At 55.4% G+C, this 57,671-nt stretch carries 48 protein-coding genes and 1 tRNA gene (2 of these 49 only partly in view); 34 read left to right on the top strand and 15 right to left on the bottom strand.

The genetic code is table 11. The features are described from left to right. From LBW89_RS04800 to LBW89_RS04755, 10 genes are all read left to right on the top strand, one after another. Positions 1 to 221: the end of an SIMPL domain-containing protein gene (locus LBW89_RS04800; protein WP_148454669.1), read on the top strand. 535 nt of this gene lie to the left of the window's left edge; 221 of the gene's 756 nt are visible here — the last part of the coding sequence; its start codon lies off the left edge, out of view; it ends in the stop codon at positions 219 to 221. A 264-nt stretch (positions 222 to 485) separates the two neighbouring features. Beyond that, entirely contained in the window at positions 486 to 1,454 is a 969-nt protein-coding gene (locus LBW89_RS04795) for an ABC transporter ATP-binding protein (protein ID WP_148454671.1), read from the top strand. After that, complete coding sequence (locus tag LBW89_RS04790) at positions 1,451 to 2,299, top strand: ABC transporter permease (RefSeq protein WP_148454673.1); 849 nt, start codon at positions 1,451 to 1,453, stop codon at positions 2,297 to 2,299. The genes LBW89_RS04795 and LBW89_RS04790 overlap by 4 nt, the downstream gene beginning before the upstream one ends. Then, positions 2,299 to 3,105: an ABC transporter permease gene (locus tag LBW89_RS04785; RefSeq protein ID WP_148454675.1), complete on the top strand. Its 807-nt coding sequence runs from the start codon at positions 2,299 to 2,301 to the stop codon at positions 3,103 to 3,105. Before LBW89_RS04790 ends, LBW89_RS04785 begins: the two co-directional genes overlap by 1 nt. Before the next feature lie 70 nt (positions 3,106 to 3,175). Beyond that, positions 3,176 to 4,225 carry an ABC transporter substrate-binding protein gene (locus LBW89_RS04780; protein WP_276508705.1) on the top strand — a complete coding sequence of 350 codons (1,050 nt, stop codon included), beginning with the start codon at positions 3,176 to 3,178 and terminating at the stop codon, positions 4,223 to 4,225. Positions 4,226 to 4,391: 166 nt separating this feature from the next. Next, complete coding sequence (locus LBW89_RS04775) at positions 4,392 to 5,369, top strand: MTP-1 family protein (RefSeq protein ID WP_225038651.1); 978 nt, start codon at positions 4,392 to 4,394, stop codon at positions 5,367 to 5,369. A gap of 259 nt (positions 5,370 to 5,628) precedes the next feature. Then, on the top strand, positions 5,629 to 6,672 hold the full coding sequence (locus LBW89_RS04770; protein ID WP_225038650.1) for a nucleotidyltransferase family protein: 1,044 nt from the start codon (positions 5,629 to 5,631) through the stop codon (positions 6,670 to 6,672). Then, a complete protein-coding gene (locus LBW89_RS04765) occupies positions 6,669 to 7,832 on the top strand; it encodes a glycosyltransferase family 4 protein (RefSeq protein WP_225038649.1) in 1,164 nt (387 codons plus the stop codon). Before LBW89_RS04770 ends, LBW89_RS04765 begins: the two co-directional genes overlap by 4 nt. Positions 7,833 to 7,856: 24 nt before the next feature. Then, positions 7,857 to 9,089: a glycosyl transferase gene (locus LBW89_RS04760; protein WP_225038648.1), complete on the top strand. Its 1,233-nt coding sequence runs from the start codon at positions 7,857 to 7,859 to the stop codon at positions 9,087 to 9,089. 142 nt (positions 9,090 to 9,231) lie between these two features. Further along, positions 9,232 to 10,332: a PdaC/SigV domain-containing protein gene (locus LBW89_RS04755; protein ID WP_225038647.1), complete on the top strand. Its 1,101-nt coding sequence runs from the start codon at positions 9,232 to 9,234 to the stop codon at positions 10,330 to 10,332. A 410-nt stretch (positions 10,333 to 10,742) separates the two neighbouring features. Here the strand turns inward: LBW89_RS04755 and ade are convergent, their stop codons facing one another. The 3 genes from ade to LBW89_RS04740 form a co-directional block, all read right to left on the bottom strand. Further along, positions 10,743 to 12,542 carry an adenine deaminase gene (gene ade, locus LBW89_RS04750; protein ID WP_225038646.1) on the bottom strand — a complete coding sequence of 600 codons (1,800 nt, stop codon included), beginning with the start codon at positions 12,540 to 12,542 and terminating at the stop codon, positions 10,743 to 10,745. 133 nt (positions 12,543 to 12,675) lie between these two features. Then, the gene (clpP, locus tag LBW89_RS04745) at positions 12,676 to 13,272 is read right to left on the bottom strand and encodes an ATP-dependent Clp endopeptidase proteolytic subunit ClpP (RefSeq protein ID WP_148454687.1); all 597 of its coding nucleotides are present in this window, start codon (positions 13,270 to 13,272) and stop codon (positions 12,676 to 12,678) included. Positions 13,273 to 13,565: 293 nt separating this feature from the next. After that, positions 13,566 to 13,640, bottom strand: a tRNA-Arg gene (locus LBW89_RS04740). Positions 13,641 to 14,002: 362 nt separating this feature from the next. Between LBW89_RS04740 and LBW89_RS04735 the strand changes: the two genes are divergently transcribed. The 15 genes from LBW89_RS04735 to LBW89_RS04665 all read left to right on the top strand — a co-directional run bounded on the left by LBW89_RS04735 (position 14,003) and on the right by LBW89_RS04665 (position 33,093). Next, positions 14,003 to 14,968 (top strand): glycosyl hydrolase, encoded by a 966-nt coding sequence (locus tag LBW89_RS04735; RefSeq protein ID WP_213508419.1) that lies wholly within the window; start codon positions 14,003 to 14,005, stop codon positions 14,966 to 14,968. 88 nt (positions 14,969 to 15,056) lie between these two features. After that, positions 15,057 to 16,859: a sensor histidine kinase gene (locus LBW89_RS04730; RefSeq protein ID WP_225038645.1), complete on the top strand. Its 1,803-nt coding sequence runs from the start codon at positions 15,057 to 15,059 to the stop codon at positions 16,857 to 16,859. Beyond that, positions 16,837 to 18,384, top strand: a complete 1,548-nt coding sequence (locus tag LBW89_RS04725; protein ID WP_225038644.1) for a response regulator transcription factor — start codon at positions 16,837 to 16,839, stop codon at positions 18,382 to 18,384. The genes LBW89_RS04730 and LBW89_RS04725 overlap by 23 nt, the downstream gene beginning before the upstream one ends. A gap of 175 nt (positions 18,385 to 18,559) precedes the next feature. Next, complete coding sequence (locus tag LBW89_RS04720) at positions 18,560 to 20,503, top strand: glycosyl hydrolase (protein WP_225038643.1); 1,944 nt, start codon at positions 18,560 to 18,562, stop codon at positions 20,501 to 20,503. A 219-nt stretch (positions 20,504 to 20,722) separates the two neighbouring features. Then, the gene (locus tag LBW89_RS04715; RefSeq protein ID WP_148454697.1) at positions 20,723 to 21,682 is read left to right on the top strand and encodes an ABC transporter permease; all 960 of its coding nucleotides are present in this window, start codon (positions 20,723 to 20,725) and stop codon (positions 21,680 to 21,682) included. A gap of 17 nt (positions 21,683 to 21,699) precedes the next feature. Then, positions 21,700 to 22,638, top strand: a complete 939-nt coding sequence (locus LBW89_RS04710; RefSeq protein ID WP_148454699.1) for a carbohydrate ABC transporter permease — start codon at positions 21,700 to 21,702, stop codon at positions 22,636 to 22,638. Between the two features lie 50 nt (positions 22,639 to 22,688). Then, on the top strand, positions 22,689 to 24,395 hold the full coding sequence (locus tag LBW89_RS04705) for an ABC transporter substrate-binding protein (RefSeq protein ID WP_148454701.1): 1,707 nt from the start codon (positions 22,689 to 22,691) through the stop codon (positions 24,393 to 24,395). A 367-nt stretch (positions 24,396 to 24,762) separates the two neighbouring features. Next, positions 24,763 to 25,827, top strand: a complete 1,065-nt coding sequence (locus tag LBW89_RS04700; RefSeq protein ID WP_148454703.1) for a sugar-binding transcriptional regulator — start codon at positions 24,763 to 24,765, stop codon at positions 25,825 to 25,827. 88 nt (positions 25,828 to 25,915) lie between these two features. Beyond that, positions 25,916 to 26,926: a type I glyceraldehyde-3-phosphate dehydrogenase gene (gap, locus tag LBW89_RS04695; protein WP_148454705.1), complete on the top strand. Its 1,011-nt coding sequence runs from the start codon at positions 25,916 to 25,918 to the stop codon at positions 26,924 to 26,926. Between the two features lie 238 nt (positions 26,927 to 27,164). Continuing rightward, positions 27,165 to 28,346, top strand: coding sequence for a phosphoglycerate kinase (locus LBW89_RS04690; RefSeq protein ID WP_148454707.1), 1,182 nt, complete (start codon positions 27,165 to 27,167; stop codon positions 28,344 to 28,346). 45 nt (positions 28,347 to 28,391) lie between these two features. Then, entirely contained in the window at positions 28,392 to 29,144 is a 753-nt protein-coding gene (gene tpiA, locus LBW89_RS04685) for a triose-phosphate isomerase (RefSeq protein ID WP_148454709.1), read from the top strand. A gap of 1 nt (position 29,145) precedes the next feature. Then, positions 29,146 to 30,693, top strand: coding sequence for a 2,3-bisphosphoglycerate-independent phosphoglycerate mutase (gene gpmI, locus LBW89_RS04680; protein WP_148454711.1), 1,548 nt, complete (start codon positions 29,146 to 29,148; stop codon positions 30,691 to 30,693). A gap of 66 nt (positions 30,694 to 30,759) precedes the next feature. Further along, positions 30,760 to 32,049 carry a phosphopyruvate hydratase gene (eno, locus tag LBW89_RS04675; protein WP_148454713.1) on the top strand — a complete coding sequence of 430 codons (1,290 nt, stop codon included), beginning with the start codon at positions 30,760 to 30,762 and terminating at the stop codon, positions 32,047 to 32,049. Between the two features lie 240 nt (positions 32,050 to 32,289). Then, positions 32,290 to 32,646, top strand: coding sequence for a hypothetical protein (locus tag LBW89_RS04670; RefSeq protein ID WP_148454715.1), 357 nt, complete (start codon positions 32,290 to 32,292; stop codon positions 32,644 to 32,646). 165 nt (positions 32,647 to 32,811) lie between these two features. Then, positions 32,812 to 33,093: a hypothetical protein gene (locus LBW89_RS04665; protein ID WP_148454717.1), complete on the top strand. Its 282-nt coding sequence runs from the start codon at positions 32,812 to 32,814 to the stop codon at positions 33,091 to 33,093. Positions 33,094 to 33,261: 168 nt separating this feature from the next. Here the strand turns inward: LBW89_RS04665 and LBW89_RS04660 are convergent, their stop codons facing one another. The 5 genes from LBW89_RS04660 to LBW89_RS04640 form a co-directional block, all read right to left on the bottom strand. Next, positions 33,262 to 35,655, bottom strand: a complete 2,394-nt coding sequence (locus tag LBW89_RS04660; RefSeq protein WP_225038642.1) for an FAD-dependent oxidoreductase — start codon at positions 35,653 to 35,655, stop codon at positions 33,262 to 33,264. A gap of 30 nt (positions 35,656 to 35,685) precedes the next feature. Continuing rightward, entirely contained in the window at positions 35,686 to 36,513 is an 828-nt protein-coding gene (locus LBW89_RS04655; RefSeq protein ID WP_148454719.1) for a carbohydrate ABC transporter permease, read from the bottom strand. Between the two features lie 15 nt (positions 36,514 to 36,528). Next, positions 36,529 to 37,410: a carbohydrate ABC transporter permease gene (locus tag LBW89_RS04650; RefSeq protein ID WP_225038641.1), complete on the bottom strand. Its 882-nt coding sequence runs from the start codon at positions 37,408 to 37,410 to the stop codon at positions 36,529 to 36,531. A 130-nt stretch (positions 37,411 to 37,540) separates the two neighbouring features. Further along, complete coding sequence (locus LBW89_RS04645) at positions 37,541 to 38,353, bottom strand: response regulator (RefSeq protein WP_225038640.1); 813 nt, start codon at positions 38,351 to 38,353, stop codon at positions 37,541 to 37,543. Between the two features lie 17 nt (positions 38,354 to 38,370). Beyond that, complete coding sequence (locus tag LBW89_RS04640) at positions 38,371 to 40,164, bottom strand: sensor histidine kinase (RefSeq protein ID WP_225038639.1); 1,794 nt, start codon at positions 40,162 to 40,164, stop codon at positions 38,371 to 38,373. A 210-nt stretch (positions 40,165 to 40,374) separates the two neighbouring features. On the opposite strand from LBW89_RS04640, the gene LBW89_RS04635 reads away from it, so the two are divergent. Together LBW89_RS04635 and LBW89_RS04630 are read left to right on the top strand one after the other, a co-directional pair. After that, the gene (locus LBW89_RS04635; RefSeq protein ID WP_225038638.1) at positions 40,375 to 41,238 is read left to right on the top strand and encodes a phosphotransferase; all 864 of its coding nucleotides are present in this window, start codon (positions 40,375 to 40,377) and stop codon (positions 41,236 to 41,238) included. Between the two features lie 164 nt (positions 41,239 to 41,402). Beyond that, entirely contained in the window at positions 41,403 to 42,479 is a 1,077-nt protein-coding gene (locus tag LBW89_RS04630; RefSeq protein WP_148454727.1) for an acyl-CoA dehydrogenase family protein, read from the top strand. Positions 42,480 to 42,589: 110 nt separating this feature from the next. Here LBW89_RS04630 and LBW89_RS04625 read toward each other — a convergent pair whose 3' ends face one another. From LBW89_RS04625 to LBW89_RS04600, 6 genes are all read right to left on the bottom strand, one after another. Next, positions 42,590 to 42,832: a hypothetical protein gene (locus LBW89_RS04625; protein ID WP_148454729.1), complete on the bottom strand. Its 243-nt coding sequence runs from the start codon at positions 42,830 to 42,832 to the stop codon at positions 42,590 to 42,592. Beyond that, on the bottom strand, positions 42,784 to 43,050 hold the full coding sequence (locus LBW89_RS04620; RefSeq protein ID WP_148455844.1) for a sigma factor-like helix-turn-helix DNA-binding protein: 267 nt from the start codon (positions 43,048 to 43,050) through the stop codon (positions 42,784 to 42,786). The genes LBW89_RS04625 and LBW89_RS04620 overlap by 49 nt, the downstream gene beginning before the upstream one ends. A gap of 277 nt (positions 43,051 to 43,327) precedes the next feature. Further along, positions 43,328 to 43,984: a formylglycine-generating enzyme family protein gene (locus LBW89_RS04615; RefSeq protein ID WP_148455846.1), complete on the bottom strand. Its 657-nt coding sequence runs from the start codon at positions 43,982 to 43,984 to the stop codon at positions 43,328 to 43,330. Positions 43,985 to 44,111: 127 nt separating this feature from the next. Continuing rightward, positions 44,112 to 45,152, bottom strand: coding sequence for a GDSL-type esterase/lipase family protein (locus tag LBW89_RS04610; RefSeq protein ID WP_225038637.1), 1,041 nt, complete (start codon positions 45,150 to 45,152; stop codon positions 44,112 to 44,114). Positions 45,153 to 45,245: 93 nt separating this feature from the next. Then, positions 45,246 to 46,586 (bottom strand): ABC transporter substrate-binding protein, encoded by a 1,341-nt coding sequence (locus LBW89_RS04605; RefSeq protein ID WP_225038636.1) that lies wholly within the window; start codon positions 46,584 to 46,586, stop codon positions 45,246 to 45,248. Between the two features lie 608 nt (positions 46,587 to 47,194). Then, positions 47,195 to 48,214 carry a LacI family DNA-binding transcriptional regulator gene (locus tag LBW89_RS04600; RefSeq protein WP_213508389.1) on the bottom strand — a complete coding sequence of 340 codons (1,020 nt, stop codon included), beginning with the start codon at positions 48,212 to 48,214 and terminating at the stop codon, positions 47,195 to 47,197. A 248-nt stretch (positions 48,215 to 48,462) separates the two neighbouring features. On the opposite strand from LBW89_RS04600, the gene LBW89_RS04595 reads away from it, so the two are divergent. The 5 genes from LBW89_RS04595 to LBW89_RS04575 are packed head-to-tail and all read left to right on the top strand — an operon-like array spanning position 48,463 to position 53,577. Then, positions 48,463 to 49,794, top strand: a complete 1,332-nt coding sequence (locus tag LBW89_RS04595) for an ABC transporter substrate-binding protein (protein ID WP_225038635.1) — start codon at positions 48,463 to 48,465, stop codon at positions 49,792 to 49,794. A gap of 14 nt (positions 49,795 to 49,808) precedes the next feature. Then, positions 49,809 to 50,684, top strand: a complete 876-nt coding sequence (locus LBW89_RS04590) for a carbohydrate ABC transporter permease (RefSeq protein ID WP_148454737.1) — start codon at positions 49,809 to 49,811, stop codon at positions 50,682 to 50,684. Further along, the gene (locus LBW89_RS04585; RefSeq protein WP_225038634.1) at positions 50,671 to 51,510 is read left to right on the top strand and encodes a carbohydrate ABC transporter permease; all 840 of its coding nucleotides are present in this window, start codon (positions 50,671 to 50,673) and stop codon (positions 51,508 to 51,510) included. The genes LBW89_RS04590 and LBW89_RS04585 overlap by 14 nt, the downstream gene beginning before the upstream one ends. Positions 51,511 to 51,535: 25 nt before the next feature. Further along, on the top strand, positions 51,536 to 52,513 hold the full coding sequence (locus LBW89_RS04580) for a DUF1861 family protein (protein ID WP_225038633.1): 978 nt from the start codon (positions 51,536 to 51,538) through the stop codon (positions 52,511 to 52,513). Positions 52,514 to 52,515: 2 nt separating this feature from the next. Next, positions 52,516 to 53,577 (top strand): glycoside hydrolase family 130 protein, encoded by a 1,062-nt coding sequence (locus LBW89_RS04575; protein WP_148454741.1) that lies wholly within the window; start codon positions 52,516 to 52,518, stop codon positions 53,575 to 53,577. Between the two features lie 57 nt (positions 53,578 to 53,634). Here the strand turns inward: LBW89_RS04575 and LBW89_RS04570 are convergent, their stop codons facing one another. Next, positions 53,635 to 54,675, bottom strand: coding sequence for a hypothetical protein (locus LBW89_RS04570; protein WP_225038632.1), 1,041 nt, complete (start codon positions 54,673 to 54,675; stop codon positions 53,635 to 53,637). Between the two features lie 246 nt (positions 54,676 to 54,921). Here LBW89_RS04570 and LBW89_RS27675 point away from each other — a divergent pair, with 246 nt between their 5' ends. Further along, positions 54,922 to 55,575 (top strand): ASCH domain-containing protein, encoded by a 654-nt coding sequence (locus LBW89_RS27675; protein WP_318249340.1) that lies wholly within the window; start codon positions 54,922 to 54,924, stop codon positions 55,573 to 55,575. A 1,007-nt stretch (positions 55,576 to 56,582) separates the two neighbouring features. Next, positions 56,583 to 57,671 carry the 5' portion of a glycoside hydrolase family 13 protein gene (locus LBW89_RS04560; RefSeq protein WP_148454745.1) on the top strand. It continues 576 nt past the right edge of the window, so only the first 1,089 of its 1,665 coding nucleotides appear in the window; the start codon lies at positions 56,583 to 56,585; its stop codon lies beyond the right edge, outside the window.

Genomic DNA, 57,671 nt, shown 5'->3' with positions numbered 1-57,671 from the left:
CGATGGCGAATGCGGATATGAAGGCTTCCGCGATCGCCAAGGCGGTTAAACGCCAACTGGGCGTCGTGGTGAGCGTGACTCAATCCGGAGGAGGCGAAATGCCGATCTATATGCAGAAAGAAATGGCTCAAGCCACTGCCGATTCCGGCGCATCGACTTCCATCGAGCCGGGCGAAGTTACGTTGAAGACGACGCTGAGCGTCACGTATGAAATGAAGTAAGCGGTTTGTGACCCGGGCTCCCTGAATAGGGGACCCGGTTTATTTTTTTCTGCCGAAGTTGTGACATTTCTTCAGCGAAATCCCCGGCCCATCCCGCGCCGCTGCAAGAAAAGTGTTGTAACCCGCGCCAAAACAAGGTATAGTGAATATGCAAAAAATGAATTGATCGACCTGCTAAAGCCATACCAATGGATATGGCTTTTTTTTCTTAGTGAGGTAGGTTTCATTGATAAAATCACACCACTAAAAGGAGTTGATGCATAAATGATTGAACTGTCCGGAGTGGAGAAGCACTTTCAGGGACAAGTCGTTGTGCATCCGCTTTCGCTCACCATTAAGGAAGGGGAATTCCTGACCTTGCTGGGCCCGAGCGGCTGCGGCAAGACGACGATTCTGCGGATGATCGCCGGATTCGAGCAACCGACCAAAGGGAAGATCCTGCTGGACGGCGCCGATCTGACGAGCCTGCCCCCGAATCGGCGGGATTTGAACCTCGTTTTTCAGCATTACGCCTTGTTTCCGCATATGACGGTAGAGGACAATATCGCCTTCGGGCTAAAAATGAAGAAGCTCCCGGCTAAAGAGCAGCAGGCGCGTGTGGAGGAAGCGGTCGCCATGACGCAGCTGACCCCGCTTGTCAAGAGATACCCGCATCAGCTGTCGGGGGGGCAGCAGCAGCGGGTCGCGATCGCTCGGGCGATTGCCAACAAACCGAAAGTACTGTTGCTGGACGAGCCGCTCGGCGCACTCGATCTGCAGCTGCGCAAAAACCTGCAGTCCGAGCTGAAGCATTTGCAGCGCAGCCTCGGGATTACTTTTGTATACGTCACTCACGATCAGGAAGAAGCGATGATGCTGTCCGACCGGATCGTGATCATGAACGGCGGCAAGGTCGAACAGATCGGCACGCCGCGGGAAATTTACGCTAAACCGACGACCCTGTTCTCCGCTACATTCGTGGGTGAGAATAACATTTTCTCACAGGATGGGCGGCTGTTTGCCGTGCGTCCGGAGAAGCTGGTTGCCGTTCGCGGAACGGAAGGGGCGAAGCGGACGGGGGAAGTGCTTGACGTCCTCTATCTGGGGAGCATACATAAGCTGATCGTTCAGCTGGATGACGAACCCATGACCGTTTCCATCGCGTTTGATTTTACCGATGACCGTCCGTGGAACGTTGGGGAAAAGGTGGGCGTGGCCTGGAATTCCGAGGATGAGGTGGTTATCGGGTCATGAAGAAATCAAGCCTGGGCCTGATGCCGGTCCTCCTGTGGCTGAGCCTGTTTCTGGTCGTTCCGATGCTGATCGTGATAGGGATTTCTTTTATGGGCCGGGACGAGCTCGGCAATGTGGTGTTCGATTTCAATTTGGACGCCTACGCCACGTTTTTTGATCCTCTGTATTTGGGGATCTACTGGGATACGATTGTTCTATCGGTCTTAACGACGATATTATGTCTTCTGCTCAGCTATCCGCTGGCTTACTACATCGCCAATGCCGGTCCGAAAATGCAGACCTGGGGCTTGGCGCTGATTACGATTCCGTTCTGGATCAATTTCCTGATCCGGACCTATGCTTGGGTGCTGCTGCTCCGGACGCAAGGCGTGGTCAACAATCTGCTCATCGATCTCGGCTTTATTCAGGAGCCGCTGCAGATGCTCTATACGAAAGGCGCCGTGCTTCTGGGGATGGTTTATACGTTTATCCCGTTTATGGTGCTTCCGATCTACGTGGCGCTGGAACAGATGGACAAGAAGCTGCTGGAGGCGGCCAGCGATTTGGGAGCCACCGGTTGGAAGGCTTTCTGGCATATTACCCTGCCGCAAACCCGCTCGGGGATCATGACCGGCGCCGTGCTGGTGTACGTTTCCACGACGGGCATGTTTGTGGTTACCGATATTTTGGGCGGGGCCAAATCGGCGATGATCAGCAATATTATTCAGAGTCAGTTTCTGGGAGCCCGAAATTGGCCGTTCGGCTCGGCGTTGTCGGTCATTTTCGTCATCACCTCGCTGATTCTGATCGGTTTGTTCAATAAGGCCATGACGGCCAGGCATTTAAAGGTGAAGGGGGGACGCTGATGAAAAGTAAGAGTCATCCGCTGCTCGGGATTCATTCCCTGCTGGTCATGATTTTTATTTATGTGCCTATCGCCATCATTATCGTCTATTCCTTCAACAGTTCCCGGCTGGCCGCGGACTGGAGCGGTTTTACGTTCGAATGGTATACGTCGCTGTTCAGCAACCGGCATGTCATGGAGGCCCTCTCCAATACGCTGACCGTAGGGGTGGTTTCGACTCTTGTTTCGACTCTGCTCGGCACGATGGCGGCGTTGTCGATGCGGAAAGTAAGCCGCAGAATGAAAGCCGGGATGGGCGGCCTGCTGTATTTGCCGATTATTATCCCCGATATCATTATGGGTTTGTCCCTGCTGGTGCTTTTTACCCAGTTTCACATTCCGCTCGGTAAACTGACGATTATCATCGCACATATTACATTCTGTATATCCTATGTGTTTGTCATTATTACCACGCGGTTATCGGGCATGGGCGGGCAATTGGAGGAAGCGGCCCAGGACTTGGGGGCGAACGGCTGGCAGATTTTCCGCCATGTGACGCTGCCTCAAATTATGCCGGGGATCATATCCGGAGCGCTGATCGCTTTCACGATGTCGCTGGACGATTTTATGGTCAGCTTTTTTGTCAGCGGTCCGAATTCGACGACGCTGCCGATTTATATTTACGGGCAGGTTAAACGGGGTATTTCCCCGGAAATTAACGCGCTATGTACGATTTTGATCCTGGTGAGCATAACCTTGATTTTTCTGGCCCAGTTCGTGTTGAATAGAGGCAAAGGGCAAAAGAAGCAATCGGTTCTTCCGTTCTAGGCGGAAGGGGATAGAGAATATAGTGAAACTAATTCGCCGAAATGGCGGGGATCAGAGAGGAGATCGAGAATTGAAAAAAATGAAGTGGGCCGGCCTGGTGCTGGCGGTAACGATGGGGCTTGCGGTTTTATCCGGTTGCGGCGGTTCTTCCAAGGAAACGCTGAACATTTACAGCTGGGCGGATAACTTCGACGCGGACGTACTCGCCGCCTTCGAGAAGGAATACAATGTCAAAATCAATTACGATGTGTTCGCCAATAACGAGGACCTGCTGGCCAAAATTAAAGCGGGCGGCGGCGGATATGATTTGATCCAGCCTTCCGACTATATGGTCGCTACGATGATCAAGCAGGATTTGTTGTCTCCGCTCAACAAAGACAATATTCCGAATTTCGCGAACATTGACGAAGCCTTCAAAAATCCGTCGTTCGACCCGGATAACAAGTACTCGATCGTCTATACCTCCGGCGTCACGGGAATCGCCTACAACAAGAAGTATGTCAAAGAGGAAATCGACAGCTGGGAAGATCTGTGGAATCCGGCATACAAAGGAAAGGTGCTTCTGCTCGACGACAACCGCGAAGTGATCGGCATGGCTTTGAAGAAGGCCGGCAAATCCAACAGCTCCACGGATGAAGCCGAAATTACCGCGGCGGTGGAGGACCTGAAGACCCTGCTGCCGAACGTATTGGCTTTTGATACCGACAATATCAAGCAAAAAATGATTCAAGAAGAAGGCTGGATCGGCACCGTATGGTCCGGTGATGCTTCATTTATCGCCAAGGATAATCCGGATGTGGCTTACATCGTCCCGAAAGAGGGCGGAACGATCTGGTCCGATAACTATGCGATTCCGAAGGGCGCCAAAAATCAGGAGCTGGCGGAGAAATTTATCAACTTTATGCTGGAGCCGGAGAACAGCGCCAAAAACTACGAATCGATCGGATACAGCGATCCGAATACAAAAGCACATGAGTTCCACAGTGAGGAATACAACAACGATAAAATGATTAATCTGTCGCCGGAGGAGTTGTCCCGGACCGAATGGCTGGGCGATGTAGGCGATAAACTGCAAATTTACGACCGCTTCTGGACCGAACTGAAGAGCGGCCGGGAATAAGCGGAAACTTGTAAAAAAAGCGTGGAAACACGCTTTTTTTATTTGTCCGGAAACGGGTACTGTAAGGGTGGGAAAGAGCTTGATTTTTGCCGTCGACCTGAAAATAATGAAATTCGGAAGCTAGTATTCAGATCGACGCTGTTCACAGGAAAGGAGACTTCTTGAGATGGGAATGGGTAAACGAGAAGTGTTGACATGCGACTTGCTGCTTCAGGAATTCCATGTGAAACAGGTACCGGTGCTGGACCGGAAGAAGCTGACCTTTTCAGAAGTGGATGGAAAAGACGTGTACAACATTACCGCCCCATTCGAGGATGAAGGAGAACAGGTTGTGGCCGGACGCGTGGAATCCCGGGACAGCGAGCAGTCGGAAGTGCTGTTCTTCACCGAGAAGGAAGGAGTCTGGGTGCCCCGGAGGGACCGGCCGGTTTTGAACATGCAGGATCCGTTTGTGTCGAAAATTGGTGACGAAGTGGTCGTGGGCGGCGTGCAAACCTTCCCCGATCCGGTTCATCAGGACAGACTGCTTTGGAGAACCGTGCTTTATAGGGGACGGTGCCTCCGCGAGCTGCGGCACTTTTTCGTCGGTCCCGACGGAATGAAGGATATCCGGCTGGTAGAACTGAAGAACGGCGAAATCGGGGTGTTTACAAGGCCCCAAGGAGCCAAGGGAGGCCGAGGGAAAATTGGTTTTTTCCGCGTGTCCTCGCTGGAAGAGCTTCGGGTGGATTTGATTCTGGACGCCCCGCTGTTGGAGGAACAATTTGCCGATGGAGAGTGGGGCGGTGTCAATGAGGCGAGAATGCTGTCGAACGGTCTTGTCGGCGTGCTGGGTCATATCGCCCGTTTTGATGAAGAAGGGAACCGGCACTATTACCCCATGGTGTTTGCCTTCGATCCCGAGTCCGGCAAATATTCGGATATCGAACTCATTGCGGTACGCGCCAATTTTGAACCGGGGCCGGCCAAGCGGGAGGATTTGAAGGATGTGGTGTTCAGCGGAGGCTTGGTGCGTTTTGAGGACGGCAACGCGGCCCTCTATGCCGGCATCAGTGATGCGGAGGCGCATTATATCATCATTCCGGACCCTTTCCTGGCCTATGAGGGCGTAAATCGGAGAAAGAAGAAGAAAAATGGTAATTAGCCTTGATTATTGGGTGCTAATATAATATATTGCCAAATGATGGACCTTGAAAGAGTAAAAAAAATTGGATATTTGTATTAATAGCAGTCTCCTTAAGTGAGTGCTAACAACGGTTAGCCGAGCTAACGGGGACGTTGTCATAGCAAGAAGCCGACAAATGACTGAAGTTTTTTCCGCTCATGATGACCATGATCGAAAAAAGGTTCACCATGTGCCGGCTTCTTTTTTGTGACTCAAAAACGAAATGGAGGTTGAACCGATGAAAGCGTTGCTGTTGGCCGGGGGGCTTGGCACACGTTTGCGGCCGTTGACCGAACAACTGCCAAAGCCGATGGCTCTAGTTGGGAATCGACCATGGATCGAGCATTTGATTGTGCAGCTGAGAGATCAAGGAATCCGGGAATTTGTTCTGGCGCTGAAACACTATCCCGAGCTGATCCGCCGACATTTGGGGGACGGCAGCCGGTATGGGGTTACGATCGACTATGTGATCGAGCAGGAAGCGCTCGGAACCGCCGGGGCGATCAAAAATGCCGAGCCGCTGCTGGACGAGCGTTTTCTGGTGTTTAATGCCGACATTGTGCAGCATATCGACGTTAAGCCGCTGCTGCGGTTTCACCAGGAAAGCGGGGCGACCGCGACCATCGGTTTGATGGAGGTGGAAGAACCTTCCGCTTTTGGCGTCGTCGAGCTTTCGGACCGCGGCGAAATCCGCCGTTTTGTCGAAAAACCGAAACCGGGCGAAACGACATCGAAACGGGTAAACGCCGGAATCTATGTCATGAATAAAGAGGCCCTTGCTTACATTCCGCCGGGGCGTGAGGTGTCCATCGAACGCGAAACGTTCCCGAGTCTGATCGAGCAGGGGGCGGGACTATACGGCTTTCCGCTGCAAGGGTATTGGCTCGATATCGGAACGCGGGAACGCTACCGCAAGGTTCACTGGGATTTGCTGGACCGGAAATTAAAGCTGATGATACACGGACAGGAGCAAAATAAAGGGATATGGGTCGGAAAAGACGTCCGTATCGGCGACGGCGCGCTCCTGATTCCTCCGGTCATCCTCGGCGACGGGGTACGCATTGGCGACAAAGCGATCATCGGACCGTATACCGTGATCGGGGAGGGGTGCCATATAGCGGCACGGGCCCGTTTGTCCGAAACGATTTTGTGGGATGGATGTATCGTGAAGGAAGGCGCACAACTGTATCAGTGCGTTTTCGGGTACGACTCCGAAATCGAAGCCGGGCATATCCTCTACGAAGCCTACGCCCAACGCATGAAGGAGGAGGTATCGGTATGATTCGCATCGCGCACATCGGCACCTATGTCCCGCAGAAATGCGGAATCGCCACTTATACGCATCACTTGCGGCAAAGCATTAACGGCGCCAAGGGCTGGAGGGGAACGGACGAAGTGTTTGCCGTCAAGCCGGGCGCCAGCCTGCAGCGGGATCCCGACTCCAGGATTCACGAGGTGGAAAAAGAAGACCGCCACGCTTACCGCAAGCTCGCGGAACGGCTCAATCGGAGCGATATCGCCGTTGTTTCGCTGCAGCATGAATTCGGGATTTTCGGCGGGGAAGCGGGGGAGTACGTGCTCGATCTTGTGGATCACCTCGAAAAGCCGCTCGCGGTTACGTTTCATACCGTGTTTGAGAAGCCGGAGGAGCCCTATCTCCGGATTCAAAAGAGGATTGCGGAGCGCAGTGACGTCATCCTGGTCATGAACCGTCTGGCTGCGGACTATTTGCATGGGGCGCTGGGGGTTCCGAGGGAGAAAATTCGCTGTGTGCCTCACGGTACCCCTGAGCCGGTTCCGTCGATGCGGGACTTCACCCGCGGCAAGCTGGGCTGGAACGGCCGGAAGGTGCTGATGACCTTCGGTCTGCTGAGCCGGGGGAAAGGACTCGAAACGGTACTCCAGGCGCTGCCGGAGGTTGTCCGGCAAGTGCCCGAGGCGCTTTACGCGATTGTGGGGCAGACGCATCCCGAAGTCCGCAAATGGGAAGGCGAATCCTATCGCGAGGAGCTTCAGGCGCTGATTCGGGAACTGAAGCTCGAGGATCATGTCGTTATGATCGACCGCTATTTGGAGGAGCAGGAGCTGGCTGCCATGCTGACGGCCTGCGATCTGTACGTGACCCCGTATCCGGGGATGCAGCAGATTACGAGCGGGACGCTGGCCTACGCGGTTGGCTTGGGCCGGCCGGTCTTGAGTACACCGTACGCTTACGCCAAGGACCTGCTGCAAGATCTGCCCGACACCCTGGTTCCCCCCGGTGTGGCGGAGGCTTGGGCCGGGCGGATTACAGCCGTCTTATCCGATCCGAAGGAAGCGGAGCGGCTTGAGCGGGAAATCGGGCGAATCGGCGCGGATATGCATTGGCCGAAGGTCGGTAAGCTTCATCTGAAACTGTTCAATGAGCTGGCCATGGAACGAACGGCCAAACAGGCGAACTGAAGCGAACTAAAGGAGGAACCGGCTGTGAATCCAATCGAGATCAGCTGCCGCCATTTGGAAAGGATGACCGATGATACGGGACTGCTGGAACATGCCTTGGGCGTGGTACCCCGTCGCAAGGAAGGCTATACTACCGATGACAACGCTCGGGCGTTATGGGCCTGCTCGGCGATCCACCGCCTCGGGTTCGGCGGGGAGAAGAACGACGGCACGTGGTTAAGGCTGGCCGACATTTACCTTGAATTTTTGTTGTGGGCGCAAAAGGACGACGGGACCTTCCATAACAATATAGCCTACGATCGTCGGCCCGAGCCGGAAACGCCCTCCGATGACTGCTACGGTCGGGCGTTTTGGGCCGCTGCCGCCGCGTGGGCGTATCTGCGGGACGATACCCGGCGCCTGGCGGCCGAGGCGATACTGCTTCGGGCGGCGCCGCGCACGGTCGAACTGAAATACCCGCGAGGATGGGCCTATTCACTGGCCGCCTACTCGCTGCTCTTGACGGAACAGCGGCCTCCGGTGCAGATGGACCGTGCCGGATTCCTGAAGAAGCTCCAGGCCCGGGAACAGGTGAACCGGCTGGAACGCCTGCTGCTGGACACCTATTCCCGAGAGGCCACGGTCGATTGGCACTGGTTTGAACCGGAGGTCACCTATGGCAACGGAGTGCTGCCTTGGGCGCTGTTCGCGGCTTACCCGGCTAGCGGAAGCGAAACGACCCGGCGGGTGGCCCGGGAATCCCTAGACTTCCTGGCGGAGAAAATGACCGCGCCGGAAGGCTGGATTCGCCCCGTAGGCAACCGGGGCTGGGCCTCGCGGACTCACGCCAGCCAGTGGGACCAGCAGCCGCTGGAGGTCATGAAGCTGGCGCTCGCCGCCCGCGAGGCGTACCGGGTGGAACGCCGATCCGAAGACGCGGAGCTGGTCCGCCGCTGCCGGGCCTGGTTCCTCGGCGAGAATGACCTCGGACGGCCGCTCGCCGGTCCCGCCGAAGGGAGCTGCTGCGACGGTTTGACGCCGAGCGGGCCGAACCAGAACCGCGGCGCGGAATCGACGCTCTCGTATCTGCTGACCGAGTGTTTGTACCACGAGATTTGCGCGGAGAGGATGACCGGACCGGATTTGGAGAGAGAAGAAGAAGGAGGAGGGAACTCCGAAACGGCAAAAAGGGCAGAGAGGGCGGTAACGGAAGAGAGGGCGGTAACGGCAAAAACGGCAGAAACGGGAGAAAGCGCGGTAACGGAAGCGCTCGGGTAATGGATGAAGCCTCTTGGAGCGGCTGCCCCGCTGATAAAAAGGGCTTGTTAACGCTAGGTTTCCGGGCCGGGAAGGGAGAAGCATGTTTTTCGCCATACGGGGAAATAATTGGGGTAACTCCGAGAAGAGGTGAGCTTACCGAATGAACAAGTTTACAAAAATCACGGGTACCCTGATTGCGGCGTTGGTCTTGGTTGCGCAGTGCGGCCCATTAGCCCCGGATGCTTCGGCCCTCCCGGCCTGGCGCTCCATCGGCGTCCGATTGCCGCAGGGACAGCAGCCGGCTGTCCAGGAAGGACAGCCTGTGAAGATTACCCGGCAAGGAAAGAGCCTAAAGCAGCAGGGGCTGCAAGGGCGTGAGGATGTACTGGTCCCGTTGGAACTGATCCGCAAGGGGCTGAAAGTGAAGGTTACACAGGACCCCGGCGCCAATACGTATACCTTAAAAAAGCAAAACGTGACCGTCACGCTTCAGCCCTCCGATACGGGCGCCAAGGCGATCGTGAACGGCAGTACGCAGGTGCTTCCTTATGAATGGAAGGTGGTAAACGGGGAGCCCTACGTATCGGTGAAAGTGCTGACCGATCATCTGGGCTTTACTTCTTCCCGGAAGGAAGCGGGGAAGACGCTGGACCTGGTACCGCACCGTCTGAACGACATCCGGATTGAAACGCGGACGATCGAGAAGAACATCCCGGAAGCCTCGATCAAAGTGGAATATCCGCAGGTCGGCGGGCTTCGCAGCAAGGAGGCGGAGAGGAAGATCAACGCCCTGCTGCAGTCGAGAGCGGAAAACTTTGTTCAAGCCTCCTTGAAGGAAGCGAAGGAGAATCAACCGTCGCCGAACGGCAGCCCTTACGAATACTTGGGGAACTACACCGTGACCTATAATCGGGGCGGGCTGCTGAGCATCCTGGAGCAGACGTACGCCTATACGGGGGGAGCCCACGGGATCAGCTTCCGGGAAGGCCTGACGTTCCGTCTGAGCGACGGCAAGCTGCTGACCCTGGACGAAGTCCTCCGGGCGAACCCCGGTTTCCGCAGCATCGTCGATCCGGCGATCGCCAAGCAGCTTCAGGCGACCGAGGGGTATTTCGGCGGGTTCGAAACGATCGGGAACAATCCCGACTTTTATTTGAAGGAGAACGGGGTGGTCATCTTTTTCCAACTTTATGACTACTTGCCGTATGTGTTCGGCTTCCCTGAGTTCTATTTCTCCTTTCCGGAACTGGGGATTAGATAAAGTATATGCGCATAATAAAAGCCTGCCGGCTGGCAGGCTTTTTGTTATGAAAGAGCCGGTGGAAGAAGAACAAGAACGGGCCGATCCCGGCAGCGGCTAGCCTCCCCCCCTTGAAGCCAGGCAAGTTCATAAGGGCCGGACGGGTGGATAAGGGCCATTTGCGGCGTTATTTTGTCGAATTTGTGCCTTTGGTGGGAAATAGCGGTCATTTGGGGCCTTATTTTATGGAAAAGCGGGCCACAACCTGATTTTGGGGCCCGTATCAGTGAAATAAGGGCTTTTTTGGCCGCTATTTTTCACGAAAACGCAATTGGGGTCGATATAACGGCCCAAAAGGCCGTTATCTCGGCGGACGGCTGGAGAAGCTGCGGGTACTTGACCCCGTTCACCACGCCGCCGCCTTTGCCCTCTTAATCCGCGATTTCGACGGGAATCAGCTTGAACTGCTCCACATCCGCCAAGCCGCGGTTCGTGATCCGCAATTCGGGGATGACCGGCAGCGCGATCAGCGAAAAAGTCATAAATGGCGCGTTCAGCGGACTGCCCAGCGTCCGCCAGGCTTCCTCCAGCGCCTGGACCTGTTCGACGACGACCTCGAGCGGCTGGTCGGACATTAGTCCGGCGATCGCCATCGGAACGGCCGCCAGCACCTGGCCGTCCAGAACGGCGATCATGCCGCCGCCCAGGCGGGCGAGCTCATTGGCGGCAAAGGCCATATCCTCCGGGTCGGCGCCCATGACCAGGAGGTTATGGCTGTCGTGCGCCACGGTCGAGGCGACGGCGCCGCGTTTCAGGCCGAAGCCTTGAGCGAAGGCCAGCGAGATCTCGCCGCTGCCGCGGTGGCGGTCAACGCAGGCAAGCGTGAGCACATCCTGCTCCAGACTGGGGCGGATGAAGCCGTCTTCGACGGCCAGGCGCGCCTCGGCCCGGGCCGTGCGCGCGCTGTTCTCGATGACCCGGATCACCTGGACCCGGGTCTCGGCCGCGCCGCGCTTCGCGCTCGGCAGCGCAAAATCCCGCGCTTCCAGCGGCCGCGCGAGGTGCACCGACCGGCGGGCCGCTTCCGGATACGCGTATTCCGGAAAGTCCAGCCGCAGCCGGCCGCCGTCGTACACCACCGAACCGTCCGCAATGACGGTGGACGGTTCCATGCGCTCAAGGCTGCCGATCAGCAGCAGATCGGCGCATTTGCCCGGCGCGATGCCGCCGACGTCCCCGTCGACCCGGAAGTAACGCGCCGTGTTGATCGTCCCCATCTGGATGGCGGTCACCGGATCGACGCCCTCCTCGATGGCCCGGCGGACGACATGGTTCATATGCCCCTTCTCGATCAGGGTCTGCGGGTACACGTCGTCCGTGACCAGCATGATGTTGCCGGGGTAGACATGGTCTTCGGTCACGACCTTGATCACTTCCTTCACATCATGCCAGGCCGATCCTTCACGGATCATCAGATGCATGCCCAACTGCAGCTTGAGCAGCCCTTGCTCCTTCGTGACGGTCTCGTGGCAGGAGGTCACCCCGGCGGCGATATAAGCCTGGAGAAGCGGCTCCTCCTCGCTCGGAAAATGCCCGGTGACCGCCTTGCCGGCCCGGATCGTGGCCGCGATCTCGCCGGTCATTTTGGGATCGCCGTATACCACGCCCGGGAAGTTCATGACCTCGCCTAGACCGGCGACGCCATCCCAGGTCATCCCGTCTTCAATATCGGCGACATCCAGGCCCGCCCCGGCGTCCTCCAAATGATCCGTGGCCGGAACGCAGGACGGGAAGGTCGTATATACCTTGAGGGGCAGACCCTGGCCTTCCTCATGCATCCAGCGGACGCCTTCCGCTCCGAAGACGTTGGCGATTTCATGCGGATCCATAAACACGCCCGTCGTCCCTTTGGCTAAGGCCGCCTTGGCGAATTCGGTGACCGAGAGCATCGTGCTCTCGACATGCATATGGCCGTCCAGGAGCCCGGGAACGATGAACCGTCCCGCCGCATCGACGACCGCCGTCCGCTCGCCGATCGTATGAGCGGCGTCGCCGACGTAAGCGATTCTTCCGAAGGCGATCGCGACGTCCGTGTTCGCCTGGAGCTTCCCCGTATAAACGTTGACCAGGGTTCCGTTCTTCACGACCAGGTCGGCTTTTCGGGCACCCGCGGCCACCTCGGCCAGCTGACGGCTCACTTCGGTTAACTTGCTTCTCTTGACTGTGTTCATTCCCTTCACTCCTTGCTGGGTAACTGCTAAAAGTATGTACCTATTCTTCCACCGAATTCGCGGAAAAGCAAGAAAAAGACCGCCTCGCCGAGCATAAAAGCTCGTGAGGCAGTCTTGTGTATGGCAAATAGGATTATACGCCCTGAGGGGTCACTTTCTCGATGACACGGTCGATCAAGCCGTATTCCTTGGCTTCGGCGGCGCTCATGAAGTAGTCGCGGTCCGTATCTTTTTCGATCCGTTCCAGCGGTTGCCCGGTCCGTTCGGCCAAAATTTTGTTCAGCTTATCGCGCATTTTCAGAATGCGGCGGGCCCGGATTTCGATGTCCGTGGCCTGACCTTCCGCACCGCCAAGCGGCTGGTGAATCATAATTTCGCTGTTAGGCAGCGCGTATCGTTTGCCCGGCGCACCGGCATTCAGCAGGAAAGCGCCCATGGAAGCCGCGAGGCCCACGCAAATCGTGGAAACGTCGGACTTAATGTACTGCATCGTATCGAAAATGGCCATACCGGCTGTGATGGAGCCGCCCGGGCTATTAATGTAAAGATGGATGTCTTTCCCCGGATCTTCCGCGTCCAGAAACAGCATCTGGGCAATAATGGAGTTGGCGACGACGTCATTCACCTGGGAGCCCAGGAAAATGATGCGGTCCTTCAACAATCTCGAGTAAATGTCGTAAGCGCGTTCGCCGCGGTTACTTTGTTCAACGACCATAGGAATATAACTCACCGATAAAACCTCCTTATTTGATGGTTCAAGTTTAATAAATTCAACCTATTGCCGACTCAAGCCTCGTCAGGGCCCGCCGAGTCCCGTTTGCACGGGGATCCGGTCCGTTAAAAAACCGCGAATTCCGCACTGCCTTCGTCTTGAGCCCATCGGTTCAATCAATTCAAGAATTGACGGAATCGATGAATATTAACCTCATCATAAACAATTTCAAACAGAAAGTCAAAGAAAGTCAAACTCTAGGTAATAAAAAAGCCCAAACTCAGGGCGGGAATACTTCTTAATTAAGTAAATGGCGCGCCCGCGAGGAATCGAACCTCGATCTCAGGCTCCGGAGGCCTACGTCATATCCATTGGACCACGGGCGCACATATGAAAAGCAACAAAACTTATTATAGGACATTGATTTAAAGATTGCAAGTTCAATTTTGAGTTGTTTAAAGATACCAATAACCCCCCAGGGAAATAGGTTGTTCTACGGTTCTCTTAGGAAACCGACGAGGAGGGGAGAGGCAAACGAACAAGCCTCACATCAAAGATTTCGATAACAAATGCGGCTGAAGCCTTACTTTTTGTTAGGTTGACTATGCTTGCTTTTATTATATGGTTCTTGACCAACGCTTTCATTGAAGGTATATTTGTTTTGTTAATAATAACAAAATTAAATAACAAAACAAAAACAGTGTTATTGGCGATCAAAAATCGAAATACGAGGAAGGATGGACTTGCCATGTCTCAAGCGGTTCCCTGCAATCCAAACGCAACCGAGGAAGTGAAAGCGCTATTAAATTATTTGAGCGAGCTGTCCGGCCATGGAATTATTACGGGTCAGCACACGCAAACCACAACACAGGAGGAATTGCGTTACATCCAAGAGGCGACGGGAAAGCTTCCAGCCCTTTGCGGTTTTGAACTTTTAAGTTACTCCCCGAACATTAACTACGAATTGAGCGGCGAGGAGTGCCTGCTTGAGGTCAGGGAGAACGAAAATACGCTGCACAACGCCTGGGATTGGGTGACCCGTGAAAAAGGACTGCTCACGTTTACCTGGCATTGGTTCTCTCCGCTCGGCGGGAAGGATAAGAGCTTCTATGCGGAACATACCGATTTTGATGCTTCACGGGCGATTGTGGAAGGGACGGCCGAGCATAAGGCGTTGTTGTCGGATATGGATGTTATAGCGGAACTCCTGAAGGAATTCCGCGACAAACGGATTCCGATCCTGTGGCGTCCTTTTCACGAAGCGGAAGGGGAATGGTTCTGGTGGGGCAGCAAAGGCCCGGAGGTGGCAAAACAACTCTACCTGATCATGTTTGATCGGTACACTCGCTTCCATGGGCTGAACAATCTGATCTGGGTGTGGAATTCGCCGCTGCCGGAAGGATATGTCGGGGACGACAAGGTGGATATTATCTCCAGGGACTTGTATCCGCCGGCCCATCAACATACCGACCTTCGAAAAGAGTACGAGGAGCTGGCACGTATTACGCCGACGAAGAAACTGGCGGCGCTCGGGGAAATCGGCTCCATCCCCAGTGTGCCCGCGCTCGCGGAATCGCGCATTCCGTGGCTGTGGTTCATGACCTGGTCCAACGATTTCGGCAAGACGGAATTGTTTACGACAAAGGAAGAACTGCGCCGGGCATATCATCACGAATATGCCGTTACACTGGATCGGCTGCCCAAGCTGTATTGATCCGTCGAGAAAGCCGGCTTCACCCTAAAACAGCCCCTTGTCTTAAAAGGGGCCGTTTGTGCATTCATGAAATTTAAGGGGCGGGGGCATGAATTTTGTCAGATTATTCAACGACATCAAGCTGAGAAATAAATTGTCACTGACCTTTATCACGGTGGCGGTTATTCCGCTGCTGGTCAGCGGGGTGTTTTTTACCGGAAAACTGCGCGACATCATGGTCAGGGATGCCTTCAAGCAGGCGGCGGACAATGTGGAACGCGTACGGAAGCGGACCGAGGAAGTCATCAAGGTTCCGCTGGATATCTCGTATCAGCTGTCCAACGACAGCCGGATGAAATCCGTGGTGAATCGCAGCTACGACAGCTATATCGAGGTGATTCAGACTTACCGCCAATATACGGATATCCGGGATTACGTAAGGCTGTATGAGGAGGTGAGCGCCATCCGGCTGTATACGCCTAACCCGACGATGCTGAACAACTGGGAATTCATGCAGCCGAGCGCCGAAACGGCTCGGGCGGAATGGTACAAGGCGGCCCTGGATAAGAAAGGGCTGGCCGGTTGGGGATTCATTCAGGATGAGCGGGATCAGAAATACTACCTCAGTCTTGTGCGAAAAATCAGCCTGGACGCCCCCGGCGAGGACAGCGTGCTTGTCATCAATGTCAATACCGCCCTGCTCGACTCCACCCTATCCCAGGAGCCGTTTCTGACCATGATCGTCGACGATCACAACCGGATCGTCGCGGCCAACCGGCCGAATCTGTACGGCAAGAATCTCGCCGAAGTCCACGCCGATCACAGCATGCTGACGCAAAGCGAAGGGAGCTTTGATGCGGTGATGGACGGGAAGGCGTCCAAAGTCGTCATCGCCCGTTTAATTCCGCCGAGCAGTTGGAACGGATTGCGAGTGATTTCGGTGTTTGCCGAATCGGACATCTTTCGTGATGTCAATGGCGTGATTCGGCTGGCCGCTTTGGTCATCGGAGGCTGTCTCATCATCGCCGTTCTGCTCGTTCAGGCTTCGGCGTCCCTTATCACGCGGAGACTGCTGCGTTTAAGCAAGCACATGTCCAAAGTCGGAACAGGTTCCTGGGATGCTTATCTGGATTTGGACGGCAAGGATGAGATTGGCCAACTTTCCCACCGGTTCAACGCGTTGGTCGGCAGGCTTGGCCAACTCATGGGGGAGGTGGAGGAGACCAACCGGCAGAAACGAATGCTGGAGCAAAGGCAGAGCGAGATCAAGTTTAAAATGCTGGCCAGCCAGATCAACCCCCATTTCCTGTTCAATACGCTGGAATCGATCCGGATGGAGGCACATCTGCGGGGCGAGGAGGGAATCGCGCAGGCGATCTGGCAGCTCAGCGCCTTGATTCGCAGCAGTTTGGAAGTCGGCAACGGAAAAATACCGCTTTCCAAGGAGATCGATATGGTTCGCTGTTATTTGGAACTGCAAAAATTCCGCTATGAGGACCGGCTCCAATATAAGCTGGAAATCGGACCGGGTTTGGGGGAGGTTGAAGTCCTGCCCTTGATCATTCAGCCTTTGGTGGAGAACTCCATTGTTCACGGGTTGGACCAGAAGGAGGATGGCCCAACCTCCATCGCGATACGGATGAACCCTAGCGAAGACGGCGGAGTGCTCGTGGAAATTTCCGACGACGGGGCCGGAATTACGCCGGAGAAGCTGGAGAGCTTACAGAGGAAATTGCAGGAACCGGAGGAAGCCGGACAGCGGATCGGGCTGCGTAACGTGCATGACCGGCTAAGGCTGACCTATGGCGAAAGTTCGGGACTTTCCATGGAAAGTCAAGAGGGCAAGGGAACCCGAATCACATTTTGCATACCTAAGGAGGGGGGATCGCATGTTCTCCGTGATGATTGTTGATGACGAGCCCAAGCAGCGCCTTGGCTTACAAACGCTGATCCCGTGGAAGGAACTGGGCTATGAAGTAACGGATACCGCGGCCAGCGGAAAAGAAGCGCTTCGTTCTCTTGAGCTAAAGGTTCCCGATTTGATCGTGGTTGATATCCGCATGCCCGGGATGGACGGATTACAGTTGCTGCAGGAGATTCGTCAGCGGGGATGGGATGTGCATGCGGTCATCCTCAGCGGGTACGCCGACTTTGAATATGCCCGCCGAGCGCTGCAATACGGCGTTGAGGGATACTTGCTCAAACCCGTAAACAAAGAGGAAATGGCGTCCCTTCTCAAGAAGCTTCACGCCCGGCTTGCCGCGGCACAACTGGATAAGCAGGTGCAACTGAAGACGTATACCCGGGAATGGCTGGTGTACTCTCTGTTGTCAGGCACGCTTGCTGCGGAAGACGGGGATCTCGGCATCTTATCAGGCTCGCTCGGTCTTGACTGGCCGAAATATCAGGTTGTCCTGTTGGGATTTCCGGGGATCCGGTCGGAGGAGGATGACCGGATCGGCCGCTTCCGGGAGCGGCTAAACAAGGCCTACGCGTCGGACGGCCGCAGTGTCGTTCTAACCTATGCTGCGTATATTGTCCTGCTTCTGGGAAGCTTGCCGGCGGGCGATTTCGAACGGGCCCGCTTTTACCGGGAAACGCACCTGCTGGCGGAAGAGCTGCGCGGTGAGATGACTGCTGCGGCAGGTGAACCGGTTTATGCGCTGCGCGATCTTCCGGAGTCGTTTCAGAGCGCCCGTACGCTGCTGGATCGCAGCTTCTTCTACGACAGAGGGAGGTTGCTTACCCCGGAGGTTCCGATCAGTTACGCTTCGATCGGTACAGGCGGGGATTTCCCGGACCGAGAGGAGTTGGCCTTTCGGCTCTCCTTTTCCGTCGACGTGGGTCAACCGGAGGCGATCCAGTCGCTTCTGGACGACGCCGCGGCGCGGATGGTCGGCGAGGGAGCGGGGGAGGCGGAGATCCGCGAACACTTTTTTTATCTGGCGAACGAAGTGGCCCGCAAGGTGCCTCCCCGTCTTTGGGCGGAAGCCGGGGAGGCGGGAGGACCGACCCCCTTTTTGTCGGGGATCGGCGGCCAGCGGACGATCCGGGAGCTCGTCGGCTATGTGGCCGGCATGCTGGAGAAATTGGCCCATTGCGCCGATTACACCAGCCGGGACAACGAAATCAGGCGAATGCTCGACTATATCGACCGGCATTACAACGAAAACCTGAAGCTGGAGACGCTATCGGAAGTGTTCAACTACAGCAGCTCTTATCTGGGCCAGCTTTTTAAGAGCGAGACGGGGGAATATTTCAACAGCTACCTGGACAGGGTTCGGATCGAAAAAGCGAAACAACTGCTGGCGCAGGGCATGAAGGTGTACGAAGTGGCCGAGAAGGTCGGCTATGCCAACGTGAACTATTTTCATCACAAATTTAAAAAGCTGGTGGGTCAGTCGCCATCGTCTTATCAAAAGAACCGCCATTTTTGAAAATCGCCGGAGGTTTCTGAAATGAATGCGGATTTTGGAATGAAAACCGGCGGAATTCGCGGGATGGGCTCCGGGTTCCGAGATACCTTATGCTTGAAGCGCTAAGGGAGGGAAATCACGAAAGAAGTGAAAGCGGTGCCAATCATACAAGTGTAAGAGAGGGGAAATCCAGAAGATGAGTAGAATGCAAAAACCTTTTGCACGGGCTGCGAAACGGAGGAAAACGAGCTTTATTATTGGCGTGATCTTGTTGTTCTTGTTGGGGTCGATGGGGTATACCGCCGGTTCGGCAACAGCCGATTCCTCGGCCGGGAAGACTTTCGCCAAACCGACGAAGGCCATAACCGTTTCTTATAAGGATGCGGTGTTGGAGGGGTATGGAATCGAGAAGCGGGGGCGCGTCCCGGAAGCGAAAGATACGTTGTATGACGGCGAAGGCTATATTTCCTTTTTTTTCGAGGAGGTTGCAAACGCTGCCAAGCCGATTGGCAGCGCCACATTTATGGTAAATGTCCCCGAGGCGGGCCTGTATAAACTGAGCGTGGGGTATTATCTTCCCCAAGGAAACGGCGACAAGGTGACAGCCATCCGGGTCAATGGCGCGGGAGCCGGGGAGCTGACGCTCGATACGCCGCCTGCAGGCACGGTCCGGGCCGAAAAAACGATCACCAAAGTCATGCTGAACGCCGGAAGCAACACCGTTACCATTTTGCGGGGATGGGGTTACTACGGCATTGAACATATCAAGCTCGAACCGGCGGATCCCCCCGTACCGGGCCCTAAGAAAGCCACCGATATTCTGACCAATCCGGACGCGACGCCCGAAGCCAGAGCGCTGATGAACTACATGCTGAACCAGTATGGGCGGAAGATCATTTCCGGGCAGCATACGCTGGAGGATGCGGAGTGGATCCGGCAGCAGACCGGCAAATCCCCGGCGATTTTATCCGGGGACTTGATGGATTACTCGCCTTCCCGCGTCGAAAAGGGCGCCGCCTCCACCGAAATCGAGAAGATGATTCAATGGTATGAACGCGGAGGCATTGTGTCTTTGTGCTGGCACTGGAATGCGCCGAAGGGGATAGGAAACGAGGAACCCGGCCGTGAATGGTGGCGGGGATTTTATACCGAGTTTACGACTTTTGATGTGGCGTACGCGCTCCAACATCCCGACTCGGAGGACTACAGGCTCCTCATCCGGGACATTGACGCGATCGCAGTTCAGTTGAAGCGCCTGCAGGATCATAACGTACCGGTGCTATGGAGACCGCTGCACGAGGCGGAAGGCGGCTGGTTCTGGTGGGGGGCGAAGGGCCCGGAGCCGGCGAAGCAGCTGTACAGGCTGATGTATGAGCGGTTGACCCATCATCATAAGCTGAACAATTTGATTTGGGTATGGAACTCCGAGAAGGAGGAATGGTACCCTGGCAACGAAGTCGTGGATATCGTAAGCGTCGATATTTACAACCCCGCAGGCGACTACCACCCGAACATCGCGAAATACGATAATCTTCTTGCTTTGTCGAACCAGAAGAAGATCGTGGCCCTGGCGGAGAACGGCCCCATTCCGGATCCCGATTTACTGCGGGTTTACGGCGCCGACTGGAATTTTTTCAGCACATGGACCGGCGAACATATCCGGGACGGGAAGACAAATACCTTGGAACATTTGAAAAAAATATATCACCACGACTACATCCTGACGCTCGATGAGCTTCCGGCGGATTTGTACTCCAGCCTTACGTATCAAGCGGAGCATGGCGTACCGATCGGGCTGGCTTTGGATAAACGGGATAGTTACGCGAGCGAATTCGCCACCGTGCGGGATGGAACGAGCGGAAAGCTGCGGATCAAGGCGAACGCTGCGCCCGGAACTTACACGCTTACGGTTCGCTATAAGGCGGACAACGGTCAAAAGAAGGGCAAAGTCATGGTGAACAACCGCCCGGCATTGAATTACACATTTACAGGAACAAAGATGTGGAAGAATGCCGCCCTGGGACAAATGACCCTTCGGAAGGGCGAGAACATTATTGATATCCAGCCTCTCGGGGGCGGGGTGAGTATAGATTATGTAAAGCTGACGTACGTGGCGTCCACTACGAAAAATCCCGGCTAAAGCGGCGGTTTGCCCGGCCGGTTATAGTTAGGAACGGATTCCCCTGACGACGTCATGAGCGTGAGATGATCGTCAGGGGACTTCGATTTTTTCTTTTGCAAATCAATGATTATTTCTGAAAGAATCGTAAATTTTAGGATGAATTTATGCGGAATCCGCGTTATGTCGCCAGGCGGGCGTTTGCTTTATGATGATTGCTGAGAGGGGGGAAACCAATAGATGAAAGCGATAACAGCAAGAGGCCGAACCGATATGGGGCCCATGAAAAAGACACAGAGATGGAAGGTGTTCAAAAACCAGAAGTACCTGTATCTGATGTCGATTCCTTTTGTCCTCTGGGTGTTCGTATTTCAATATTTGCCGCTATGGGGCTGGACGATGGCCTTTCAGAATTATAAGCCCGGCAAGGGTTTTCTGGAGCAAAAATGGGTCGGACTGGAGCATTTTCAAATGTTGTTTCGGGACGATCACTTCTACCTGGTGCTTAGAAACACGCTGGCCATGAGCTTTATGGGACTGGTGGCGGGCTTCGTGTTCCCGGTGTTCTTCGCCTTGCTGCTTAACGAGGTGCGGATTCAGTTTTTCAAGCGTTTTGTGCAAACGGTGTCGTATCTCCCGCACTTCGTATCCTGGGTCGTGGCGGCGGGGATCGTCACCAAAATGCTGTCAACCGATGGCGGTGTCGTTAACTCGTTGCTGCTGGGTCTTCATATCATCGACGAGCCCATCCCGTTTATGTCCAATGGCCACCTGTTTTGGGGGATTGTGACCGGGGCGGACGTCTGGAAGGAAACGGGCTGGAACGCCATTATTTATTTGGCGGCCATCTCCGGCATCGGGCCGGAATTATACGAGGCGGCCCGGGTGGATGGCGCAAGCCGGTTGAAGCAAATCTGGCATATCACGCTGCCGGGCATTCGTTCGACGATCATCGTCCTGCTGATCATGTCGATCGGCCACTTGATCGGAATCGGGTTCGAGAAGCAGTTCCTGCTCGGCAATCATATGGTGAGCGATTATTCCGAGGTGCTTGATCTATACGCGCTGAATTACGGCTTGTCCATGGGGCGCTATTCTTTCGGAACCGCCATCAATATTTTTAACTCCGTGATCAGTGTGGTATTGCTGTTTGTCGCAAACGGCATGTTCAAGAAATTCGCCAATGAAAGCATCATGTGATAAGGAGGACATCTGACATGGAAACAGCCGGTTCCTCTATTGCCGAAATCCGTGCCAAAGGGTCGAAGCGGGCCGCGAGGCCCCTTCAGGATTGGATTTTCGACGCGGTGGTATATGTGCTGATCGCGGTGATTACAATCGTTACCCTATACCCGTTTCTGAATGTACTAGCTATTTCTTTTAACGATTCCGTAGATACCGTCCGGGGCGGAATTACGATATTCCCGCGGGAATTCACACTGGAAAATTACAAGTTGATCTTCAGCTATACCGGACTGATTACCGGATTTAAAATTTCGGTGCTTCGGACGGTTGTCGGTACGCTGGCGGGTCTGGTCAGCGGTTCGATGGTCGCCTATACGCTGGCCCGGAGGGATTTTCAAGGGAGACGGTTTGTATCGGTATTTCTGGCGATCACGATGTACGTGTCCGGAGGCCTGATCCCGGGGTTCATCCTGATCCGAAACCTGGACCTGATCAATACGTTCGCCGTCTATATTCTGCCCGGACTCGTAAGCGCCTTCAATATTTTCGTCATCCGGTCGTTCATCGACGGGATTCCTTACGCGCTTCAAGAATCGGCCAAACTGGACGGGGCGAACGACTTTACGATTTACTGGCGGGTCATCCTTCCGCTCTGCAAGCCCGCGTTGGCTACGGTCGCCTTGTTTCTGGCGGTCGGGCAGTGGAACTCCTGGTTCGATACTTACCTGTTCAACGGTTCCAACGATAGTCTGACCACGCTGCAGTATGAACTGATGAAAGTGCTGCAAAGCACCACGACGAACGCCAACAACGTCAGGGGCGACAATATGAACCAACTGATGGCCCAGGTGTCGCCGGATTCCGTGAAAATGGCGATCACGATTGTCGCAACCGTTCCGATTCTCATCGTGTACCCGTTTTTGCAGAAATACTTCGTCAAAGGGATGACGCTAGGCGCTGTGAAAAGCTGAGTCAAAGACTTGTTCAAACCTAATTATTGAAAAAGGAAGTGGAAGCGACTATGAAGATGCATTCCAAACGGACGGCCGTTTCTTTACTGGCAGCCGCGCTCTTGTTAGGCCAACTCGTCGGCTGCAGCGGGGGCTCCAAATCAGGTGAAGGCCATGGGGCCAACCCGGCCGGCAGCGGGTCCGGAGCGGGGCCGGTTACGCTGACCTATTTTTCCGAAGACGCAAGCTCCAACTGGAACAACATGCAGGACCGGATCGGGAAGGTCATTACGGAAAAAACCGGTGTCACTCTGGATGCCGAATTTGCCGTAGGCGATCCCGTGCAAAAGGTATCGATCATGGCGGCGACCGGAGAGGTTCCGGATCTGATCGCCGCGAAGGCGGACCTGGGCAAATTGGTTGACGTCGGCGCGGTTCTGGACCTGACCGATTTGATCGAGGAGCATGCCCCGAACATCAAAAAAATGTTGGGCGACAAAATGGTCCGCGCCAAATACAGTCTGGAGGACCCGGCGATCTATGCGATTCCGACCTGGTCCGCGGTCGACGAGCGAAAGCTCAAACCCGATTACGGGTTCCAATTGCAGCACCGGGTCGTCAAAGAAGCGGGTTACCCGGAAATCCGCACGGTCCAGGATTACGAGAAGGTCATTAAGGATTATTTGGCCAAACATCCGACGGATGAGAACGGCAACAAAAATATCGGATTAACGCTCAATGCGGATGATTGGCATATGTATCAGGTGACGAATATGGGCTTCTTTACGACAGGCGCGCCGGATGACGGCGAATACTTCGTCGACCAGGAGACCTTTGACGTGACTTACCATTTCCGCCGCCCGGAGGAACGGGAGTATTTCCGCTGGCTTAATCACATGAATGATATCGGACTGCTGGATAAGGAGAGTTTTGTGCAGAAGACGGACCAGTTTAAAGCCAAGGTCGCTTCCGGCCGGGTGCTCGGTCTGATCGATCCGGCATGGGACTATGGCGAGGCGCAGCAGGCTCTGAAGTCGGCCGGGAAATTCGACCAGACCTACGGCCACTATCCGGTTACGATGTCCAAGGAGTACAAGGATACCAGCTTCTGGCCGGCCGGCTTTGATGGCGGCTACGGAATAGCGATTTCCAGCAAGTGCAAGGACCCTGTCAAGGCGATCAAGTTTCTGGATTACTTGGCCTCGGAAGAAGGGCAAATTCTTATAAATTGGGGTATTGAAGGAACGGACTACATCGTTAAAGACGGCAAAAGAATCGTACCCCCGGAAGTCCAGCAAAAAATGGACAAGGAGGGCAACACTTATTTGAAGGAATCCGGGCTCGGGCTGTATTGGAACCTTACGGTCCACTACGGAGACGGGATCAAGGACTCCACCGGGAATTACTTCACCAAGAACAACAACGAGTTATTGGCCGCTACTTACAGCGAACCGGAGAAGGAAGCGCTGGCGGCCTACAAGATCGAACATTGGCGGGATCTGTTCCCGAAAGAGGAGGAATTCCCGGAAAGAAAAGCGGGGGCCGCTTACAACATCGCCCTGCCTAGCGACAATATAGCCAATATTCTGGGTGCGAAAATGAAGGATGTTACGTGGAAGCGGATTCCGGAAGCGATTATGGCCAAACCGGAACAGTTCGACAAAATCTGGGACGATTATATGGCGGAATTGGAAAAGGCCGGTGTGGAAGAGATGGAAGAGGCTTACGGCCAATTCGTCAAAGACAGAGTTAAGCTGTGGAACGGTGAAAGCAAATAGTATCTAACTAATATTAGAGGCATTACTTGATTCATTCCCCTGGAATAGGTTTAATGAGGGGGGAGGGGGATGAGCACCCCTCCCTTTTTTAGCGTCTCGCCGCCGAAGTCATCGGCTTAAGAAATATGTAGAACATAGTCTCCTTTTGCAGAGAATAGATCAAAAGTCTATTACCGTCGAAAGGAGATTTTTTTTGTCCGTACGGCCCGATGAATAAGCGGGTGGAAGATTGTCAATTATACGGACGTCAGGCTTGCAACCGATGAAGAAATTGGTTAAAATATTAGTGGGACTTAAAAAGTTAACCCGGGACATTTTAAGGCCAAGGAGAAGGAGAGAGAAGACGAAGCTTGCAGGAGTGGAAAGCATGCGAACTATTTTAGAAATGCAAAAGCAGCTTCTTCCTGATCTCATGGAAATTCTCAAGAAAAGGTACACCATTCTTCACCAGATCTTGTTGTCGGATGTGGTCGGCCGCAGAACGCTTGCGGTGTCCCTGAACATGACGGAACGAGTGTTGCGGGCCGAGACGGATCTCCTGAAGGCTCAGGGCCTGATTGAAATCGAGAATATAGGCATGAGAATCAGTGATTCGGGCAGAAAACTGCTGGAGGATCTGGAGCCGGTAGTGAAGGAAATCTTCGGATTGTCCGAGTTGGAAGAAAGAATCCGAGAAGCCTTCGGACTTCGCAAAGTGGTGATTGTTCCCGGCGACAGCGAAGCCTCCCCGCTGACCAAGAAAGAGCTTGGCCGAGCGGGAGCCAAAGCGCTGCTCGGCGTTATGCGCAGCGAGGACGTTGTTGCGGTGACCGGAGGCACTACGATTGCCGAAGTCGCGGAGCAATTGAGTCCCCCGACGGGCTTGTCGCTCAAGCAGAGCTGGTTCGTACCGGCGCGGGGCGGACTGGGGGAAAGCCTGGAAATCCAGGCGAACACCATTGCTTCCGGCATGGCCAAACGGGTCGGAGCGGGCTACCGTCTGCTGCATGTGCCCGATTTGCTCGGCAAGGAAGCGTATGAATCGCTGGTGGGCGACCCGAACATCCAGGACATCGTGGAGATGATCCGCAAAGCGCGGATCGTGGTTCATGGCATCGGAGATGCTATGGAGATGGCGCGGCGCCGCAAGCTGGAGGAGTCGATGGTACAGGAACTGCAGAACGAGGGCGCGCTCGCGGAATCATTCGGTTACTATTTTAATGAGGATGGCGTCGTTGTTCACAAAATGCTGACCCTGGGTCTCCGCCTGGAAGATATCCGACGGACCGAAACGGTCATCGGCATCGCGGGCGGCAGAAGCAAAGCGAAGGCGATCCTGGCGGTACTGCTGTTCGGACAGGAGGATATCCTTGTCACGGACGAAGCCGCGGCCGAGGATATCGTGAAGGAACTCGAGCGAGTCAAGAGTTTGAACAAGAACACGGAACTATAAACCAAGCGAATTGCTGAACCTGTTTACTCATGACGGGTACTTCACCCGTCTTGAATAATAAAAAAAAGAACACTGGGAGGATCTATTCATGAGTGTAAAAGTTGGTATTAACGGTTTTGGACGTATCGGACGCCTGGCTTTCCGCCGTATTCAAAACGTGGAAGGCATCGAAGTAGTAGCAATCAATGACCTGACAGACGCTAAAATGTTGGCTCATTTGTTGAAATATGACACGACTCAAGGCAAATTCGACGGCGAAGTTGAAGTGCATGACGGCTTCTTCAAAGTCAACGGCAAAGAAGTTAAAGTACTGGCAAACCGCAACCCTGAAGAACTTCCTTGGGGCGAGTTGGGCGTAGACATCGTTCTGGAGTGCACAGGCTTCTTCACAACGAAAGAAAAAGCCGAGCTACACCTGAAAGGCGGAGCGAAGAAAGTCGTTATCTCCGCACCAGCTACCGGCGACATGAAAACGGTCGTTTACAACGTAAACCATGAAATCCTTGACGGTACGGAAACCGTTATTTCCGGTGCTTCTTGTACTACTAACTGCTTGGCTCCTATGGCTAAAGTCCTTCAAGACAAATTCGGCATCGTTGAAGGCTTGATGACTACGATCCATGCTTACACCGGCGACCAAAACACGCTGGATGCTCCTCATGCGAAAGGCGATTTCCGTCGCGCTCGTGCAGCTGCTGAGAACATCATCCCTAACACAACGGGTGCCGCTAAAGCGATCGGTCTGGTTATTCCGGAACTGCAAGGCAAACTGGACGGAGCTGCACAACGCGTGCCTGTACCGACTGGTTCCTTGACTGAGCTCGTTACAGTTCTTGAGAAGAAAGTAACCGCAGCTGAAGTTAACGAAGCTATGAAGGCGGCTTCCGATCCAGAAACTTACGGCTACACCGAAGACGAAATCGTATCTTCGGACATCAAGGGCATGACTTTCGGTTCCCTGTTCGACGCTACGCAAACTAAAGTATTGACCGTCGGCGACAAACAACTGGTTAAAACCGTTGCTTGGTACGACAACGAAATGTCCTACACCGCTCAATTGGTTCGTACTTTGGAATACTTCGCAAAAAAAGTTAAGTAATTCCCGATTTCTTTGATAATCACGCCAAAGAGGAGCAACCTGTGTAAGGGACTCCTCTTTGGTTCATGAATTTTTGTTTTACCGACATTCACACACACCTTTTATAGAATATATAGAGAAGCAATACCGCTTAGGAGAGAAATCAAGAGTCGAAGTAGTATAGCCGGAAGTGCGCAGCGCGACTGACTGTGCCGAGTGCATCAAAGCGCCGCGCTTACCTATTAGGAGGAACGTGGAGATGAACAAGAAAAGTGTACGTGATGTGGAAGTAACCGGCAAACGCGTGTTTGTCCGCGTGGATTTCAATGTGCCGATGCAAGACGGCCAAATTACCGACGATACCCGGATTCGCGAAACGCTGCCGACGATCAAGTATCTGATCGAAAACGGCGCGAAAGTGATTTTGGCAAGCCACCTGGGCCGTCCGAAAGGCCAAGTGAACGAGGATATGCGTTTGACGCTTCCTGCGAAACGCCTCGGCGAACTGCTTGGCAAGGAAGTGGCCAAGGCCGATGAAGCGATCGGCGATGCCGTAAAAGCGAAAGTAGCCGCTATGAACAATGGCGACGTGCTCGTGCTTGAAAACGTCCGTTTCTATCCGGGCGAAGAAAAGAATGATCCGGAACTGGCCAAACAATTCGCGGAACTGGCCGATCTGTTCGTGAACGACGCTTTCGGCGCCGCTCACCGCGCTCATGCTTCCACGGAAGGCATCGCGCACTACTTGCCTGCGGTATCCGGTTTGTTGATGGAGAAGGAACTTTCCGTTCTCGGCAAAGCGCTGTCGAATCCGGACCGTCCTTTTACGGCCATCATCGGCGGTTCCAAGGTCAAAGACAAAATCGACGTTATCGACAACCTGCTTAACATTGCGGACAACGTGTTGATCGGCGGCGGATTGACTTATACCTTCTTCAAGGCTCAAGGCTATGAAATCGGTCAATCGCTGTTGGACGATAGCAAGCTTGACGTCGCTCTCGGTTTTATCGAAAAAGCGAAAAAGCTGGGCAAGAACTTCGTGCTTCCGGTTGACGTTGTGATCGCTGATGACTTCAGCGCCAATGCAAACCACAGAGTGGCCGACATCGACAGCATCCCGGCCGACTGGGAAGGCGTGGACATCGGACCGAAAACCCGCGCGAAATATGCCGAAATCATCAAGAACTCCAAGCTGGTCGTTTGGAACGGACCGATGGGCGTGTTCGAAATCGATATTTTCGCGAACGGTACCAAAGAAGTGGCTGAAGCTTGCGCCACAACCCAGGGCTACACCATCATCGGCGGCGGTGATTCCGCGGCTGCGGCCGAGAAATTCAAGCTGGCCGACAAAATGGACCACATCTCCACCGGCGGCGGCGCATCCCTCGAATTTATGGAAGGCAAAGCGCTTCCGGGCGTCGTGGCTCTGAACGATAAATAAGAAAGTATGAACGAGCTACCTTCGGGTACGGAAGGAGTGAACTGCATGAGAACACCGATCATCGCCGGAAACTGGAAGATGTTCAAAACGGTTTCCGAAGCAAAAGCTTTCTTTGAAGCAGTGAAAGGGAAAGCGGAAGTAGCGGGCGTGGAGAGCGTCATTTGCGCTCCATTCACCAATCTTCCGGCCTTGGTGGAAGCCGCCAAAGGCACGTCGATCAAAATCGGCGCCCAAAACCTGCATTTTGAAGACGAAGGAGCATTCACCGGGGAAATCAGCGGCGGAATGCTGAAAGAACTGGGCGTGGACTATGTCATTATCGGGCATTCCGAGCGCCGCGCTTATTTTGGCGAAACCGACGAAATTGTCAACAAAAAAGTACATGCCGCATTCAAGCACGGTTTGACACCGATTCCGTGCGTTGGCGAGAAGCTGGAAGAACGCGAAGCGGGACAAACGAAAGCGGTCGTGAAGGTGCAAACCGAAGCGGCGCTGAAAGGATTGTCCGCGGAGCAAGCCGCACAGGTCGTCATTGCATATGAACCGATCTGGGCGATCGGCACCGGCAAATCCTCGACTTCGCAGGATGCCAACGAAGTTATCGCTTACATCCGCAGCTTGGTGAAAGACCTGTACAGCGCGGAAGTGGCCGATAAAATCCGTATTCAGTACGGCGGCAGCGTGAAACCGGAAAACGTGAAAGAATATATGGGCCAAAGCGACATCGACGGCGCTCTTGTGGGCGGTGCCAGTCTGCAGCCGGCTTCTTATATCCAATTGGTTGAGGGGGCAAAGTAAGATGGCCACTCCAAAACCTGTAGCATTGATTATCATGGACGGCTTCGGACTTCGGAACACGGTGGAAGGCAACGCGGTCGCACAAGCGAACAAGCCGAATTATGACCGCTATCTGAAGCAGTATCCGAATACGACCCTGACGGCTTGCGGCGAAGCGGTGGGCTTGCCGGAAGGCCAAATGGGGAACTCCGAAGTAGGACACTTGAACATCGGCGCCGGACGGATCGTTTATCAGGACCTGACCCGGATCTCCAAATCGATTCGCGAGGGCGAGTTCTTCCAGAACGAAACGCTGGTGAACGCGGTTCGCAGCGCCAAGTCCAAAGGCAAGAAACTGCACCTGTACGGGCTTCTTTCCGACGGCGGCGTGCACAGCCACATCGACCATATGTTCGCGATGCTCGACCTTGCCAAGAAAGAAGATATGCAGGAAGTGTATATCCACGCTTTCCTGGATGGCCGGGACGTGGCGCCGGACAGCGCGAAGGGCTTTATCGAGCGCCTGATCGCCAAGATCGAAGAAGTCGGCGTCGGTAAAATCGCGACGGTTCAAGGCCGTTACTATGCGATGGACCGCGACAAACGCTGGGATCGCGTCGAGAAATCGTACCGGGCCATGGTTTATGGCGAAGGTCCGAGATACACCGACCCGATCACCGCGGTAACGGAATCGTACGAGAAATCGGTGTTCGACGAGTTCGTCATGCCGACTGTTATCGTAGACGGACATGACCAGCCGATCGCGCTGGTGGAAAGCGGCGATTCCGTCGTATTCCTGAACTTCCGTCCCGACCGGGCGATTCAGCTGTCGAACGTGTTCACGAACAAAGACTTCCAAGGTTTTGACCGCGGACCGAAATTCCCTAAGGATCTGCACTTTGTGTGCTTGACGCTGTTTGCGGAAACGGTGGAAGGCTATGTCGCTTACAAGCCGAAGGATCTCGACAACACGTTTGGCGAAGTGCTCGTGCAGCACGGCAAGAAGCAGCTTCGCATCGCGGAGACGGAAAAGTATCCGCACGTCACCTTCTTTTTCAGCGGCGGTCGCGACGTTGAGCTTCCGGGCGAAACCCGCGTCCTGATCAACTCGCCTAAAGTGGCGACGTATGACCTGAAGCCGGAGATGAGCGCTTATGAAGTGGCCGAAGCTTGCGTGAAGGAAATTGAAGCCGACAAGCATGACGCCATTATCCTGAACTTCGCCAATCCGGACATGGTCGGACACTCCGGCATGCTGGAGCCGACGAAGAAGGCGGTCGAAGTGACCGACGAGTGCGTAGGCAAAGTGGTCGACGCCGTCAAGGCCAAAGGCGGGGTCGTCGTGATCATCGCCGACCACGGCAACGCGGACATGGTGTTCGACGAGAACGGCCGTCCGTTTACCGCGCACACGACCAACCCGGTTCCGTTTATCGTCACCGACGAGAACTTGATTCTCCGCGAAAGCGGCATTTTGGCCGACGTGGCGCCGACGCTCCTCGATCTGATGGGGCTGCCGCAGCCGCCGGAAATGACCGGACAATCGATGATCGCTGGCCGCAAGGCATAGGTTTTTGATATATTGAGTAATGGAAGACATACCCACAAAAATCGAACATTAAAGGAGACTATACACATGACAATTATCTCTGACGTATACGCTCGCGAAGTCCTCGACTCCCGCGGTAACCCGACAGTAGAAGTTGAAGTATACCTGGAATCCGGCGCGATCGGACGCGCGATCGTTCCTTCCGGCGCTTCCACAGGCGCTCACGAGGCGGTTGAGCTTCGCGACGACGACAAATCCCGTTACCTCGGCAAAGGCGTTCTGAAAGCCGTTGAGAACGTAAACGAAATCATCGCTCCTGAAGTAATCGGGATGGACGCCCTGGACCAACTGGGCATCGACAAACTGATGATCGCTTTGGACGGCACGCCAAACAAAGGCAAACTTGGCGCTAACGCCATCCTGGCCGTTTCCATGGCCGTAGCCCGCGCGGCTGCTGACGCTTTGGACCTGCCGCTGTACGTGTACCTCGGCGGATTCAACGCCAAACAACTGCCGGTTCCAATGATGAACATCGTCAACGGCGGCGCACATGCCGACAACAACGTTGACGTGCAAGAGTTCATGGTTCTGCCGGTTGGCGCTCCTACCTTCAAGGAAGCTCTCCGCACAGGCGCTGAAATCTTCCACAACCTGAAATCCGTACTTAAGGCTAAAGGCCTGAACACCGCGGTTGGCGACGAAGGCGGCTTCGCTCCGAACTTCACTTCCAACGAAGACGCTTTGTCCTCGATCATGGAAGCTATCGAGAAAGCCGGCTACAAACCAGGCGTTGACGTATTCCTGGGGATGGACGTCGCTTCCACCGAGTTCTTCAAAGACGGCAAATACCACCTGGAAGGCGAAGGAAAATCCTTCACTCCGGCTGAGTTCGTAGACCTGCTCGCTTCTTGGGTCGACAAATATCCGATCATCACGATCGAAGACGGTTGCTCCGAAGACGACTGGGAAGGTTGGAAATTGCTCACCGAGAAACTGGGCAGCAAGATCCAGCTCGTGGGCGACGACTTGTTCGTAACCAACACCGAGCGTCTTGAAAAAGGCATCAAAGACGGCATCGGCAACTCGATCCTGATCAAAGTAAACCAAATCGGTACGTTGACTGAAACGTTCGACGCAATCGAAATGGCTAAACGCGCAGGTTACACTGCGGTAGTATCCCACCGTTCCGGTGAATCCGAAGACAGCACCATCGCTGACATCGCGGTTGCTACCAATGCCGGCCAAATCAAAACCGGTGCGCCTTCCCGTACCGACCGTATTGCGAAGTACAACCAATTGCTCCGCATCGAAGATCAATTGGGCGAACTGGCTCAATACAACGGCTTGAAATCCTTCTACAACCTGAAGCATTCTTAATCGAGCGTAAGAGAGACCTGCCAGCATGAAGCTGGCGGGTCTTTTTTTGTGTCTTCTGCTTCTAAGCCTTCCCGCCCATTTCCGCCCCCCTACTAGTCACGCCGCCCGTTCTCCTAACCCGCCGATAAAACACTTTTCTCCACTAACTAATCTCCTACTTTCGCATGTACCATCCCAAGTCAATGCAGGGTACAATGGTAAAAAATTTAGACTTTTACTTTTGGAAGCGGGGTGGGAATTTTGGGACGCCTGTTTTTGGCGGTGATGGTTTTGTTCTCATGCTTTGTCGCGGGTTGCTCCGATCGGGCCGCTACAGGCAGTGGGGACTGGGCATATTCCTTCGTCCGGTGGCAGGGGGACAGTTATCGCGTTACGGAGGAAAGCGTGTCCGCGGCGGAAATCGGGAAGAAGCTGGGCGAGGTGGAGCGTTTCTCGGATGACGAGAACTTCTCGGCCTCCGGCAGGTCGACCTGGTCTAACGCCTATCCGGCCGGGACCGAGTTTTTTGAAATTAGCGGCCATTCCAGTAACGATGCGATCGCGGTTAAGGTAGAGAAGGACGCGGAGACGGCGTACGTGAAGTTGGTACGGAAATGAGGAATGGACTGGGGCCGTCTCGTCGCCCAGTCGATTTCTCGGGCTCCCCGCCGAAAATAGCGGCCTAATTGGCCGCTATTTCTCCTGATTTGTGCCAATTAGGCTTCGGGGCGGAAAAACTCGAGCAAATTTGCCGGCGGTCAACTCCGTTTTGAGGTAGTGGAGGTGAATAAGGGTCTTTTAAGGCGCTATTTTGTCGAATTTGGCTCTTCTGAACCGAATAGCGGCTTTTTAGGCGCTTATTTTTGGAAAAAAGCGGCCAAAACCCTGATTTGGGGTCCGCTCAAGGTAAATAAGGCCCTTTTTGACCGCTATTATGCCCGAAGAGCCGAATCAGGCCAAAATAACGGCCCAAAAGGCCGTTATTTTGGCAGTCGGCAACAGTCGGCAAGAGAAGCTGCGGGTATCAGGCCTAGTTCACCACGCGTCGCCAAAATCGGCGAATAAGTCTCATAAAGGCCGGCATGGTTAGAACCGATGTCAGTTTTAATGCGCACGTAAGCGGTCATGAAAAGGCCCTGTTTCTTTGTTCGGGTCCCAACGGCGCCTGCACACTACGGCCTGCACCTAACGTCCGCCTCCGCACTATCGCTGCCTCCTGCACACTACCGCCGCCTACCCATAGACCCGGATCTCGATGACCTCCGCGTAAGCCGAGCCATGGGTCTCTTTAATGACCAGCCGGACGGCCGCCGCGGTCAAAGGGAGGGCAAGCGTGTGGACCCGTTTCCGCCGGCGGTTGCCCGTTTCGCGGAGCATGGGGATCCAGCTTCCGTCGTCCGCCAGGACCTCGATCCGGTAGCTTTTGACCAGCTCCGGGATGACTTCGAAGGGTGTCCGGTGATGGTGCAGATTGATCAGGTCCTCGTTCACATCGTCATTGAAGATCAGGTGCAGCTCCCGGATTTCCCGGGGCCGGTCCCAGCTTAGCTCGATCCAGGGAGCAGGCTGCTCCGCCGCGTCCGCCGCCGCCATCGCCATCGCGTCCGCCGGTACCGCTCCCCCCGCCGACACCGCCGCCGACACGCCCGCCGTCATGGCTCCCCCCGCCGTCAGCGCCGCCGCGTCCGCCGCCATTGCGTCCGCCCCCGTCGCCATCGGCCCGGACAGCCACATATGCGGCCCCCCATACGGGCGCTTGTAGCCGTCGATGACCCGCTCGGGGCGATAGGCCTCCGTCGGGAAGTCCGCCCGCAGGCAGAAAAGCCGGCGCGCGAGCCGCTTCATGCTCCATTCCACGACCGGCTGGGTGTCGTCGTGATCCTCTAAATCTTTGGACACGCCGGACGCTACGCCCCGCTCAAAAGCAAGCAGGCCCGTTACCGACGCGTCCGATAGGTATAATCGGAGCAAGGGATTGCCGCGCACGATGACAAAAGCGTTTTGGCTTTCGTCCGGCATCCAGTCGAGTTCCACCGCGACCCACTGTTTCGGGCCCTCGGCAACCCGCACCGAGGCTCGGTATTCGAGCGCGGCTGGGACGTAATTCTCCGGCCTGCCGGTGCTCCACACCTCGACCGTCATCTCCGTGGGGCCGGCCGCGTCGACGAGCCATTCCAGCTTGCCGCGGAGCCCCGGGTCGGCCGGGAGCAGAACGGCGATGTCGTTCTCCAGCGGGTAGGCCTCCTGCGGAGACTCGACGGCGATCCGCGAGAGATGCGAGGAGGCGCGCACGACCGCCTGCCGGGCCAAATCGCCGGGGTCGCGGTTGGCGAGCCCCAGCACGGAGGCGTCCTGCCGCAGCAGCGTTTGCTGCAGGAGCGGGGTATGGCGCCGGGACAGCTCCCGGGGCGTCATGTCCCGCTCGGCGCACAGCGCGGCCGCCGTTCCGGCGGCTTCCCCCAGGATGGCGCAGGTGGCCATCACCCGGGTGGTGCCGAAGGCGACGTGCGTCGCGCTGATATTCCGCCCGGCGAACAGCAGGTTCGCCACGTTGGCGGAATAGAGGCTGCGGAACGGGATGTGGTAGTTGCCGTCCGCGTGCATATGCTTGGAGCCGCTGGCCTCGGCGTACATCCCCTGCGGCGGATGCAGGTCGATGGACCAGCCCCCGAAGGCGACCCGGTCTTCAAAACGCTGCTGGGCGATAATGTCGTTTTGCGTCAGGACATAATCTCCCGTAAATCGCCGATATTCGCGCTTGCCCGGCTGGGAGCCGATCCATTCCAACGTCAGGCGGTCCGCGTCGAACCTCCCCGAATTTTTGATGTAATCCCAGATGCCGTAGATCACGGCCCACAGCTCATCGCGGATCCGCTCGTTATCGTGGACCGTGTCCAGTTCGCCGCCCCACTCGATCCACCAATAATGGCAGCCGGAGTCCCCGCTGCGGATGACTCGCTTCAGCGGAATCGGCGTTCGGGTAATATCCTTGGCGAACGAAGGCGGTACGAATTTGACGGGGTGCCCCGCGTCCTTCGTGTAGAACAGCAGCGTGCTGCCGAGCGTAATCTCATCGGCTTCCTCCGTCGCCCACGCCTCTCCGAATTCATGCCGGGCTTCCCGGCCGATCCGGTAACGCGCTCCCGCCAGGAATCCGACGAGCCCGTCGCCCGTACAATCGAGAAACATCGGGCTCTCGAAAGTGATCCGCCGCTCCGATCCCATCATCCAGCCGGTCACCGACCGGATTCGCCGCTCTTCCTCCGGTCCTTCCGCTTCGACTTCGTGCACGTCGGTATTCAGATATAGCGAGATGTTCGGCTCGGCCCGCACCGTCTCCAGGACGACCAGATCCCATAGATACGGGTTGCCGTCAGGATTACGGTACTGGTTCTCGAGGAACATTTCGCCCATGATTCCCGTCTCCCGCGCGTATCGGTTAATTCCGTGCGCGGTCGCTCCGCAGACCCATACCCGCACCTCGCTGCTGGAGTTGCCGCCCAGCACCCCGCGGTTGTGGACCAGGGCGACTTTCCGTCCGAGCCGGGCCGCCGCCACGGCGGCGCAAACGCCGGCCAGCCCTCCGCCGACCACGGTGATATCGTTACGAACCTTTTCCAATTTCATGTTCCAAAGCACTCCCTTCCGAAATTAGGTTCAACCCTTAACCGCCGAGCTGGCCACGCCTTCGATGATGTATTTCTGTCCGATCAGGAAGACGAGGATCATGGGAATGATCCCGGCGGTGGCCGCGGCCATCATGCCGTTATAGTCGACGTTGTTTTCAAGAATGAAATTCTGCAGGCCGAGCGGTACGGTGAACAGATCTTGGTCGATCAGAAACACGAGCGCGTTCTCGTAGTCGTTCCAATGCCAGGAGAAGTCGATGATCGCCAGCGTAGCCAATGAAGGTTTGGCCATCGGCAGAATGATCCGCGAGAAGATGCGGAAATGCCCGGCTCCGTCCAAAAAGGCGGCCTCGGAAATTTCATAAGGCACCGACAGGAAAAACTGCCGCATCATAAACACGCCGAAAATGGTAAACATCCCCGGAAGAATCAGTGCCCAATGGGTGTTGTAAATGCCGGCCCAGTCGAACATGATGAATTTGGGCACAAACAGAACCTGGGGCGGGACCATCATCATGGACAAGTAAATCAGGAACAGCGCGTTCCGGCCTTTAAATTCGATCCGAGCGAAGCCGTATGCGGCCAAGGCGGAGAGCAGCACGGCCCCGGCCGTACCGAGGAGCGCTACTTTTAACGAATTCAAGTAATAATGCACGAAGCTGTTCGGTCCCGTCCATATTTTCAGGTGATGCTCCCAGTGGAAATCGGCGGGAATCCAGCGGATCGGGTAATGGAACACCTCCGCCGGCGTTTTGAACGAAGTGCTGATCATCCATAGGAAAGGAACGATCATGACGATGCTGAAAAACAGCATAAGCAACGTGAGAACGATTTTTTGCACCAGGGCTCTAGTCATTGTCGGTTTTCCCCCTTAATAGTGGACCCAGCGTTTTTGTCCCATCCATTGGGCGGCAGTGAACAGCAGGATGATGAGGAACAGAGCCCAGGAGATGGCGGAGGCGTAGCCCATTTCGTAATAACGGAAGGCGTTCTGGTAGATGAACAGCGAGAGTACGGTCGTGCTGTTGCCCGGCCCCCCCTGCGTAATGGCCTGAATAATGCCGAACTGCTTGATCGACATAATCAATCCGGTGATCAGCAGCAGGAAGGTCGTCGGGCTGACGAGCGGCCACAGAATGGTGCGGACCGTTTGCCAGGTGCGGGCTCCGTCGATTTTGGCGGCTTCCAGCAGTTCGCCGGATACTTCTTGCAGGGCGGCCAGATAGATAATCATGTTGTACCCGAGCATAAACCAGATCCAGATGATGTCGATGGCATACATGGACGTGTCCATGGTGGACAGCCAGCCCGGGGGATGGGCGACGCCCAGCGAGCGAAGAATACCGTTGATGGGCCCGTTGTTCGGGTGGAAAAGCAGCATCCAGACAAAGGCGACGGCCACCCCGCTTGTAATGTAGGGCATGAAATACAAGGCGCGCAGCGTCTTTTTGAGAAAAACCGAGCGGTTGAGCACGACGGCGACGACGAAACCGAGGCCGATGGACAGCGGAACCGACAGCAGGAACAACAGGGTGTTCCCGATGGCGGTATAGAATACCTCATCCTGCAGCATGCGCCGAATGTTGGCCATTCCGATGAAATTCGTATCCGGGTTCATAAATTTATAGTCGGTGAACATGAGGTAAAAAGAATACGCGGCAGGAACAATAAAGAACAGCAGCACCCCCAGCATATTAGGCCCGATAAATAGATAGCCGAGATATTGCTGCCGTTTCATCCAGGATGTTTTCACAGAAGCCCCACTCCCTTTAAACTTGATCTCCCCTAAAGCTTACCAGCGGGGCCGGAAGGGCATAAGAAACAAAACCACCGACTTCATGCGACAGAAATACGCATTTAGGGCGGCGGTCGGGTAAGGCGGTTTACAGTTTTGTTCTATCGTCCGTTTTGTTCAGCTGTCTGTATCTGCTGGGCGTGTGCGAGGTCAGCCGTTTGAATATCTTAATGAAGTAATTGTCGTTCATGAATCCGACCCGGTGGCCGATCTCATGCACGGGCAGGTCGGTCTCGATCAGGTAACGGATGGCTTGATTGACCCGGACTTGATGCAGGTAATGGATGAGCGTGTGGCCGGTTTTCTTTTTAAAAAGCGTGCTGACGTAGTTTTCCCCCATCATCACGTAGTGGGACATAGACTTGACCGTGATATCCTGCGCGAAGTTGGCGTGGATGTATTGCAGGATTTTCTGGATTTCCGGATGGGTGGTCACATTCTCTTGCAGCAGGGGCGGCAGCTGCGGCCGGGATGGCGTCCCATTTGCCGGGCTCGCGGCCGGCCGGTTTCCCTGAACCCGATCCTTTTGCAACTCGGCGCTGATTTTTCGCAACGTCTCCCGCAGCGAGTTCACGCTCATCGACAGCTTCAAAATATAATTTGATGCGCCGTATTCCATCGCTTGGCGGACATATTCGAAGTCGCTCATACAGGTCAGCATGACGAAGCGGGAGCCGTATCCTTCTTCCCGGCTGCGTTTTAACAGCTCGACCCCGTCCATCTCCGGCATGATAATGTCCGTCAGGACCAGATCGGGCGGTTCCCGGCGGATCATCTCCAGCGCTTCCGCGCCGTTGCCGGCCTCCCCGGACACCGTGAACCCGAGTTCCTCCCAGGCGATAATTTCCCGCACGGATTCCCGCACGAACACTTCATCTTCTACGAGCAGTACATTCCACATGAATATTCCTCCCGGTATTAGGAATGCCCTTGGGCTTGATTCCATGGCTCATGGGCGTAAGGGGGCGAGAGCAGCAGCGGAAACGATAAGCGGACGGTCGCGCCTTGATCGGAAGAACAAATCTCCATTGCACCTTTCTCTTTAAAAAGAAGACGCAATCGCTCCCGGATGTTCCCGAGTCCGATGCCCGGTCGCCTGCGGGCTCCCTTGGCGGCTTGCGCTTTTTCCATGCCGACGCCGTTGTCCGCGATTTCCACCGTCAGTTGATCCGGCGTTTCTTGATAGACCCTGATTTGAATCCGCCCCGAACCGGGCCGCGGGCTTAACCCGTGGATAATCGCGTTCTCGACCAGCGGCTGCAAGCTGAGTTTCGGAACGAGCGCATACCGGACAGTGTCCTCGTAGTCATATGTCACCTCGAACTTGTCGCGGTACCTCACCTGTTGAATGTGGACGTAAGCCTGGACCAGTTCCATTTCGTCCTGCAGATGGATCAGATCTTTATCCGTATTCAGACTGGCTTCCAGGAGCTTGCCCAAGGACAGCGTGATGTTCGTAATCTCCTCATTCCGGTGGCGGATGGAGATCCATTTAATCGTATTGAGCGTATTCAGCAAAAAATGAGGATTGGTTTGCGCCAGCAGCATCTGAAAATGCACGGCTTCCTTCTGCCGTTCCTCGGCCTTCAGCCGCCGGATCAGCTCGTTCGTATCGTCCAGCATCGTGTTGAAGGTCCGGGTCAAGTCCAGGATCTCGCCGCTGAATTTATGCTCCGGCAGACGGATTTTTAAATTTTTCTGCACGACGGCCTTCATTTTATTTTGCAAATGGGACAGCGGGCGGGTGATCGTCGCCGAAATAAGGAAGGTCATCACCAGGAACACGCCCATCAGCAAAAAGAAAGTGAGAAAATACTGCCGCTTCAAATCCTCGATCTCGATGAAGAGCACGGAGAGAGGGATGCGGTTGACGATGTACCAGTCCAAGGATTCCACATAAATGTAGTTGATCAGGGAATTGGACGGTTTATCGATAAAATATTTCTGCTCCGGCCGGTCGGAAATGCGGGACAAGACGCTGTGGGACAGCCGGCTATCCTGCGCCGACCGGGAAATCGTGTCCCCCGCGCTCGTCACCAGAAAATACGCCTGCTGGAGCGCCGACTGTTTCTGCGCCGATTGAAACCAGGAGGAGTAGTCGATGCTGATGCGGGCCAGGCCGTAGGGCGTCTTTTGCGCATCCTCCAAATAAGCATAGACCGACAGCAGGTACGGGCTGGTTGAAATATCCCGGAGGACGTAGTTTTCGTCGTTAGGCACCCAGCGGTAGGAACCTCCGTTCATCGAATCCCGTGCAAATCCCGGATTGTCCCTCATGGACCGGTAATCCAGCACGGCTCTGGGCGAATAGGAAGTGTATACGCTTTCATTTAAGTCCAGAAGCGTAAAGTACACGGAGGGATTGTACAGGAAAAAGCTGTTGTTCAAATTGTTGAATATACTCTCGATCATCCTCTTGTTCTCCAGCGGGTTGCGCTGTTCGGGATGACTCAGCACGGTTTTTACGGTGCTGTCCTGTTGCAGAAAAATCAGCGTTTTGAAGGCCACGCTGATCTGTTCCTCCAGCGTCCGGTACATCTGCTCCAACTGATAATGACTCTGCTGGCTGATTTTTTGCTGCACGAGCAGTTCGATCCGCTGATAGTTATATAAATTCAAAGCGCAAAAGGGAAGCAGAATCAAAAACACAAAAGCGGCGAACAAGCGGTACTTCAGCTTTTGGGGAATTAGAAAACGGAATGCTCGTGGCATCTCGGCTGCCGCCTCCCTTGAGGTGGGGTGTTTTTTTCAATTATAGCATAGGGAGAAAAGGGCGGAGGGCCTTGGGGTAAATTGCGTTGTTTTGTAGAGAAACAAAGATTTGTTCTATTGATGGGAGCGATTTTAGGAGTGATTTACAAAAGGCGGGGTGTCGCCTAAGATGGAAATTAGTACATTGCACCACTGCGTGAGGTGAATCGGGTGGATTCAACGGGATCGGAAGAACAGATTTGGGAAGACATTGAGAATAGTCTTCGCCGCCGTTTCGGAATCGAGGTGTTCGAGCGCACGCCGATCCGGCGGGGATGGTTAAATCTAAAATGGAAAGTGAGTACGGATGCGGGACAGCTTCTGATCAAACAGTACAACAGGGAGCGGTTTAAACTTTATAAGTCGGAGGAATTGCTCCGGGCTTTCTCGCAGCAGATCAGGCTAAGGGAGAGCGGGCTGCCATGCCCCCGGTTGCTGTCGGACCGCGGGGAGGTATTTGTGACCAGCGAGGACGGCGAACGCTTTCTGGTGATGGAGTTTTGCGAGGGAAGTTTGGTTCTGCCCGGCCGAGTCGGTGAGCGGCAGATTCATGATTTGGGCCTCGTCACGGCCCGGATGCATCACTTGCTGAACGACGGGACGCTGGGTGCGAAGGCAAGCCCGCAGTTCGTTCCGCCGAGCTGTGAGGAGCGAATGGGCCATTGGCGGTCCCTAAGGCAGACGGCAGCGGCGGCGGGGGATGATCGGCTTGTGGGGGAGGTCGAGACCCAACTCCGGGCGACGGAGGTGGCGGACATCGATCGGTTTGCGGGCGCGGCTATGGGATGGGCGCACCGGGACTTGTGGGTGGACAACCTGTTGTTTTTTGAGGACCGGGTGGCGGCTGTGCTTGATTTCGACAGGTTGAATTACGATTACCCGGCGCTTGATGCGGCCCGGGCGGTGATCTCCTGCGCTCTGGACGATCAGGGGCGGTTGGATGCTTTTCTCGCACGGGCTTTCATGGCAGGGTATACGGAAGAACGGCATGCGGCCTCAGGGTTCCTGACCCAGGCTTTGCAGCTGTTGTGGTAGATGGAAGGCGTGCGGTGGATACATGCGGAGATGGACAGGGAGAGAGACACGACCGTCCGGTTTGCCAAGGAAATGGAGTGGTTGGCTCACCATGTAACGGATCTGCCGGCGATGCTTGAAGGTTTGTAATGGACTCGCGATTATATACGGAGGAGGAACTAGGGATGATCACGGAGGAAATGGCACGCGCCTGTTCGGCGGAGATGGAGCGGACGAGAAGGCTGGACCCCGGTCTGCTGGAGGCGGTTCATGAGCTGGGTTGGTTCAAACTGTTTGTGCCGGAGGAGCTGGGCGGAAGGATGCTGGCTCTGCCGGAAGCGCTGGAGGTGTTTGAGGAAGCCGCCCGGCTGGACGGGAATTTGGGTTGGCTGGTGACGATCGGATCGGGCGGCGGTATGTTTGCGGCCTATATGGAGCCGGAGGTGGCGCGGGAGTTGTTCTCTCCCCGGGCGGCCGTGGTCGCCGGCAGCGGAGCCCCCTCGGGCGTGGCCCGCAAGATCGAAGGCGGCTATACCGTGACCGGCTCCTGGAAATACTGCAGCGGGTCTTCCTATGCGACGCTGTTTACGGCAAACTGCCGTATCGCCTATGGAGAGGCCGAGGCGGACGAGGAAGCTCCGATCCGTTCGTTTGTGTTTTTGCCGGAGCAGGTGGAGATCGTTCCGGATTGGAACGCCTTTGGCCTGAGGGCGACGGAATCCCATACGATGAGGGTGGACCGGATTTTCGTGCCGGAAGAGCGGACTTTTGATCTTGGGGAGCAAAAGGGTTTCCGGGATTACGCCATCTACCGCTACCCGTTTCTTCCGTTTGCGGAGACGTCGTTTGCGGCGATGGCTTTGGGTCTGGCGCGTCATTTCCTGGACGAGGCGTCCGGCCTGGCGGAAGCGAACAAGGCGGGATGGGAGGCTGCCCAAGCGCATCGCTATCCGTTCGTCCGCCAGCGGACCGACCGGATGGAGACGGAATGGGCCCAGGCCCGCGATACGTTCTACCGTGCGGTCCGCGAGTCCTGGGACCAGGTGGAGCACGGCGGTACGCTGACGGAAGAAGCCCAGCGGCTGGTCGGACAAATCAGCAAGCAAGCCGCCCGCACGGCCGTCGGCTGCGCCGGGGAACTATTCCCGTACCTGGGGATGCACGCCGTGATGGAGGACACGACCATCAACCGGATCTGGCGGGATCTGCACACCGTTGCGCATCATGTGTTGCTGGTTTCTTTTGAGGAGGAGAAAGGGTAACATTAGTAAACGCGTTGGATAAAGTGAACGGGGCCAGGGACATAGGGGAAGTCGGCGGAAGCCGACTTTTTCTACATTTTCAAGAACCGCAAACGGAAGATAGGGAGAGTTTAGAATTCCCCTTCATTGAATTCGGAAACCTCGGCATTCAGAACATACTCGAGGAACTCCAGCGTTATCTCCGATACGGCATCCTCCTCGGGTAAATAAATAAATTTACTGATACGCAAAATATCTGTCTTGAATACTTCTACGAGTTTCAACATGGCTTCCGTATCCCGCTGTTTGGCGGATTGAAGCAGCTTTAGTAATTCGCGGTCCGAGATAAAAGTTGGATCATTTTTTTCTTGCATTTACTCACCGCCTGTTGACTAATATTCAGATGCTGTGCGACTTCTTCTTCGGTTAGATGCTGAAAGTACAGTTTCTCTATAACAAATTTCCCTCTGGGAGGTAATTTATCGACGAGATCTCTAACCAGAATTTTCTCTTCGGATGAGCGAGTATAGTAAGGAGAAGGATATTGGCTATTCTCATAGAGAGGGCGTTCTCTATATCTAATTTTTTTCATACGGTACTGTATTCGCCAGCCGATGCGATAAATCTCGCTTCTGTATTGCTCGTAAACGGTACTATACTGCTTTTCCAAAGTAACCCCTCCTCTGCGAAAGTTATTTATTTATATATTGGGTAATAATTAGGCTATTTTACAACCGAAGGACGAAAAAACAGGAACGTATGTTCTTATTATACCAATATTTTTCGTTTTAATACAGAGGGATACAAAAAAAGAAGAGTACGAATACTCCTCTCACAATTAGAAAATCCCGTCGTATAGAAGCGCCGGTTTAGCACCGCTTAACTGCCGGCCGGGCCAAACGGAACCCTAGGTCGTCGATTTTAAAAGTCGGATGGCTGCGGCGACGGCAGGTTGCTCCGCAACCCCGGGCTTCCTCCGCCCAACTGCCCCCGCGAAAAATCCGGTACGTGCCGTACACCTCTTTATCATAAATATCCCAGCACCACTCCCAGACATTACCCAGCATATCATATAGTCCCCAAGGGTTGGGATCTTTTTGCCCGACTTCATGGGGCGCCCCCTGTGAGTTTTCGCTATACCAGGCAATCCGGTCCAACTCGTCGTATTGATATCCCGTGGTCCCCGCTTTGCATGCATACTGCCACTCAGCTTCGGTAGGAAGCCGATAGCCCTCGGCCGTCCAATCGCAATCGACGGTTTCTCCATCCTCGCCGAAGGAATAGCACTCGCTCAACCCAGCCGCCCGGGACATCATATTGCAAAAAGATACCGCCTCATGCCAGGAGATGTTGACCATCGGCTTTTGGCTGCTAGCCGCATCAACGGGCGGACCGCCGACAACAGCTCGGTACAATGCCTGGGTCACTGGGTAGCTGGCCAGAAGAAAAGACTCAACTTCTACGTTCCAGCGCCGCTGAATCCGGTCGTCCCGGAGTTGGACTTCACCCTTGGGAATAAGCGCCATAGGGATATCCTCCGATTTAAATTCAAATGATGACAATAATTCTCCTCCTAATTTTTCGTCCTGATTTTACCAATTCTACCTCGCCTCCTCCCTTTGGGCAATCCAAAAATATGCAATCCATAAGCGCCTATTTTTTTGGGGTGGGCAGCAAAGGGCGCATCACCGAGGCGAGGCGCTCGCCGATTTGGATCATGCCGCTGCTGGCCGGGTGTAGGAGGTCATGGGACAGGCCGCGCCAATCGTCCAGCAGCTCGCCGCCGTTCGCATACCTGACCTGCGGAAACCCGCAGCGCTGTACGACGTCCCAAAGCGCCGCCCGATACTCGCCGCTGGTGGAGCGCACCTCGCGCTCCGGCCAAGTCCAGCCGAGGTCGGCGTAGCTCGGGAACAAGCCGATGCAAACTAGCGGTTTGCCGGGATGCGCGGCGGCGATCGTCCGGATCATCGCCGCGGCTTGGTCGGCAAACCGGTCGGCCGGGATGCCTTGATTGAGCATATTGACGGAGATGCACAACGTCGCGATGTCCCAATCGTCTCTGGCGGCGATATGCTTCGCGATCGCCTGTTCGCAATGCGCGGAGCCCGGCATGCCGAGGTTTAAAGCGTCCAAGCCGAGGCGCCAGGCCGTTTGCGCGACATAGGTTACCTCGGGCGAGGAAGCCGCGATCCCGAAGGTGATCGAGGTACCGTAGGCCAGGTAGCGGAGGGCGGGCTGTTCGTGAGGAGCGGGAGGACGGAGTCCCTCGCCTTCAAGGCCGAGCAAGTGGACCTCGTGGCCGTGTACGAGAATCCGCCAGATCGGGCCGAAGGAGGGACGAGGCACCTTTTCGGACCACGGGGACCTGAATTGAAATCCGGGCTCCAGTCCCACATCCGCGATTTCAATCGTTGTCGGCGTTTCCCCGATTTGGCGGCTCTCCACCTCATAATCCCCGTAAAACACCTTAACCTGACTGACGCCGCCAAAGCTGGCCAACGTAATCGCCGCGCTTCCCGTTTCCAGCCCGAAGCGGATCTCCAGCAGGGCGGCCCGGCGGATTTGGTCGCGTCCTTTTTCGAGCAATCCGGCCCTGACGGTCTCCGGTACGCGCTGCATCAGCAGCCCGGGTCGCCCTTCCACACGAACCAATTCCTCCACATTGTGCAGTTCCACTTGTTTATGGATCATAAAGACTCCTCACTTTCTGTTTTGAAAAGAAGCCGTGGAAAAGGGGCCGCCGCGGAAACGACGACCCCTAAGCAAGCTTGCAAGCCTCCAGCCTTATTTGTTTTGCTTCAAAAAGTCGTTATGCCGCGTCACCATGGCCTGAATCGTCTGGTCCAGGGACTGGGCGCCGAGGAAGAACTTTTCGTATTCCTGCGCCCGCATATCCATGACCTCCTGCGGCAAGCTTCGCACATAAGTCGGCGTTTTGTCCTCGAACATGACGTACATGAGCGATTCGAGGTCATAGGTGTCCTTTTTGTCGCCGAGCAGGCTGGTCAGCGCATCCTCCTGATTGGCGTCCTTGGAGGCCGGAAGCCGTCCGCCCGCCGCCATCGGCGCCATACCGCCGTCCGCATACCACTTCAGGAATTCCCACGCCTCCGCCTGGTGCTTGGATTTGGCGTTAATCGAAATGTAATCGCCGAGACCGCCGCGCGTGACATAGTTGTCCGCGCTGTCCGCCAGCCGCGGCACCTGGGCGAAGGCGATTTTAAAATCGCGCGGGAAGTCGGTGAAGTTGTTCGAACTGCGCAGCAGCCAGGCCCCGATATTGAGCATCGGCACCTCCCCGCTGAGGAAGACCTGCTCCACCGGCATTTTGGAGGTCAACTGTTCCCCGAGCGGCGGCGTGGTCTTGTCTTCTTTCATCATGGCGTCGAGCGTTCCCAGCCATTTTTTGACGAGCGGGTGATCCAAATTGGAGGTGCCGTCCGGCTTGGTGTACCCTTCCTGCGACAAAACGGAATCGATCGGGTCGACGAACGGCTCCATGTTTTGAATGAATCCGTAGTTCGACCCGGTTTTCAGCTTCTTGGCGTATTCGCGCAGCTCGTCCCAGGTCCAGTCCTTGGGAACCGGCAGGCCCGCGGCGTCCAGCGCATCCTTGTTCAGCGCGATGAAGAACGGGCTCTTCGTGGTCGGCATCCCGTAATACTTCCCGTCGATCTTCCAGCTTGCCGCGTCGGCCCCCATTTTCTCGTCGATATTATAGTCGCTGAATGGGCTTAAATCGAGGGCGAGGTTCGACTCCACCCGTTTGGATGCCTGGGAGATCGAGTAATTGACGAACAAATCGACATCCTGTCCGGTAATCATCGCCGTATCGAGCTTGAGGTTCCCATCGTCGTCATTGACGAAGCGAACGTACTCGACCTGGATTTCGGGATGCTCTTGATTCCACGCGTCGATGACCTGCTGCGGCCCCGCTTCCGGCGGAACGCCGCCCCACATTTTTAACGTGACCGTGTTCCCCGTCTTGGCGTTCCCGCCGGCCTGTTCCCCGGCTTTCCCGGACGTATTGCCGCCGCTGCCGTCCCCTCCGCCCGAGCATCCCGCCAGTAAGCCCATGATGAGAACCAAGGCGGTCCATCCCGCGACCCAACCTTTCTTTTTCAAAAGCGCCAACCTCCCTGAGTTAATCCATAATTTCGTTGATGGATCAAGGATACCAGACCGGAAAAACCGCCAGAAGGAACAAAAACGCGAAGTCCATGGAACATATCTATGTAAAGGGAAAGGGAGTGGAATAAATCGTTCTATTGGGGAAAAAGTAGGGCTGCGGATGGGAAGGTTGGGAGGCGGAGAAAGTGAGGGGGGCTGGCGGCATTAACGGGAATTTTGCCCGTTAATGCTGCGGATTTCGCCCCTGGCGGGGCAATTAGCTGGAATTTCTCCAGCTAATCCGCGCCAACAGGGGCGAAAAGGGCTTGGCGGTCCGAATTAACGGGAGGAATTCCCGGTAAATGTGGACCGCCGGCGGGTTTGGCCGAATTAACGGGAGGAAATCCCGTTAATTCGGCAGGCCGTCCGGGCCGGCGCTGGCCGGCGCGCGGCCCCGCCCCGACCCGGGCGCGCCAAGCGGCCCGGCTAGCGCCCCCGCGGTGCCGGGCCCCGGTGGCAGCCCGGCGCTCGCCGGCGTCCCGCGGCCCCGCCCGGGTTCGCCCGCCTGCGGCCTGCCTCCGCGGGGCCGCCTGCGCCCGGCGCGCGCCGTACCGCCCGCGCCCTCAAGCCTCCGGCGCGGCGGCGGTGGACTCGCGGACCAGGAGCTTCGTCGGCAGCAGGAGCTCCGTGTAGGGCTCGCCCGGCTCCTGGATCCGCTTGAACAGCTGTTCGACGGCTTTGACGCCGAACAGCTTCAGATCGACGTCCAGCGTTGTGGTCGGCGGCGTCGACAGACGGGAGAGGTAGCCGTTGTCAAAGCTGACGATCGACACATCGGCGGGAATCTGGTAGCCGAGCTGCTGGAGCGCGGCGTTCAGGAAGAAACCGAGGCCGTCGTTGACGCAGAACCAGGCCGTCGGCTGCTCGTCCAGGGATTGAACCCGGCTCATGACGCTGCCGGCGTCCTCGGCCGTATCGGTGCAGAGCCAGCTGTCCCGCGGTGTAATGCCGAAATCCCGCATGGCTAAATTGAAGCCTTCCAGGCGCTCGTAGTAACTGGGCGAGATGGAAATATCGCCGAGAAAGCCGATGCGGGTGTGGCCAAGCTCCACCAGGTGCCGAATCGCCTCGTATGCGCTGAAACGGTTATTCGTCAGGATGCAGTCCGCTTGAATGCGCGGGTGGTGGTGGTCGATCAGCACGGTGGGAATTTTGGTGTCAATGACCTTGTTGATGTAATCCGTTGTAATGTGGGAAAGGACCATCACGCCGTCCACGTCATCCTCCATTAAAAAAGAAGGGAGGGCCAGCGACTCCGCTGCTTCCCGGGTGACCGACTGGATCAGCAGGCGCTTTCCGTATTTCGCGGCTTCCTGTTCGATCGTCAGGTAAATTTCACCGAAAAAGTTTTTCTGGGAAAACGCGAATTCGGAGGCGATCAGGGCAATCGCGCCTTTGCTGTCCGTAACCGCCTTCTTCTTTTTGCCCAAGGTATATACGTATCCCATCTCATCTGCAGCCCGCATAATTTTTCTGCGGGTTTCCTCACTCACGCCATCCTTCCCCGACAGGGCCTGAGACACCGAGTTTTTCGAGAGGTTCAGACGATCCGCGATATCCTGCATCGTGACTTTCGACTTCATATCAACATTCCTTTCTTTCTTGACAATAAGCGGCGCGACAAACAACACCCAGCTAATTCCTGCTTAAATTGTAACGTTACAAGTTAAATAAGTAAAGCTGGATTATCGATAAAAATTTATACATTTCATCGCGGAGTCACTTGACAGGTTGGGAAATTAGGTTAATAATCAGTGATATAAACGCTTACATTTAACATTACTTTTTAATCTGTAACCTTACGAAACTCAAAACTTAGGAGGTCTATCGGATGAAAAAGAGATATCCAGTTCTGCTCGCCCTCTCCTTGGCGATCACTCTGCTTTCCGCCTGTTCTACCGGACAAGGCGCAAAATCTGCGGCCGGAGATGACGGAAAGGGCGCAAGCGGTAAAGTGACGATCGAATTTTGGGCCGCCCCGAACCCGACGCAGCAAGCGTTCTGGCAGGAGATGGCCAAAGCTTACGAAGCGGAGAACGGAAACGTAAAAATCAACGTCAGCGCCATCAAGGAATCGCCGAGTTCCGAGGCGAGCATTCAGGCGGCGATTGCCGGCGGCAGCGCCCCGACGATCGCCGAAAATATCAACCGCGGCTTCGCCGCCCAATTGGCGAACAGTAAGGCGCTTGCTCCGCTGGAGACGCTGCCCGGCTATGACGAGATCCTTTCGTCCCGCCATATGAAGGATACGATCGAGCCGTGGAAGTTCGCGGACGGTCATCAATATGTACTGCCGATTTACTCCAATGCGATGCTGTTCGGGTGGCGCAGCGATATTTTGCAGGAACTCGGGTACGCCGAACCGCCGAAAACCTACAGCGAAGTGTTGGAACTGACGGGCAAGCTCAAAGCCAAATACCCGGACAAATATTTGTGGGCGAAAGCGGATCTCGCCGATCCGACGGCTTGGAAGAGATGGTTCGACTTCTTCATGCTGTACAACGCGGCGTCGGGGGGCAACAAATTTTTGGAAGGCTCGAGCTTTATCGGCGATGAGAAGGCCGGGGTCGCCACGCTGCAATTTTTGGACGACCTGCGCCAAGCGAAAGGCCTGCTGGCCCAAAACGTCACCGATCCGTTTGAAACCGGCGTGAGCGTGTTTACCGATCTGGGTCCGTGGACCTTCACCAACTGGGCCGAAAAATTCCCGGAGATGAAATACGGGGAGAACTTCACGCTGTCGATGCCGCCGGTGCCGGACGGTCTGGACCCGGGAGCTTCCAAAACGTTCGCCGACACGAAAGGGCTTGTGATTTACGCGTCCGCCTCCAAAGAACAGCAGGAAGCGGCCATGAATTTCATCAAATGGGTGTATTCCAATCCGGAGAACGACGCCAAATGGTTTGAACAGACGAAGCTGCCGCCGGCCCGGGACGACTTGTCCACGAACGAATCGTTCAAGGCGATTTTGGACGCAAGCCCCGAATTGAAGCCGTATGCGGAGAACGTGCCGAACGCCGTCCCGCCGATGGACAATCCGAAATTTAACGAATTGCAGACGTTCATCGGGCAGGAAGCCCTGAACAAAGTGGTCCGCGGGGAAATCGACCCTCAAACCGGATGGAGCAATCTGAAGAAAGCGATTGAAGGAGAACTTCAATAAAGGGGTCTTCCAACATGAATCAAAACAACCCACGGTTGGGCTGGCTTTTCACCAGCCCCTACCTGATTTATTCCCTGGTCTTTTTCCTGGGACCGTTAATCTGGTCTTTCTATTTGGCCTTTACCAATTGGGACCTGATCGCGCCGACTTATGAGTTCGTCGGGTTCGACAACTTTCTGAAGGCGCTGAAATCCCCCGGCGTACAGTCGGCCTTCTGGGTCACCTACAAATTTATGATCGTCTTCGTGCCGCTGGTCATTGTCATGTCCATGGCGGTGGCGGTGCTTGTGCACGGGCTGCCGAAGTTCCGCAGCGTCTTTTTGATCGGATTCTTCCTGCCCTATCTGTCATCCGGCGTCGTATCTTCGCTGATCGTCAAGGGGTTCCTCTCTTACAACAGTCCGCTGAACGAAACGCTGCGGCGCCTGGGTGTGGACATCAACTGGCTGGGAAGCCCCTGGGCCGCCCTGCTCGTCGTTGGCGCGATCATGGCTTGGAAATTCACCGGGTATTACGCCTTGATTCTTACTTCCGGGCTGGCCGGCATCGACAAGGAAGTCTATGAAGCCGCAGCCATCGACGGCGTGTCGAACCGGCAGCGTTTTTGGAAAATCACCCTGCCGCTGATGTACCCCGCCATTTACACGACGCTGATTTTGGCGTTTGGTGTTACGTTCGGGATTTTCACCGAGGTGTACCAGTTGACGGGCGGCGGTCCGAATTACGCGACCAACACCTGGCAGATGGAAATTTTCAGTCAGGCGTTCAAAAACCTGCAGGCCGGATATGCGTCCGCGATTGCTTTGTTGGCTTCGCTCGCCACGTTTATTTCGATATTTATCATCCGGAAGCTGCTGGAAGTTTGGGGGAAACGCAATGGTTGGGTCTAATCGCAACAGAAAAATCCGATTGTCGGTCCGCTACGCCATAGCGGTCGTGCTTCTGCTGGTGATGGTGTATCCGTACCTTTACATGGTGTTGAACTCCCTGGCCGACTGGAGCCAGGTCGACCGCAAGCTGATCCCGGACGCGTTTACGCTCAAATCGTACCAATGGCTGTTTCTCGGCGGGGAGACCGGGGTGACCCGGCCCTGGATCGGCTCGTTCCTCAACAGTATCGTCGTATCGCTGTTGTCGACCGCGCTGATGATGGCCTTTGGCGTCATGGTCGCCTACGCGCTCTCCAAGCTGAGATTCCGCGGCCGCGACACGGTGAACAATTTCATATTGTTCCATATGTTTTTTCCGGCGATCATCCTGCTCATTCCGAGCTTTCTCATCATACAGAAGCTGGGCTGGTACGACACGTACTGGGCGCTCATCATCCCGAAAGGCGTCAGCCTGTGGGCGGTCTTTATGTACACGAACTTCTTCAAGGCCGTGCCCGACGCGTTTATCGAGGCGGCCAAGCTGGACGGGGCCCGGGACTTTCAAATCCTGTACAAAATTATGCTTCCGATGTCCAAATCGATCACCAGCGTGATCTTCCTGTTCCTTCTGATGGAACGCTGGACCGAATTGCTGTGGGACATGATCATGGTGCGGAGCGACCATATGTTGACCTTGAACGTACTGCTCTCCCAAATGTTCGGTCCTTACGGAACTTATCCGGGGCCGCTGTACGCGGGATCCGTTCTGCTCTCCCTGCCGATCATTATCTTGTTTATTCTTTTCGGCAAGAAGTTCCAGGAAGGCATGCAGTTTACTTTAAAATAGAGAATTTGTCCGCTTAGGAAGGAGAATGGAGATATTGACCTACTTGGAGAATACCGGCGTCAAAACCTGTAAGGTGCTGCTGGAGCAGTTCAAAAGCCGGGATGCCCGCATTCGGGACCCGAAAAAGCTGGAGTTTGCCGGCGTTGGCGACAGGGACGTTTACAACATTACCGCGCCGTTTGAGGCGGGGGGCGTAACCGTCATCGCCGGCCGGGTGGAATCCCGGGACAGCGAGCAGTCGGAGTTGATGTTTTTTGTGGAGCGGGAGGGACGCTACACGCCGCTGGAGGGAGCTCCGGTCCTGAGGCTGCAGGATCCGTTCCATACCCGGATCGGCGGCGAGCTTGTCATCGGGGGCGTGGAGGTGTTCCCGCACCCCGAGGATGCGGAGAAGCTGGGCTGGCGGACCGTCATCTACAAAGGCCCGCGGCTGGAGGAGCTGCAGCCGCTATTCCACGGGCCGGACGGCATGAAGGATCTCCGCCTGGTGGAGCTTGCCGACGGCTCGATCGGCGTATTTACCCGCCCGCAGGGAGCTAAAGGGGGAAGAGGCAAAATCGGCTTCTTCCGGTTGAGCTCCCTGGACGAACTGACGGTGGAGAGCGTGGAAGCGGCGCCCTTGCTGCCCGGCCAATTCACCGACGAAGAGTGGGGCGGCGCGAATGAAATCCACCGGCTCTCCGGCGGGCTTCTCGGCGTGCTGGGCCATATCGCCTGCTATGACGAGCGCGGCGACCGCCATTACTACCCGATGGCCTTCGCGTTCGATCCGCATAGCGGAACCGCTTCGGACATCGAGCTGATCGCCATCCGCGAACAGTTCCTTCCCGGTCCGGCCAAACGGGCCGACCTGCGGGATGTTGTGTTCAGCGGCGGACTGGTGCGCCTGCAGGACGGGAGGGCGGTTTTGTACGCGGGTATCGGCGATGCGGAAGCCCAGAGCGTGCAGATCAACGACCCGTTCGCCCGCTTTGAATTTTTGCCTGCAAGGAAGGTGGAGTAGTCATGAAGATTTACCGGTACGAGGAAAATCCTTTGATCGTTCCCGCACAGGTTCCGGCCTATCATGAAGGCTTTGAGGTCATCGGCGCCTTCAATGCGGGAATCGCCAAATACGGAGAGGAAATCCTGATGCTCTTAAGGGTCGCCGAACGGCCGGTCAGCGAAGATCCCCGGGTGGTTAAGGCCCCGGTATACCTTCCGGAAACCGGCAAGTTGGACCTGATCGAGTTTAACACCGACGATGAACGCTATGATTTCTCCGACCCCCGGGTGATTCGAAACAAGGCGCAGAGCGGAAGCTTCGAATATCTGACTTCGCTGTCCTATATCCGGATTGCCCGCAGCCGGGACGGCCGGCGTTTTACGATCGATGACGCGCCGTTCATCTATCCGTCGGGCCCGCTGGAGACGTTCGGGATCGAGGACCCGCGGGTGACGCAAATCGGCGACACGTACTACATCTACTTCTCGGCGGTGTCCCCCGTCGGCATCGGCGAAGCGCTGGTATCGACGACGGATTTCGTCACGACCCGGCATCACGGCATGATTTTCGGGCCGGACAACAAGGACGTGCTGATTTTTCCGGAGAAAATCGGCGGCAAATACTATGCCCTGCACCGTCCGACCACGAAAAGCACGGGAAATCCGGAGATCTGGATCGCCGAGTCGGACAACCTGGTATACTGGGGCAATCACAAGCATTTGCTCGGCCTTCGTCCCGGCAGGTGGGATAGCGGCCGCATCGGCGGAGGCGCGGTTCCGATCCGTACGGAAAAAGGCTGGCTCGAGCTGTATCACGGCGCGACGCCGGATCACCGTTACTGTATGGGAGCGGTGCTGCTCGACCTGAATGACCCGTCGAAAGTCATCGCCCGATCCGGCCATCCGATCATGGAGCCGGAAGCGCCTTACGAGCAAAACGGCTTTTTCGGCGACGTCGTATTCTCCTGCGGGGCGCTAGTGGAGGGGGACACCATCAAGATGTACTACGGTGTGGCCGACACCTCCATGGCCTGCGCGGAGCTTAGCCTGCGGGAAGTGTTGGACAGCTTGGAATACGTGTGAGACAAAAAAAAGGAGGAATGGCGCGCTTGAGGTGCCGTTCCTCCTTTTTATCGAATATTAGGGCTGCTGTGCGGTCGTTCCCTGGCTGGCAGCTGGCGCTTTTTCCGCGGAAGGGTTCGTCGAGTTGCCCGCCTGAGATCCCGCCGAAGTTCCCGTTGATCCCTCTACCGGGGCCAGCAGCAGCGGTTCCCAGGTGAGGCCTTCGCCGGTCAGTTTTTTGCGCTGGTCCGAGATGGCTTGCAGGGTGTTGTTCCGCTGGTTTTCCAATTGTCTGATCGTATCCTGGTAGAGCGCTTCAACCTTCTGCTGCACGGATTGGGAAGTCGAAGCGATTTGTTGTTTATACGTGGCCGAATCCTGAGAAATTTGTTCCGTGTATTGGGTAAACAGCTTGGCGTATTGCTTCTGGGCGTTGGCCTTGCTGATTTTCCCGCGCGAATAGGCATAGATCGGGCTGGAAATGTAGCTGGTGCTGGAACTCTTCATCAACGCGTACATCGGGCTGGACAAGTAGGTGTCCGTCACCGTTTTGTGCAGGCCGTAAGCCGGGCTGGATAAAGAGTTGATGTTGGTCGCCTTTTTGTATTCGTACATATAACTGCTTAGCGAGTTTTCGTTGAGCTCGCGGGCGAAAAGCCCCATCGTGCTGCTGAGCGAATGGCGGTTGGCCGCCCGGACATAGACTCCCATTTGGCTGCTTAGCGAATTCGGGTTGATCTCGCGTTCATACTGCCGCAATTCGAACCTTAGGTCATCGTTGTTCTCGTACCGCGGCTTAAGCTCCGCCAAATCCGCTGCAAACTTCTCGTTCCACTTCTTCTGGTCTTCCAAAACGATGCGCTCCAGCTCAGCAAGCCGGTCGTTCTGGTTCTTGTAATATGTATTGTAGTCCTTGGTCAGCTTCGCCATATAGGTGTCGTAGGAAGCATTTACGGTCGAGTTGTAGTTTTTGTATTTGGTCCATACCGCATTGATCCACTTGCTGTCGGCGGCTTGGGCGGAACCCGCCGGGAGGAAAGCGACCATCACCAGCAGGAAGCTTAAAGCCAGCATTAAGCCTTTTCTTATGAATCCTTTACGTTGATCATTTCTTCCCATAGATTGTTGTTACCCTCCATATGATGTGATTTATGTAATATACGAATTAAGGGTATTTTATCCAAATGCGCGGCAGGTTCCAATAGTCCATGATGTCTACGGAACTTTTGGACTATTTTTTCGGGGGGGCAGGGAAAAAGACATACGACATTCAGCGGCGAAGGGTTTTGTTATTTTCGGCCTTCCGGTATACATTTAGTAGAGTAGGGAGAACGAGAAGATCGGGAAGGTGAGGTAGGGGTGCACATGCGCTGTATCACGATACGCCAGCCGTGGGCGACGCTTATCGCCATTGGCGAAAAGCGCCTGGAAACGCGGGGCTGGAAAACGAACTACCGCGGAGAGTTGGCGATTCATGCCGGAAAGCGGGTAGATCTGGCAGCCTGCCTGACGGAGCCGGTGCGTTCGCTTCTGGCGGCGTCCGGTTACACCGCGGCCAACCTGCCGACCGGCGCGGTGGTGGCGATCGCCCGGTTGGCAGGCTGCCACCCGGTGGTGGCCAACGACGGGGAGACGGCCGTGTTGAACGTCCGGGAGGGCGGAAGTGGCGGATGCGGGGAAGTTGGCGAACGCGGCAAAGCTGGCCGAGGCGGAGATGGCGGAGATGGCAGAAATGGTGGGAGTGGCAGAAATGGTGGGGGTGGCAGAAATGGCGTGGGGAGTGGTGATGGCAAGGATAGTGGAAATGGCGGATATAGTGAGGATGGCAGAGATTGTAGAGACCGCGAGAACCGCGAGAACCGCGAGAACCGCGCTTTAGTTGTAACCGGGCAAGAGTATCGGTTCGGTGACTTCGCGCTGGGGCGATACGGCTGGGAGCTGGTCGAAGTGCGAAAGCTGCCGGAGCCGGTCCCCGCCGCGGGGAAGCAGGGATTGTGGAACTGGGAGGCCCGGTGGTAGGTTGATTTCCGCTGTCGTTCCGCTGTAGCCAATCAGTTCTAACGGAACTTGAACAGCTGTAACGGAACTTCAAAAATTCTAACGGAAATAGTAGCCGCTATTTCTGCCAAACGGGTCGATTTCAGATTTTAACGGAAATAATAGCAGCTATTATAGTAATAATCAGCAATTTTAGTGCTAAAAGTGGGAAATAGGCGCTATGGCGTCCGTTAGAATTCGGGAAGAGCTATTTTTCGTAAAATAGCGGCTATTATTTCCGTTAGAAAGTGAGCCCTATCCTCTCAAGTCACATTGACAACGGGGGAAGGGTGTTTTATAGTTTAGGTAAACGTTTACGCCACAATATTTCGCATCCCACGCATCCTTTATATCCATTGGAGGGATAGGAGGCTAAAAGGGACGCTTTGTTGGTATTGCTCAACTCGGTTAGCTAGACAGCGGCCTTGGGAAATCTCAAATAACCCCATAAACGTAAGAGTACGCTCGATGGTTAGAGGCTGAAGCCGGATTGGCGGGGAACATCAGGGTCGGCCGCGAATTCGCGGCGATGCTGGGTCGGGCACAACTCATGAACTTAACGTAAACGTTTACGTTAACTGGATGTTGGCAAATGGCGGGCTCCACGTTATAAGACGGCACTACCGCCGCCGACATGCTGCACGATCCGGACGTCCGTACGGCCGCCGACGGCACGGTTACAACCTGTATGACGATACGACCGCCGACGGCACGGCCACCGCCCGTATGACGGCAGGGTAGTGCGACCGCAGGACAACAGTATGGCGACAGCACGGTTACCACCTGTATGACGAGACGGCCGCCAACGGCACGGTTACCACCTGTATGACGATACGACCGCCAACGGTACGATTGCCGCCCGCATGACGGCAGGATCGAGCGACCGCATCGCGATCGCATAAAAGTGACCAGCAACAGCAACTGGATAAAGGCTGCAAAAGGTAATAATAAGATAAAACGAACGCATCTGCGAGAGGAGTCGAAGCGAAATGGTGAAGAAATGGTGGAAAGAAAGCGTTGTGTATCAAATCTATCCCCGCAGTTTTATGGACAGCAATGGGGATGGGATCGGGGATTTGCGCGGGATTATCTCCAAGCTGGATTACCTCAAGCTGTTGGGGGTCGATGTGGTTTGGCTGTGTCCGGTTTACGAATCGCCGAACGACGATAACGGATACGATATCAGCGACTACCAAGGCGTTATGGGCGAATTCGGCACGATGGCGGATTGGGAGGAGCTGCTTGCCGGGCTGCATGAGAGAGGGATGAAGCTCATCATGGACCTTGTCGTGAACCACAGCTCCGACGAGCATGCCTGGTTCGTGGAGTCGCGCAAGTCCAAGGACAACGCGTATCGCGACTACTATATCTGGCGCCCGGGCAAAGAAGGCCGCGAGCCCAATGATTGGCTCTCTTTCTTCAGCGGGCCGGCCTGGCAGTACGATGCGCAGACGGACGAATATTATCTGCATCTTTTCTCGACCAAGCAGCCGGATCTGAACTGGGAGAATCCGAAGGTCCGGCGCGAAGTGTACGACATGATGACCTGGTGGCTGGACAAAGGGATCGACGGCTTCCGGATGGATGTCATCAACCTGATCTCCAAAGTGCCGGGGCTACCGGACACGGCTGACGGATCGGGGGGCGGCGAGCATTATATCAATGGGCCGCGGGTTCATGAATTTTTGCAGGAGATGAACCGGGAAGTGCTGTCCAAGTACGACATCATGACGGTGGGCGAAACGATCGACGTCTCGCCGGAGGACGCGGTTCTATTTGCGGGCGATGACCGCGGAGAACTGAATATGGTGTTCCAGTTCGAACTGATGGGCATCGATTCGGGGCCGAGCGGTAAATGGGAGGTTCTGCCCTGGAAGCTGACCAAGTTCAAAGAGATCGTCAGCCGCTGGCAGACCCGGCTCCATGGCAAGGCTTGGAACAGCATTTACCTGAACAATCACGATCAACCCCGCCTGCTATCGCGATTCGGGCACGACGGCGAGCATCATAACGTTTCCGCCAAAATGCTGGCCACCTTACTGCACACGCTCCAAGGGACCCCGTACATTTACCAGGGG

The sequence above is a fragment of the Paenibacillus sp. alder61 genome (genome assembly GCF_020179875.1).
GTDB lineage: Bacteria > Bacillota > Bacilli > Paenibacillales > Paenibacillaceae > Fontibacillus > Fontibacillus faecis.
This window is presented reverse-complemented; position numbering and strand designations above follow the sequence as displayed.

Bases quoted from the DNA above. Each gene is read 5' to 3' on its own strand.
- LBW89_RS04795 (WP_148454671.1), top strand. From the start codon at position 486: ATGATTGAACTGTCCGGAGTGGAGAAGCACTTTCAGGGACAAGTCGTT.
- LBW89_RS04790 (WP_148454673.1), top strand. From the start codon at position 1,451: ATGAAGAAATCAAGCCTGGGCCTGATGCCGGTCCTCCTGTGGCTGAGC.
- LBW89_RS04785 (WP_148454675.1), top strand. From the start codon at position 2,299: ATGAAAAGTAAGAGTCATCCGCTGCTCGGGATTCATTCCCTGCTGGTC.
- LBW89_RS04775 (WP_225038651.1), top strand. From the start codon at position 4,392: ATGGGAATGGGTAAACGAGAAGTGTTGACATGCGACTTGCTGCTTCAG.
- LBW89_RS04770 (WP_225038650.1), top strand. From the start codon at position 5,629: ATGAAAGCGTTGCTGTTGGCCGGGGGGCTTGGCACACGTTTGCGGCCG.
- LBW89_RS04765 (WP_225038649.1), top strand. From the start codon at position 6,669: ATGATTCGCATCGCGCACATCGGCACCTATGTCCCGCAGAAATGCGGA.
- LBW89_RS04755 (WP_225038647.1), top strand. From the start codon at position 9,232: ATGAACAAGTTTACAAAAATCACGGGTACCCTGATTGCGGCGTTGGTC.
- ade (WP_225038646.1), bottom strand. From the start codon at position 12,542: ATGAACACAGTCAAGAGAAGCAAGTTAACCGAAGTGAGCCGTCAGCTG.
- LBW89_RS04735 (WP_213508419.1), top strand. From the start codon at position 14,003: ATGTCTCAAGCGGTTCCCTGCAATCCAAACGCAACCGAGGAAGTGAAA.
- LBW89_RS04730 (WP_225038645.1), top strand. From the start codon at position 15,057: ATGAATTTTGTCAGATTATTCAACGACATCAAGCTGAGAAATAAATTG.
- LBW89_RS04725 (WP_225038644.1), top strand. From the start codon at position 16,837: ATGTTCTCCGTGATGATTGTTGATGACGAGCCCAAGCAGCGCCTTGGC.
- LBW89_RS04720 (WP_225038643.1), top strand. From the start codon at position 18,560: ATGAGTAGAATGCAAAAACCTTTTGCACGGGCTGCGAAACGGAGGAAA.
- LBW89_RS04715 (WP_148454697.1), top strand. From the start codon at position 20,723: ATGAAAGCGATAACAGCAAGAGGCCGAACCGATATGGGGCCCATGAAA.
- LBW89_RS04710 (WP_148454699.1), top strand. From the start codon at position 21,700: ATGGAAACAGCCGGTTCCTCTATTGCCGAAATCCGTGCCAAAGGGTCG.
- LBW89_RS04705 (WP_148454701.1), top strand. From the start codon at position 22,689: ATGAAGATGCATTCCAAACGGACGGCCGTTTCTTTACTGGCAGCCGCG.
- LBW89_RS04700 (WP_148454703.1), top strand. From the start codon at position 24,763: ATGCGAACTATTTTAGAAATGCAAAAGCAGCTTCTTCCTGATCTCATG.
- gap (WP_148454705.1), top strand. From the start codon at position 25,916: ATGAGTGTAAAAGTTGGTATTAACGGTTTTGGACGTATCGGACGCCTG.
- LBW89_RS04690 (WP_148454707.1), top strand. From the start codon at position 27,165: ATGAACAAGAAAAGTGTACGTGATGTGGAAGTAACCGGCAAACGCGTG.
- tpiA (WP_148454709.1), top strand. From the start codon at position 28,392: ATGAGAACACCGATCATCGCCGGAAACTGGAAGATGTTCAAAACGGTT.
- gpmI (WP_148454711.1), top strand. From the start codon at position 29,146: ATGGCCACTCCAAAACCTGTAGCATTGATTATCATGGACGGCTTCGGA.
- eno (WP_148454713.1), top strand. From the start codon at position 30,760: ATGACAATTATCTCTGACGTATACGCTCGCGAAGTCCTCGACTCCCGC.
- LBW89_RS04660 (WP_225038642.1), bottom strand. From the start codon at position 35,655: ATGAAATTGGAAAAGGTTCGTAACGATATCACCGTGGTCGGCGGAGGG.
- LBW89_RS04655 (WP_148454719.1), bottom strand. From the start codon at position 36,513: ATGACTAGAGCCCTGGTGCAAAAAATCGTTCTCACGTTGCTTATGCTG.
- LBW89_RS04645 (WP_225038640.1), bottom strand. From the start codon at position 38,353: ATGTGGAATGTACTGCTCGTAGAAGATGAAGTGTTCGTGCGGGAATCC.
- LBW89_RS04640 (WP_225038639.1), bottom strand. From the start codon at position 40,164: ATGCCACGAGCATTCCGTTTTCTAATTCCCCAAAAGCTGAAGTACCGC.
- LBW89_RS04630 (WP_148454727.1), top strand. From the start codon at position 41,403: ATGATCACGGAGGAAATGGCACGCGCCTGTTCGGCGGAGATGGAGCGG.
- LBW89_RS04625 (WP_148454729.1), bottom strand. From the start codon at position 42,832: ATGCAAGAAAAAAATGATCCAACTTTTATCTCGGACCGCGAATTACTA.
- LBW89_RS04620 (WP_148455844.1), bottom strand. From the start codon at position 43,050: ATGAAAAAAATTAGATATAGAGAACGCCCTCTCTATGAGAATAGCCAA.
- LBW89_RS04615 (WP_148455846.1), bottom strand. From the start codon at position 43,984: ATGGCGCTTATTCCCAAGGGTGAAGTCCAACTCCGGGACGACCGGATT.
- LBW89_RS04610 (WP_225038637.1), bottom strand. From the start codon at position 45,152: ATGATCCATAAACAAGTGGAACTGCACAATGTGGAGGAATTGGTTCGT.
- LBW89_RS04600 (WP_213508389.1), bottom strand. From the start codon at position 48,214: ATGAAGTCGAAAGTCACGATGCAGGATATCGCGGATCGTCTGAACCTC.
- LBW89_RS04595 (WP_225038635.1), top strand. From the start codon at position 48,463: ATGAAAAAGAGATATCCAGTTCTGCTCGCCCTCTCCTTGGCGATCACT.
- LBW89_RS04590 (WP_148454737.1), top strand. From the start codon at position 49,809: ATGAATCAAAACAACCCACGGTTGGGCTGGCTTTTCACCAGCCCCTAC.
- LBW89_RS04585 (WP_225038634.1), top strand. From the start codon at position 50,671: ATGGTTGGGTCTAATCGCAACAGAAAAATCCGATTGTCGGTCCGCTAC.
- LBW89_RS04580 (WP_225038633.1), top strand. From the start codon at position 51,536: ATGGAGATATTGACCTACTTGGAGAATACCGGCGTCAAAACCTGTAAG.
- LBW89_RS04575 (WP_148454741.1), top strand. From the start codon at position 52,516: ATGAAGATTTACCGGTACGAGGAAAATCCTTTGATCGTTCCCGCACAG.
- LBW89_RS04570 (WP_225038632.1), bottom strand. From the start codon at position 54,675: ATGGGAAGAAATGATCAACGTAAAGGATTCATAAGAAAAGGCTTAATG.
- LBW89_RS27675 (WP_318249340.1), top strand. From the start codon at position 54,922: ATGCGCTGTATCACGATACGCCAGCCGTGGGCGACGCTTATCGCCATT.